Source organism: Ruegeria sp. AG7, assembly GCF_056541545.1.
The window spans coordinates 57,349-114,109 of sequence record NZ_JBQFYP010000003.1 but is presented as its reverse complement, the minus strand read 5'-3'; the positions used below and the strand labels follow the sequence as shown (position 1 = coordinate 114,109).

At 57.2% G+C, this 56,761-nt stretch carries 50 protein-coding genes and 2 tRNA genes (2 of these 52 running past the window's edge); 23 read left to right on the top strand and 29 right to left on the bottom strand.

All coding sequences use genetic code 11. The annotated features are described in order from the left end of the window. Positions 1–1,236, bottom strand: partial view of a citrate synthase gene (gene gltA, locus ACR0BF_RS05425; protein WP_480472976.1) — the 5' portion only. It extends 60 nt beyond the left edge of the window; 1,236 of the gene's 1,296 nt are visible here — the first part of the coding sequence; it begins with the start codon at positions 1,234–1,236; the stop codon falls past the left edge of the window. A gap of 121 nt (positions 1,237–1,357) precedes the next feature. Then, positions 1,358–2,758: a glutamate--tRNA ligase gene (gltX, locus tag ACR0BF_RS05420; protein ID WP_480472974.1), complete on the bottom strand. Its 1,401-nt coding sequence runs from the start codon at positions 2,756–2,758 to the stop codon at positions 1,358–1,360. Positions 2,759–2,836: 78 nt separating this feature from the next. Here gltX and ACR0BF_RS05415 point away from each other — a divergent pair, with 78 nt between their 5' ends. Further along, positions 2,837–4,885 carry a ComEC/Rec2 family competence protein gene (locus ACR0BF_RS05415; protein ID WP_480624433.1) on the top strand — a complete coding sequence of 683 codons (2,049 nt, stop codon included), beginning with the start codon at positions 2,837–2,839 and terminating at the stop codon, positions 4,883–4,885. Here the strand turns inward: ACR0BF_RS05415 and lexA are convergent. From lexA to ACR0BF_RS05385, 6 genes are all read right to left on the bottom strand, one after another. After that, entirely contained in the window at positions 4,879–5,577 is a 699-nt protein-coding gene (lexA, locus tag ACR0BF_RS05410) for a transcriptional repressor LexA (protein ID WP_480472970.1), read from the bottom strand. The two genes, ACR0BF_RS05415 and lexA, sit on opposite strands and share 7 nt — an antisense overlap. 78 nt (positions 5,578–5,655) lie before the next feature. Next, complete coding sequence (locus ACR0BF_RS05405) at positions 5,656–6,828, bottom strand: molybdopterin molybdotransferase MoeA (RefSeq protein WP_480624432.1); 1,173 nt, start codon at positions 6,826–6,828, stop codon at positions 5,656–5,658. Next, a complete protein-coding gene (gene moaC / locus ACR0BF_RS05400) occupies positions 6,825–7,298 on the bottom strand; it encodes a cyclic pyranopterin monophosphate synthase MoaC (RefSeq protein ID WP_480472966.1) in 474 nt (157 codons plus the stop codon). The genes ACR0BF_RS05405 and moaC overlap by 4 nt, the downstream gene beginning before the upstream one ends. Next, on the bottom strand, positions 7,298–8,110 hold the full coding sequence (gene trpC / locus ACR0BF_RS05395) for an indole-3-glycerol phosphate synthase TrpC (RefSeq protein ID WP_480621839.1): 813 nt from the start codon (positions 8,108–8,110) through the stop codon (positions 7,298–7,300). The genes moaC and trpC overlap by 1 nt, the downstream gene beginning before the upstream one ends. Further along, entirely contained in the window at positions 8,107–9,126 is a 1,020-nt protein-coding gene (gene trpD / locus ACR0BF_RS05390; RefSeq protein ID WP_480624431.1) for an anthranilate phosphoribosyltransferase, read from the bottom strand. Before trpD ends, trpC begins: the two co-directional genes overlap by 4 nt. Next, positions 9,123–9,704 (bottom strand): anthranilate synthase component II, encoded by a 582-nt coding sequence (locus ACR0BF_RS05385; protein WP_209503818.1) that lies wholly within the window; start codon positions 9,702–9,704, stop codon positions 9,123–9,125. Before ACR0BF_RS05385 ends, trpD begins: the two co-directional genes overlap by 4 nt. Positions 9,705–9,903: 199 nt before the next feature. Here ACR0BF_RS05385 and ACR0BF_RS05380 point away from each other — a divergent pair, with 199 nt between their 5' ends. Next, positions 9,904–11,331, top strand: a complete 1,428-nt coding sequence (locus tag ACR0BF_RS05380; RefSeq protein ID WP_480624430.1) for a divergent polysaccharide deacetylase family protein — start codon at positions 9,904–9,906, stop codon at positions 11,329–11,331. A gap of 44 nt (positions 11,332–11,375) precedes the next feature. On the opposite strand, the gene trpE is transcribed toward ACR0BF_RS05380, so the two are convergent. The 5 genes from trpE to fabI all read right to left on the bottom strand — a co-directional run bounded on the left by trpE (position 11,376) and on the right by fabI (position 17,338). Continuing rightward, positions 11,376–12,887: an anthranilate synthase component I gene (gene trpE, locus ACR0BF_RS05375; protein WP_480517153.1), complete on the bottom strand. Its 1,512-nt coding sequence runs from the start codon at positions 12,885–12,887 to the stop codon at positions 11,376–11,378. Between the two features lie 11 nt (positions 12,888–12,898). Next, entirely contained in the window at positions 12,899–14,740 is a 1,842-nt protein-coding gene (locus ACR0BF_RS05370) for a SurA N-terminal domain-containing protein (RefSeq protein WP_480624429.1), read from the bottom strand. A gap of 80 nt (positions 14,741–14,820) precedes the next feature. Continuing rightward, positions 14,821–15,996, bottom strand: a complete 1,176-nt coding sequence (locus ACR0BF_RS05365; RefSeq protein ID WP_480624428.1) for an aminotransferase — start codon at positions 15,994–15,996, stop codon at positions 14,821–14,823. 21 nt (positions 15,997–16,017) lie between these two features. Beyond that, positions 16,018–16,527, bottom strand: coding sequence for a xanthine phosphoribosyltransferase (gene gpt / locus ACR0BF_RS05360; RefSeq protein ID WP_209503823.1), 510 nt, complete (start codon positions 16,525–16,527; stop codon positions 16,018–16,020). A gap of 4 nt (positions 16,528–16,531) precedes the next feature. Next, complete coding sequence (fabI, locus tag ACR0BF_RS05355) at positions 16,532–17,338, bottom strand: enoyl-ACP reductase FabI (protein ID WP_480603528.1); 807 nt, start codon at positions 17,336–17,338, stop codon at positions 16,532–16,534. 135 nt (positions 17,339–17,473) lie between these two features. Here fabI and pdxH point away from each other — a divergent pair, with 135 nt between their 5' ends. From pdxH to ACR0BF_RS05335, 4 genes are all read left to right on the top strand, one after another. Further along, positions 17,474–18,079 carry a pyridoxamine 5'-phosphate oxidase gene (pdxH, locus tag ACR0BF_RS05350; RefSeq protein ID WP_480517750.1) on the top strand — a complete coding sequence of 202 codons (606 nt, stop codon included), beginning with the start codon at positions 17,474–17,476 and terminating at the stop codon, positions 18,077–18,079. 142 nt (positions 18,080–18,221) lie between these two features. Continuing rightward, on the top strand, positions 18,222–18,728 hold the full coding sequence (locus ACR0BF_RS05345) for a cold-shock protein (protein ID WP_480517748.1): 507 nt from the start codon (positions 18,222–18,224) through the stop codon (positions 18,726–18,728). Between the two features lie 7 nt (positions 18,729–18,735). Next, on the top strand, positions 18,736–19,203 hold the full coding sequence (locus tag ACR0BF_RS05340) for a DUF192 domain-containing protein (RefSeq protein ID WP_480517144.1): 468 nt from the start codon (positions 18,736–18,738) through the stop codon (positions 19,201–19,203). Positions 19,204–19,246: 43 nt separating this feature from the next. Continuing rightward, a tRNA-Pro gene (locus tag ACR0BF_RS05335) sits at positions 19,247–19,323 on the top strand. A 14-nt stretch (positions 19,324–19,337) separates the two neighbouring features. Here ACR0BF_RS05335 and ACR0BF_RS05330 read toward each other — a convergent pair. After that, positions 19,338–19,772 carry a hypothetical protein gene (locus tag ACR0BF_RS05330; RefSeq protein ID WP_480624427.1) on the bottom strand — a complete coding sequence of 145 codons (435 nt, stop codon included), beginning with the start codon at positions 19,770–19,772 and terminating at the stop codon, positions 19,338–19,340. Between the two features lie 541 nt (positions 19,773–20,313). Here ACR0BF_RS05330 and ACR0BF_RS05325 point away from each other — a divergent pair. Further along, complete coding sequence (locus ACR0BF_RS05325) at positions 20,314–23,934, top strand: vitamin B12-dependent ribonucleotide reductase (RefSeq protein ID WP_480624426.1); 3,621 nt, start codon at positions 20,314–20,316, stop codon at positions 23,932–23,934. A gap of 537 nt (positions 23,935–24,471) precedes the next feature. After that, complete coding sequence (locus tag ACR0BF_RS05320; RefSeq protein ID WP_480472945.1) at positions 24,472–24,717, top strand: EF-hand domain-containing protein; 246 nt, start codon at positions 24,472–24,474, stop codon at positions 24,715–24,717. Between the two features lie 52 nt (positions 24,718–24,769). On the opposite strand, the gene ACR0BF_RS05315 is transcribed toward ACR0BF_RS05320, so the two are convergent. Continuing rightward, positions 24,770–26,314 (bottom strand): trimethylamine methyltransferase family protein, encoded by a 1,545-nt coding sequence (locus tag ACR0BF_RS05315; protein WP_480472943.1) that lies wholly within the window; start codon positions 26,312–26,314, stop codon positions 24,770–24,772. Between the two features lie 414 nt (positions 26,315–26,728). Here ACR0BF_RS05315 and ACR0BF_RS05310 point away from each other — a divergent pair, with 414 nt between their 5' ends. Then, a complete protein-coding gene (locus tag ACR0BF_RS05310; protein ID WP_480517136.1) occupies positions 26,729–27,247 on the top strand; it encodes an outer membrane protein in 519 nt (172 codons plus the stop codon). A gap of 6 nt (positions 27,248–27,253) precedes the next feature. Here the strand turns inward: ACR0BF_RS05310 and ACR0BF_RS05305 are convergent, their stop codons facing one another. Both ACR0BF_RS05305 and ACR0BF_RS05300 read right to left on the bottom strand, forming a co-directional pair. Next, positions 27,254–28,438, bottom strand: a complete 1,185-nt coding sequence (locus ACR0BF_RS05305; protein WP_480624425.1) for a pyridoxal phosphate-dependent aminotransferase — start codon at positions 28,436–28,438, stop codon at positions 27,254–27,256. A 56-nt stretch (positions 28,439–28,494) separates the two neighbouring features. Continuing rightward, entirely contained in the window at positions 28,495–28,839 is a 345-nt protein-coding gene (locus tag ACR0BF_RS05300; RefSeq protein WP_480624424.1) for an MmcQ/YjbR family DNA-binding protein, read from the bottom strand. 219 nt (positions 28,840–29,058) lie between these two features. On the opposite strand from ACR0BF_RS05300, the gene cysS reads away from it, so the two are divergent. The 3 genes from cysS to ACR0BF_RS05285 are packed head-to-tail and all read left to right on the top strand — an operon-like array spanning position 29,059 to position 32,869. Next, entirely contained in the window at positions 29,059–30,456 is a 1,398-nt protein-coding gene (gene cysS, locus ACR0BF_RS05295; RefSeq protein WP_480603534.1) for a cysteine--tRNA ligase, read from the top strand. Next, positions 30,456–32,090 (top strand): citramalate synthase, encoded by a 1,635-nt coding sequence (gene cimA / locus ACR0BF_RS05290; RefSeq protein ID WP_480624423.1) that lies wholly within the window; start codon positions 30,456–30,458, stop codon positions 32,088–32,090. Before cysS ends, cimA begins: the two co-directional genes overlap by 1 nt. A 2-nt stretch (positions 32,091–32,092) precedes the next feature. Further along, on the top strand, positions 32,093–32,869 hold the full coding sequence (locus ACR0BF_RS05285; RefSeq protein WP_480553883.1) for a squalene/phytoene synthase family protein: 777 nt from the start codon (positions 32,093–32,095) through the stop codon (positions 32,867–32,869). Here ACR0BF_RS05285 and ACR0BF_RS05280 read toward each other — a convergent pair whose 3' ends face one another. Next, a complete protein-coding gene (locus ACR0BF_RS05280; RefSeq protein ID WP_480517128.1) occupies positions 32,870–34,096 on the bottom strand; it encodes an MFS transporter in 1,227 nt (408 codons plus the stop codon). It lies immediately after the preceding gene. A 97-nt stretch (positions 34,097–34,193) separates the two neighbouring features. Here ACR0BF_RS05280 and ACR0BF_RS05275 point away from each other — a divergent pair, with 97 nt between their 5' ends. Continuing rightward, on the top strand, positions 34,194–34,826 hold the full coding sequence (locus ACR0BF_RS05275; RefSeq protein ID WP_480624528.1) for a DNA-3-methyladenine glycosylase family protein: 633 nt from the start codon (positions 34,194–34,196) through the stop codon (positions 34,824–34,826). Beyond that, the gene (locus tag ACR0BF_RS05270; RefSeq protein WP_480472927.1) at positions 34,823–35,488 is read left to right on the top strand and encodes an alpha/beta hydrolase; all 666 of its coding nucleotides are present in this window, start codon (positions 34,823–34,825) and stop codon (positions 35,486–35,488) included. The genes ACR0BF_RS05275 and ACR0BF_RS05270 overlap by 4 nt, the downstream gene beginning before the upstream one ends. Positions 35,489–35,531: 43 nt before the next feature. Here ACR0BF_RS05270 and ACR0BF_RS05265 read toward each other — a convergent pair whose 3' ends face one another. After that, entirely contained in the window at positions 35,532–35,957 is a 426-nt protein-coding gene (locus tag ACR0BF_RS05265; RefSeq protein ID WP_480472925.1) for a VOC family protein, read from the bottom strand. A gap of 32 nt (positions 35,958–35,989) precedes the next feature. Then, the gene (locus tag ACR0BF_RS05260) at positions 35,990–36,595 is read right to left on the bottom strand and encodes an rRNA large subunit pseudouridine synthase E (protein WP_480476745.1); all 606 of its coding nucleotides are present in this window, start codon (positions 36,593–36,595) and stop codon (positions 35,990–35,992) included. 213 nt (positions 36,596–36,808) lie between these two features. Here ACR0BF_RS05260 and ACR0BF_RS05255 point away from each other — a divergent pair, with 213 nt between their 5' ends. After that, on the top strand, positions 36,809–37,396 hold the full coding sequence (locus tag ACR0BF_RS05255) for an HNH endonuclease (protein WP_209503840.1): 588 nt from the start codon (positions 36,809–36,811) through the stop codon (positions 37,394–37,396). Here ACR0BF_RS05255 and ACR0BF_RS05250 read toward each other — a convergent pair. Both ACR0BF_RS05250 and ACR0BF_RS05245 read right to left on the bottom strand, forming a co-directional pair. Beyond that, the gene (locus ACR0BF_RS05250; RefSeq protein ID WP_480472923.1) at positions 37,393–37,863 is read right to left on the bottom strand and encodes a disulfide bond formation protein B; all 471 of its coding nucleotides are present in this window, start codon (positions 37,861–37,863) and stop codon (positions 37,393–37,395) included. The genes ACR0BF_RS05255 and ACR0BF_RS05250 overlap by 4 nt on opposite strands. Then, positions 37,860–38,438 carry a YqaA family protein gene (locus tag ACR0BF_RS05245; protein WP_480472921.1) on the bottom strand — a complete coding sequence of 193 codons (579 nt, stop codon included), beginning with the start codon at positions 38,436–38,438 and terminating at the stop codon, positions 37,860–37,862. Before ACR0BF_RS05245 ends, ACR0BF_RS05250 begins: the two co-directional genes overlap by 4 nt. Before the next feature lie 145 nt (positions 38,439–38,583). Between ACR0BF_RS05245 and ACR0BF_RS05240 the strand changes: the two genes are divergently transcribed. From ACR0BF_RS05240 to ACR0BF_RS05225, 4 genes are all read left to right on the top strand, one after another. Continuing rightward, a tRNA-Leu gene (locus tag ACR0BF_RS05240) sits at positions 38,584–38,669 on the top strand. A 466-nt stretch (positions 38,670–39,135) separates the two neighbouring features. Continuing rightward, positions 39,136–40,104, top strand: a complete 969-nt coding sequence (locus tag ACR0BF_RS05235; protein ID WP_480472919.1) for a TAXI family TRAP transporter solute-binding subunit — start codon at positions 39,136–39,138, stop codon at positions 40,102–40,104. A 108-nt stretch (positions 40,105–40,212) separates the two neighbouring features. Then, positions 40,213–42,822: a TRAP transporter permease gene (locus ACR0BF_RS05230; RefSeq protein WP_480624422.1), complete on the top strand. Its 2,610-nt coding sequence runs from the start codon at positions 40,213–40,215 to the stop codon at positions 42,820–42,822. Then, a complete protein-coding gene (locus ACR0BF_RS05225; protein ID WP_480472915.1) occupies positions 42,819–43,250 on the top strand; it encodes a universal stress protein in 432 nt (143 codons plus the stop codon). The genes ACR0BF_RS05230 and ACR0BF_RS05225 overlap by 4 nt, the downstream gene beginning before the upstream one ends. 58 nt (positions 43,251–43,308) lie before the next feature. Here ACR0BF_RS05225 and ACR0BF_RS05220 read toward each other — a convergent pair whose 3' ends face one another. Genes ACR0BF_RS05220 through ACR0BF_RS05210 form a run of 3 tightly spaced genes read right to left on the bottom strand, consistent with a single transcriptional unit; the run spans position 43,309 to position 47,397 of the window. Next, positions 43,309–44,349: a lipocalin-like domain-containing protein gene (locus tag ACR0BF_RS05220; RefSeq protein WP_480624421.1), complete on the bottom strand. Its 1,041-nt coding sequence runs from the start codon at positions 44,347–44,349 to the stop codon at positions 43,309–43,311. Then, positions 44,339–46,753 carry an FtsX-like permease family protein gene (locus tag ACR0BF_RS05215; RefSeq protein ID WP_480624420.1) on the bottom strand — a complete coding sequence of 805 codons (2,415 nt, stop codon included), beginning with the start codon at positions 46,751–46,753 and terminating at the stop codon, positions 44,339–44,341. The genes ACR0BF_RS05220 and ACR0BF_RS05215 overlap by 11 nt, the downstream gene beginning before the upstream one ends. Beyond that, on the bottom strand, positions 46,750–47,397 hold the full coding sequence (locus ACR0BF_RS05210) for an ABC transporter ATP-binding protein (protein ID WP_480624419.1): 648 nt from the start codon (positions 47,395–47,397) through the stop codon (positions 46,750–46,752). Before ACR0BF_RS05210 ends, ACR0BF_RS05215 begins: the two co-directional genes overlap by 4 nt. 172 nt (positions 47,398–47,569) lie before the next feature. Between ACR0BF_RS05210 and ACR0BF_RS05205 the strand changes: the two genes are divergently transcribed. Further along, on the top strand, positions 47,570–48,004 hold the full coding sequence (locus ACR0BF_RS05205) for an ion channel (RefSeq protein ID WP_480472907.1): 435 nt from the start codon (positions 47,570–47,572) through the stop codon (positions 48,002–48,004). Here ACR0BF_RS05205 and cls read toward each other — a convergent pair. The 3 genes from cls to ACR0BF_RS05190 all read right to left on the bottom strand — a co-directional run bounded on the left by cls (position 48,001) and on the right by ACR0BF_RS05190 (position 52,123). Next, positions 48,001–49,413, bottom strand: coding sequence for a cardiolipin synthase (gene cls / locus ACR0BF_RS05200; protein WP_480472905.1), 1,413 nt, complete (start codon positions 49,411–49,413; stop codon positions 48,001–48,003). The two genes, ACR0BF_RS05205 and cls, sit on opposite strands and share 4 nt — an antisense overlap. A 24-nt stretch (positions 49,414–49,437) precedes the next feature. Then, positions 49,438–50,409: an HAD family hydrolase gene (locus ACR0BF_RS05195; RefSeq protein ID WP_480624418.1), complete on the bottom strand. Its 972-nt coding sequence runs from the start codon at positions 50,407–50,409 to the stop codon at positions 49,438–49,440. Between the two features lie 94 nt (positions 50,410–50,503). Continuing rightward, positions 50,504–52,123: an arylsulfatase gene (locus ACR0BF_RS05190; RefSeq protein WP_480624417.1), complete on the bottom strand. Its 1,620-nt coding sequence runs from the start codon at positions 52,121–52,123 to the stop codon at positions 50,504–50,506. Between the two features lie 206 nt (positions 52,124–52,329). On the opposite strand from ACR0BF_RS05190, the gene ACR0BF_RS05185 reads away from it, so the two are divergent. Next, on the top strand, positions 52,330–52,998 hold the full coding sequence (locus tag ACR0BF_RS05185) for a Crp/Fnr family transcriptional regulator (protein WP_480624416.1): 669 nt from the start codon (positions 52,330–52,332) through the stop codon (positions 52,996–52,998). 99 nt (positions 52,999–53,097) lie between these two features. Here ACR0BF_RS05185 and ACR0BF_RS05180 read toward each other — a convergent pair whose 3' ends face one another. Next, positions 53,098–54,186, bottom strand: a complete 1,089-nt coding sequence (locus ACR0BF_RS05180) for an AI-2E family transporter (protein WP_480621818.1) — start codon at positions 54,184–54,186, stop codon at positions 53,098–53,100. Between the two features lie 171 nt (positions 54,187–54,357). Between ACR0BF_RS05180 and ACR0BF_RS05175 the strand changes: the two genes are divergently transcribed. Both ACR0BF_RS05175 and ACR0BF_RS05170 read left to right on the top strand, forming a co-directional pair. Continuing rightward, positions 54,358–55,224, top strand: coding sequence for a YihY/virulence factor BrkB family protein (locus tag ACR0BF_RS05175; protein WP_480624415.1), 867 nt, complete (start codon positions 54,358–54,360; stop codon positions 55,222–55,224). Continuing rightward, on the top strand, positions 55,221–56,761 hold the 5' portion of the coding sequence (locus ACR0BF_RS05170) for a multiheme c-type cytochrome (protein WP_480624414.1). 361 nt of this gene lie beyond the right edge of the window; only the first 1,541 of its 1,902 coding nucleotides appear in the window; the start codon lies at positions 55,221–55,223; the stop codon falls past the right edge of the window. The genes ACR0BF_RS05175 and ACR0BF_RS05170 overlap by 4 nt, the downstream gene beginning before the upstream one ends.

The following is a 56,761-nucleotide window of genomic DNA, read 5'->3' as shown; positions in this document are numbered from 1 at the left end:
GCGGCCGATCTTGTTCTGTGGATCTTCAATCATTTCTTTCCACTGGCTGACCCAGCCAACAGTCCGCGAAAGTGCAAAGATTGGTGTGAACATTGAGGTCGGGAAACCCATCGCCTCGAGGATGATACCCGAATAGAAGTCAACGTTCGGGAACAGTTTTTTGTCGGCGAAATACGGGTCTTCCAGCGCTTCGCGTTCCAGCTCTTTAGCAACCTGCAGTTTAGGGTTGTCTTCAATGCCCAGCAGATCCAGAACCTCGTCGGCCGACTGCTTCATCACCTTTGCGCGTGGGTCAAAGTTTTTGTACACGCGGTGGCCAAAGCCCATCAGGCGGAACGGGTCGTTCTTGTCTTTGGCACGGGCGATGAATTCGGGAATGCGATCTACGGTGCCGATCTCTTCCAACATTTCCAGACATGCCTGGTTGGCGCCACCATGGGACGGCCCCCACAAGCAGGCAATACCAGCGGCGATGCATGCAAACGGATTTGCGCCCGATGACGACGCCAGACGCACGGTGGACGTTGACGCATTCTGCTCGTGGTCTGCGTGAAGCGTTAAGATACGGTCCATCGCGCGGCTGAGGATCGGGTTGACCTCATATTCTTCGGCAGGAACGCTGAAACACATGCGCAGGAAGTTAGACGCATAATCCAAGTCATTGCGCGGATACACGAAGGGCTGCCCCGTGTGGTATTTATAAGCCCATGCGGCGATTGTCGGCATTTTGGCGATCAGGCGATGCGAGGCGACCTCGCGCTGATGCGGGTCCGCGATATCGGTCGAATCGTGATAGAAGGCTGACATTGCGCCGACAACACCGACCATAATGGCCATGGGATGCGCGTCGCGGCGGAAACCACGGTAGAAATACTGCATCTGCTCATGCAGCATGGTGTGGCGGGTGATCGTGGTTTCGAATTTCTCCAGATCTTTTGCGACCGGCAGCTCTCCGTAGAGCAGCAGATAGCAGACCTCAAGAAAGTGCGATTTCTCTGCCAGTTGGTCGATCGGGTAGCCACGGTGCAGCAACTCGCCTTTTTCACCATCGATAAAGGTTATTGTGCTGTCACAGCTTGCGGTTGAAGTGAAACCGGGATCATAGGTGAATACCCCTGCCTGACCGTAAAGCTTACGAATATCAATGACATCCGGACCGGCGGTCGGGGTATGAACCGGCAACTCATACTCTTTGCCGTGAACGGTCAGAGTGGCTGTTTTGTTGCTGTCTGTCATGGTTATCCCTTCTTCATTCATACGCATGCCAAAGAAACCTCGGGCAGTGCGGGCAACGACTGCGCGCTTTCGCGCAGTCCGGGTGTTAGCGGAGCAGCGTTACCCGTTTATGAAATTCGGGTTATTTCGCTGCTTCTGAAAGCCGCGCCAGGGTTTCATCCCGTCCCAGCACAAGCATCATGTCAAAAACCGAAGGCGTGACGGCCCGACCAGCCAAGGCGGCCCTGAGTGGGCCAGCCAGCTTGCCGAACGTGAGCTCCTTTGACTCGGCAAAGGAATTCAGGGTCTCCTCCAGTTCGTCTCGAGACCAGCTAGCATTTTGCAACTGCGGCGTCAATTCTTCCAGTATACCGTCGGATACAGATGCCAGCGCCTTTGCGGCTTTCTCGTCGGGAACGATTGGGCGTTCCGTCAAGGCAAAGTGAGCCTTTTCAAGGAGTTCAGGAAAAGTCCGCGCCCGATCCTTGAGGCAATACATCGCACGTTCCAAATCACTCGATTGTGAATCTGTCAGGGGTGGTAAAGCAGCTGCGGCCAGGTAGGCTCCGATTTCATGCCGCAACGCAGCATCCTCAGAAATGGCGATGTGTTGACCACACAGGTTTTCCAGTTTTTTCAGATCAAACCGGGCAGGGCTTTTGCCGATGCCGTTCAGATCAAACCACTCCTTTGCCTGTGCATCAGTAAAGAATTCATCGTCACCATGGCTCCAGCCCAGACGGGCCAGATAGTTGCGCATCCCGGCGGCAGGATAGCCCATGGCCTGATACTCCTGCGCGCCAAGCGCGCCATGGCGTTTGGACAATTTCTTACCGTCTGGCCCGTGGATCAGCGGAATATGGGCCCAGACCGGAACATCCCAGCCCATTGCCTCATAGATCATCATCTGGCGCGCCGCGTTATTGAGGTGGTCATCGCCGCGAATGACATGGGTAACACCCATATCATGATCGTCGACCACCACTGCCAGCATGTAGACCGGTGTCCCGTCGGAACGCAGCAGAACCATGTCGTCCAGTTGGTCGTTGCGAATGGTCACGTCGCCCTGAACCTGATCGCGGATCACTGTTGTACCGTCCTGCGGAGCCTTGATGCGAATGACAAATGGCAGTTCGGGAAGAGCCGAAGGATCAGCGTCACGCCAGGGGCTGCGGAACAGGGTCGACTTGCCCTCGGCCCGCGCCTGTTCCCGAAAGGCGGCAATTTCGTCCTGCGTCGAGAAGCATTTATATGCCTTTCCCTCGGCCAGAAGCTGGTGCGCGACTTCGGCATGCCGGGCAGCTCCTTCGAACTGGCTGATTACATCGCCATCATGATCCAGTCCCAGCCATTCCATACCCTGAAGGATCGCGGTGGTTGCCTCGGGGGTCGAGCGCTCCCGGTCGGTATCTTCGATCCGCAGCAGGAACTTTCCACCACGTCCGCGGGCATAAAGCCAATTAAACAATGCGGTGCGTGCGCCACCGATGTGCAGAAAACCTGTGGGCGAGGGGGCAAAACGTGTGACGACCTGTTCGGACATGTTGAGGATTAACCTTTTGGTAACCGTATCTGGCATAGTTTGACGCCTGTCTAACGAGCCCGAAGGACGGGGGCAACCATGCGTGTTCTTGCACGGGTCGAGGCCGCGCTGCTGCACCAGACAGGGTACCTGTTTCCGTGGACGCCAGTCATGCTGGCAACGGGGATCGGTCTCTATTTCGGTGCCCGGAGCGAGCCTGGCTGGCCGGTATACGCTGGTCTTTCTTGCTTGTTCCTGGCTCTTGTCGTCCTGAGCCGCTGGCTGCCACCGGGGATGGGAGCGTTAGCGACCGGGGGGGCGCTGATTGCGGTCGGTGTCATACTGGCGGGCACTCGCGCCCATATGGTGGCAGAACCGGTTCTGTCCTGGCGGTACTATGGCCCTGTCGAGGGGAGGGTCGTTGCCATGGATCGGTCTGCCTCGGATGCGTTGCGGTTGACGCTCGATCAGGTGCGCGTAGGGGACGTACCGCAGGAGCGCAGGCCGCAACGCATCCGTCTTTCTGTTCATGGCGCAACAGACCCTTTTGCGCCTGGGCAACGGATCATGACCACAGCGCATCTTTCGCCGCCGCAGGGCCCGGTTGAACCTGGCGGGTTCGATTTTCGTCGCCATGCCTGGTTTCAGGAGCTGGGTGCGGTCGGGTATACCCGCGTTCCTGTATTGACGATTGCGCCAGTCAAGGACGGTATTGGCGGTGTTCGAATTACCGCAATCCGAATGGCCATATCGCGGCGAGTGAAACAAATCCTGCCCGGAGAAATCGGTGGGTTTGCCGCTGCCGTCACCACAGGTGATCGCAGTGGTATGGGGCAGGAGACGCTCTTGTCCCTGCGCGCGTCGAACCTGGCGCATTTGCTTGCCATTTCCGGGCTTCACATGGGGTTACTGACGGGTTTTGTTTTCGTGGCCTGCCGTATTGGTTTGTTACTGATCCCCTTCGTGGCGCTGCGGTTACCTGTCCGAAAAGTTGCGGCTGTGCTCGCGCTGATCGCGGCGACGATTTATTTGCTGTTGTCCGGCGGGAATATCGCAACCGAACGCGCCTATGTCATGGTCAGTGTCATGCTGGGGGCCGTGTTGATCGACAGGCGCGCGATCTCGTTGCGTGCGGTTTCCGTTGCTGCGCTGATCGTTCTGGTTCTTTGGCCCGAGTCGCTGCTGAGTCCGGGGTTTCAGATGTCCTTTGCGGCAACGACAGCCCTGGTTGCCGTCTTCGGCGCATTGCAACAGGTGGGTCCGTTACCCGGCCCGAATTGGTTGAAACCGATTGCTGGTGTGGTGATGTCCTCGGCGATAGCCGGGCTTGCCACGGCCCCAATTGGCGCTGCGCATTTCAATACGATGTCTCACTATGGATTGCTGGCGAACCTTCTGTCCGTACCCGTCATGGGCTTATTAGTTGTGCCTGCGGCGGTTGTCGCCGCACTGGCCGCCCCATTTGGATTGGAGGCTTTTCCGCTGACCGTTATGGGCTGGGCGCTGCATTGGATCTTGGGGGTGTCAAACTGGGTGTCGCACCTGGACGGTGCTCAGGGTTTCGTAGTTAGCCCGCCCTGGTATGTATTGCCATTTGTTGCTGTTGGTGCTTTGTGGCTGGCCTTGTGGCAAGGGCGCGCGCGTTGGTACGGGGTCGGGCCCGTCGTTCTGTCATTTCTGCTTTGGAACTCGGGCTACAGGCCAGATGTTCTGATCGCAGAAAACGGGGGGTTAGTCGGCGTGATGACCGCTCAGGGCCGGGCTTTGAGCAGAAGCAAAGGCAGCGGGTTTGTTGCCAGCGTCTGGCTTGAGAATGACGGTGACGGTGCCGATCAGATCGCGGCAGCAGGCAGATGGCCGGACAGCAGCACCGTTCAGCGGTACCCATATCAGGATATGGAAATCATCCATATTTCGGGCAAAAAGGCCGCGCACGCGTTCGACGAATGCAAGAACAACCAGATCATAGTTTCGAAAGTTGCGCTGACCCTTGAGGGAGCGTGCGCCGTCTTCGATCCGGATCACCTGACCGAAACCGGCAGCCTGTCATTGTCGGACGGAAAGTTGACTTCAAGCGCGGAACTGACAGGTCACAGGCTCTGGTCCCCGAAGCCCGTCGGGGACCGTCGTTTGAATCCGGATCAATAGGTTCGGATCAGACCGACTAGGCGACCCTGAACCTTGACCTTTTCTTCAGGTAGAACGCGCGTCTCATAAGCCGGGTTGGCCGCTTCGAGTGCAATAGCGTTGCCGCGGCGGAAGAAGCGTTTCAGCGTCGCTTCCTGATCTTCTACCAGTGCAACCACGATATCACCGTTATCGGCAGTCGCGGTTTCGCGGATGACGACCACATCCCCGTCATTGATGCCCGCGTCGATCATCGAGTCGCCGCGAACCTCTAGTGCATAGTGCTGGCCTTTTCCGGAAACCATGGGGCCGGGGACCGCTACGTGATGGGACACGTGGCTGATCGCCTCAATGGGGACACCCGCCGCGATCCGGCCCATCACCGGCAATTCCAACGCGTCCACCGCAACCGGTTCAATATTGGCCGGGCGGGGGCCTTTGGGCCGGTCACCTTCGATCACGCGGGGTGAAAATCCGGCAGTTGGTTCACCGCCAAGGCTTTCAGGAAGTTTCACAATTTCAATCGCGCGGGCACGATGCGCGAGGCGACGGATAAAGCCGCGTTCCTCCAGCGCAGTGATCAGCCTGTGGATGCCGGATTTCGACCGCAGGTCAAGCGCGGCCTTCATTTCATCGAAACTGGGCGGAACACCGTCCGCCTGCACTCGTTTTTGGATGAATTTCAACAAATCCAATTGCTTCTTGGTCAGCATTGCTCACACCTCGTCGCTCATGCGTTTTCTTTTGTTCTACGCATGTTCACGTTTTGTGTCAATGAATTTGGGCGAAGCTCAGATCGGCAGGTATCGAACCGTTTCCCCGGCCTTGCGGGCGGGGTCGTTCGGGGGACGGACCAAAAGGGCGTTTGCCTGCGCCAGAACGCTGAGCAGAGAGCTGTCCTGATCTGCACAGGCCTGGATACCCGTTTCGCTTAGAACCGCACGCATGTAATGCTCGCGCGGGCCGTTTTGTGACAGTGGTTCGGTCAACCGGGCAGAGCGAAAGGGTGGCAGAACCATTTCCAGCCCCAGCATCCGCCGCACCATCGGGGCAAGGAACAGATAGCCACAGACCATCGCGCTGACCGGGTTCCCCGGAAGCCCGACCATCGCGGTGTCACCCATGCGACCAGCCATCAGAGGTTTTCCGGGGCGCATTCGGATCTTGTAGAAAGACCGATCCATCCCCAGCCCCTGCGAAACGTCAGACACAAGGTCGTAGTCCCCAACCGACGCACCGCCAATCGTCACGACGAGATCGGCCCCTCGTGCCAGGTGAAAAGCCGTTTCAAGTGATGAGACCGTATCCCGTGCAATCGGAAGGACACGAACCACAGCACCGAGCCCCTCAAGCAATGCCCGCAGTCCAAACGTGTTTGACGCGATAATCTGGTCCGGTCCCGGTTCTTCGCCGGGCATGACAAGTTCGTCGCCGGTCGAGATCAGGGCAATGACGGGTTTTCGAGAAACCGGGACCCGCGCGACATTCATCGCAGCCATCAGTGCAATGTCTTCGGCGCGGATCAAACGCGGTGCCGTGATGGGGGTGCCTGTCATAAAATCCACACCGGCAGGGCGGATGTTCGTTTTGGGGCCGGGGTCGTCTGTGATCGTGATCAGATCGTCACGCCGGTCGGTATCTTCCTGAATCACAACGAAATCCGCGCCCTCGGGAACCGGAGCGCCGGTAAAGATACGCACGGCCTGACCGGGGCCCACCGAGCCGTCGAAACGACGACCCGCAGCGGATTCGCCCACCACTATGAACATGGCATGAAGCTCGACTTCGTCGGCTTTGACGGCATAGCCATCCATCGAAGATGCCGCAAATGGCGGCTGGTCGCGCGTTGCCACAACCTCGTGCGACAGAACACGTCCCGCAGACTGGGCCAGGGGAACCTGTTCCGAAGGTAGAGGGCCGACAAGATCGAACAGCAGGGCGCGCGCTTCTTCGACGGTAATCATTTCGCCTCGTAACGTCCTGATTTTCCGCCGTCTTTAAGACTTAAATGAATGCCGCCAATTTCCATCGCTTTGTCGACGGCTTTGGTCATGTCGTACACAGTCAAGGCCGCGGTGGAAACGGCGGTCAGGGCCTCCATCTCAACTCCGGTTTGACCTGACGTTTTGACCGTTGCTTCGATCTGAACTCCCGGCAGATCCGGGTCGAGGGTCAGTTCAACGGCAACCTTAGTTACTGGCAAAGGATGGCAGAGCGGGATCAGATCCGGCGTCTTTTTTGCACCCATGATGCCGGCCAGGCGGGCAACGCCCAAAACATCGCCCTTAGCGGCGCGTTGTTCTGAAATGATTTCATAGGTTTCCGGTGCCATCTTAACGTGACCCACAGCCACGGCTAAACGATCTGTGACCTCTTTGCCCGAGACGTCGACCATATGCGCCTGACCTTGAGCATCGAAATGGGTCAGCGGCATCACATCACTCCGGGGATAAGCGGATTGGACAGGATGTGGCGGGTGGCCGCTTCGACATCGTCCTGACGCATCAGGCTTTCGCCGATCAAAAAGCACCGGGCGCCATAGCGCGCAATATCCCGCAAATCTTCTGGCGTGCCCAACCCGCTTTCGCAGACGATAGTACGGTCTGCCGGTACCAGTTTGGATAAGCGCCGAGTCGTATCAAGAGTGGTTTCGAAGGTCTTGAGATTGCGGTTGTTTATGCCGATCAAAGGACTTTTCAGTTGGGCTGCGCGTTCAAGCTCGGCTTGGTCGTGAACCTCAATCAGAACGTCCATCTCCCAATCGAAAGCGGTTTGTTCCAACTCGGCTGCCTGATCATCGCTGACGGATGCCATGATGATCAGAATACAGTCGGCTTCCAAAGCACGTGCCTCGACCACCTGATAAGGGTCATACATGAAATCCTTACGCAAAGCGGGCAGAGATGTCGCGTTACGCGCTTGTGTTAGATATTCCTTGGCACCCTGAAAGCTCGGCGTGTCGGTGAGCACGGACAAACACGTAGCACCGCCTTCTTCATAGGCCTTGGCCAAGGCAGGCGGATCAAAATCTGGCCGGATCAAACCCTTGGAGGGGCTGGCTTTCTTGACCTCGGCAATCAGGCCGTAACCTTGCCGGGACGCAGCTTGAAGAGCTGCGGCAAACCCACGGGTTTCCGAAGCGGCGCGTGCTTCACTTTCCAGAGTTTCCAAGGACTTATGAGCCTTGTCTGCTGCGATCTCTTCCAGTTTGTAGGCTTTGATCTTGTCCAGAACGGTTTCGGTCATGCGGCCTCCTGAGTCTTGGCGGCCAAGGCCGTGATTTTGTTTTTGGCTTCACCGCTGTCGATGCTCTCGGCGGCCATGGCCACGCCTTCGCGCAGATCACTTGCAGCATCGGCGACAATTAATGCGGCGGCAGAGTTCAGCAACACGGCGTCACGATACGCGGACGGGGCGCCGTCCAGCAGCGCACGAAATGCGATGGCATTTTCTTCAGGGGTTCCGCCGAGGATGTCTTCGAAAGGGTGCACAGGCAGGCCGGCATCCTCGGGGTGCAGCTCGACCTCTTTGATCACGTCATCTTCTAAAGCGGCAACCCAGCTGATACCGGTGATCGTCAATTCGTCTGTCCCGTCTGATCCGTGCACCAGCCACGCGCGATCTGACCCCAGCAAGCCTAGTGTTTCAGCCATGGGGCGGATCAACTCGCGGCTAAAGGCGCCAGTCAGTTGCCGTTTGACACCGGCAGGGTTGGTCAGCGGGCCAAGGATATTGAAAATCGTGCGCGTTCCCAGCTCCTGCCGCGAAGGCATAACATGCGCAATAGCCGGGTGATGCATCGGCGCCATCATGAATCCGATCCCGACATCTTTCAATGCGCTTTCAACGACTTGCGGGCCAACCATGACGTTGATGCCCATTTGACCCAGTGCATCCGCTGCGCCGGATTTGGAGCTTAGGTTGCGGTTGCCGTGTTTGGCGACTGTCACGCCAGCGCCTGCGACGACAAAGGCCGTCGCGGTCGAGATATTCAGAGTACCTTTTCCGTCCCCGCCCGTGCCAACGATGTCGATCGCCCCTTCGGGCGCCCGCACGGCATTGCACTTGGCGCGCATCACAGCCGCGGCCGCGGCATATTCATCAACCGTTTCCCCCCTTGTACGCATGGCCATCAACAGCCCGCCAATCTGGCTTGGCGTGGCTTCGCCGTTGAACAGGATGCCAAAGGCGGTCTCGGCCTCGTCGCGGGTCAAAGGACGATCGGCGGCTGCTCCGATCAACGGTTTCAGCGCGTCGCTCATGCGGGGACTTTCAGTTCTTGCAGGAAATTCTTGAGAAGGGCGTGACCATGTTCGGAAGCAATCGATTCAGGGTGGAACTGAACACCGTGAATAGGCAGTTCCCTGTGTTGCAGCCCCATGATCGTGCCGTCTTCCAGCTCGGCTGTGATCTCAAGACAGTCGGGCAGCGTCTCGCGCTCGACCACCAGCGAATGGTAACGTGTGGCTTCAAAGGGCGATGGAAGGCCAGCAAAGACGCCTTTTCCGGTGTGGTGCATGATGCCCATTTTGCCGTGCACAATTTCGTGGCATCGAACCACCTTGCCACCGAAAGCCTGTCCGATGGTCTGATGCCCAAGACAAACACCCAAAAGGGGTGTTTTGGTCTCGGCCGCGGCTTCGGTCAGAGCCAGACAGATACCCGCCTGATCCGGGTCGCAGGGGCCGGGACTTAGCAGGATCCCAGCCGGGTTCATGGCCATTGCTTCCTGTACATCCAGCGCATCATTGCGGCGAATGACCATCTCGGCACCAAGTTCGCCCAAATAATGTACCAAATTGTAGGTAAACGAGTCGTAGTTGTCGATCAGCAGCAGCATATGGGCACTTATCTTCGCTTGGGCATTTCGGGCTGGCGATGCAACCCCGGGCCACGGTATAATGTCCGCACATACATGCTCAGGCTTGGGCGGCAGCGTCAAGAGGACATACGGTTTCTGACGCCTCCAATTGACCGAGCGCCACACCAGATGGCGCAGAGCAGGGCGAGGCAGGGAAAAGAGGCGAAAGGCAGGAAATATGGGCGGATTTTTCGGAGGAATGGTCGCAGGGGCGATCGTTGTTTTGATCTTGGGTGCGGTCGTGTCGCTCAACACGCCGATGGTCAACACACCGGTTGTTGCGACCGAAGCACCAGCGCCGACAGTTTCAGAAACACCAGAGGCGCCTACTGAACTTGCCGAGGATGTTTCTGATGCCGATCTGGTGGAACTGGCCCCGCGTGCGCCAGAAGCCGCCGATGATGCCAGCGAAGATCTGGCCGACTTGTCCGGGCTGGAAGCGTCATCCGAGCCCCAACCCGAGGTTGGCAAAGCGGCTGAGGCCCCGAACGAGCCCGCTGCAACGGTCGCGACCGAAGTGTCCGTCATGACCGAAGCCCCCGCTGCGCCGCCCGAGCCCAGCAAGGTGCCCGCAGTTCAGCAGGAACAGTCCTTGCCGGTTGTAATTGATGAAACGCCCGCACCTCCATCCGAGCCTGACTCGACCGAGGTCGCGGTTCTTGAGCCCGAACCAAATCCGTTGCCACAGGTCGAGGCTGATCCACAAACAAATGACACCACGACTGATAATTCATTTGAAAGCAGTCCGATTGCGGTGGAAGGGGATGAAGACACCTTGCCCCGCGAGCTTCCGCGCATTGCTGCGTTGCCTCAGATCGGGGGAGAACAGGAAGAAAGTGCCAGTTCGATTGTCGGAAAACGTATCCTGCCGTTGACGGAACGCGATGATGAGCCTGTTGCAGAACAGGCGATTTCCGAACAGCCATCTGCGGAAAAACCGATTGAACGTTTTGCTGCCAAGTTCGAGAACCCGGAATCTAAGCCGCTGATGTCGATCATTCTGATTGATGACGAAGGCGCATTCGGCGCCGAAGCGTTGCAGGATTTCCCTTACCCGATCAGCTTTGCCGTGAACCCGTCTGATCCGGATGCGGCGGAAAAGATGGAACGGCACCGCGCGGCTGGGTTCGAAGTTCTGGCCCTTGCGGACTTGCCCGAGGCAGCAAGCGCGCAGGATGCCGAAGTTTCCCTGTCCGTGTGGCTGGATACATTGCCTGAAACAGTGGGTATTCTGGAAGGCGTGAACAGCGGCATTCAGGGAAACCGCAAGCTGGCCGATCAGGTCGCGGCAATTGCTGCCGGAACCGGACGCGGGTTGATCACACAGGACAATGGGCTGAACACTGTCCAGAAGCTTGCGGTTCGCAATGGCATTCCGTCCAGCGTTGTGTTCCGCGATATCGATGGGGCGCGACAGGATCCCAGAATCATGCGCCGGTTCCTGGATCAGGCCGCGTTCCGGGCGGGTCAGGAAGGAACCGTTGTCATGCTGGGGCGGGTACGGCCAGAGACAATCTCAGCCCTTTTGCTGTGGGGTCTTGAAGATCGCGGGAACCGGGTGGCGATGGCGCCGATCTCGGCCGTCTTGATGAAACAGGTGCAGTGACTGTTTGAATCAGGCGGCGATCTCCTGATCAGCCGCCTTGTTCTTTAACCGTTGCCGTTTCCGGTGAACCGAGCGGCATCTTCCGCTGCGCGCCGAATGGCGTTTGACTTATGGACAGTCTCCATGAACTCGGCCTCGGGGTCGCTGTCATAGACAACACCGCCGCCAGCCTGAATATAGAGTTTCTGATCCTTCACGATCGCGGTGCGCAAGGCAATGCACATGTCCATGTCACCGCCAGCGCTGAAATAGCCAACACCGCCGCCATAGACGCCGCGTTTTTCCGGCTCAAGCTCGTCAATGATCTCCATCGCCCGCACTTTCGGCGCACCCGAGACGGTGCCCGCAGGCATCCCGGCAAAGAAGGCGTCCAGGGCATCCTTGTCTTCCGCCAGCTCACCCACCACGTTGGACACGATGTGCATCACATGGCTGTAGCGTTCGATGATGAACTCTTCGGTCGGGCGAACCGTACCGATTTTGGACACGCGGCCGGTATCATTGCGCCCGAGGTCCAGAAGCATGAGGTGTTCGGCCAGCTCTTTCTTATCGGCCAGCAGGTCAAGCTCGTTCGCTTTGTCTTCCTCGGGGGTCGCGCCACGGGGACGGGTGCCTGCAATCGGGCGAATGGTGACTTCGCTGCCGAACACACGCACCAGAATCTCGGGGCTGGCCCCAACGACCTGAAAACCGCCGAAGTTGAAGTAGAACATAAATGGCGAGGGGTTGGTGCGCCGCAGCGAACGATAAAGCGCAAAAGGCGGCAGCGGAAAATCCTGCGTCCAACGCTGAGCCGGAACAACTTGGAAGATATCGCCAGCGCGGATGTATTCCTTGGCCTTTTCAACCGCTTCCATATAGCCCGACTTGGTGAAGTTCGACACCGGTGCCGCAACTTCGCGCGCGTCGCCCAGATCACGGGTTTCGGCGGGCATCGCGCGTTCCAGATCGCGGACCGCATCCATCACACGCTCGGCCGCCTGTGCATAGGCAGCTTTGGCAGATTGACCGTCGCTTGCCCAGGTGGGTGAGACCACCGTCACCTCGCCTTTGACACCATCCAATACTGCGACAACAGACGGGCGCAACATGATCGCATCTGGCAGCCCCAGCGGATCGGGGTTCACGTCCGGCAGGTATTCGACCAGCCGGACCATGTCATAGCCCAGATAACCAAACAGCCCGGCGGCAGCCTGAGGCAGGTCGTCTGGCAGCTCAATACGGCTTTCTGCCAGTAACGCCCGCAGGTTGTCCATCGGATTGCCGTCCTGCGCGACAAAGGCGTCGGCGTCGAACCGCGCCGAACGATTCAACGCGGACGTTTCGCCGTGGCAGCGCCAGATCAGGTCCGGTTTCATGCCGATGATCGAATAGCGGCCACGCACTTCTCCGCCCGTAACCGACTCCAGCATGAACGCATCTTTCTGCGCGCCCGTCAGTTTGAGCATCAGCGACACGGGTGTGTCCAGATCGGCGGCGAGACGTGTGTAAACCACTTGGTTTTCGCCCGCTTCATAGGCGCGCGCGAAGGTATCGAAATCGGGTGTCAGGGCCATCTTGGTCTCGCTTAAAAGCTCGCCTGCACGGCGTTCAGCGCCTGCTGATCCACGACCGGGCGGGCGCGGGTCTGAGCGTCCCGTACGTATGCGTCAAAAATATTTTGCGACAGCGCCTGATCCATCTGCGCAGCCAGTGCGTCGCGCAACCGGCGCAGTTCGTCGGAATCCTCGGGAGGCAGAACCTCGTCCAGACGAACAAGCAAGGCTGCACCATTTCCACCTATGACGCGTAACTCACCGAGTTCCATCTGGAACACTTCGTTCATAAAACTGGCGGGAACGTCATCAAGAAACGCGGTACGTGTCAGTGCGTTTTCAATGCGGAAGGGCAGGCCAGTCGCAGCGAAGTCACCATCAGTGGCCAGTTGGCTCAGTGCGGCGTTTGCTTTGTCCAAAAGGGCTTTATTGGTCTCTGCCTGTACCCAGGCAGCGGCGACACGGTCGCGTGCGCTTTCCAGCGGTTCAGGGCGGCGTGGCAGAACGTCGTTCAGGCGCAAGGCAAAGATCGATCCGTCTTCGAGAAATGCGATTTCAGGGAAATCTCCCTCTTGCACGGCTTCGGCGGCCGCGCGGAACCCGTCATAGGCCGCTATGTCCTCGGCGCTGTCGCGGGTCCAGTCAATCTGACCCAGCTCCATTTCAGTTTCATTTGCCAATTCTTCCAGAGTCGCTCCACCAGCCAGCATGTCGTTGACATCTTCGGACTGCGCCTCGATCAGGCGGCGGGCGCGTTCTGTCGCCAGTTCTTCGCGCAGGGCCGGTTCGGCCTCCTCAAAGGGAACGCTGTTTGCAGCCAGGGATCCGTTGATACGGAACAGGGCGGGGCCAAATACCGATGGCAGAGGGCCGACAACGGCGTCAAGTTCTGCCGCGAACACGGCGTCGGCGGCTTCGCCCAGATCCTCACGCGTGAGGTCGCCCAGGTCGATATCCGAAAGCTCCAGATCACGGTCCCGAACCAGTTGTTCAAAAGTCGTGCCCCCGACCTCAAGCTGCGCCTTGGCGTCGTTGGCCGCTTGTTCATCCGGGAAATTCAGGCGCTCGACCAGACGGCGTTCTGGCTGATTATACTCTGCCGACCGCTCTTCAAAAAGTTTTCGCAGAGCCTCTTCGTCAACCTCAACCGTGTCCACCAACATGGCCGGAGACAGAATCGCATACGTCAGCTGTTTCGTGCGGGGCAGGGTGAACTGTTCAGCGTTTTCGTCATAGTAGGTCTGAATCTGCGCGTCAGTCGGTTCGGCGACGGGGGTTTCCAAAGCCTCGGCCCCTGCCGTCGCAACGGTAAAGCTGCGACGGGCACCAATATAGTTGGCCATTGTGTCTGTCACGGTGGCAGGCATTTCCACACCCCCCATGATCGCACCTTGAACGATCGTACGGGCGGATTCTTTGCGCAGGTCCGACTCGAACTCGGAATCCGTCATGCCGACCTGTTCAAGCTGAAAGCGGTATGCCTCGCGGTCGAAATTGCCGTCTACGCCCTGAAAGGCCGGGACAGACACGATCTCTTTTTGCAGGTTCTCATCCCCAATGGAGATCCCGAGCTGGCTCACCTCATTGTCCAGTGCCGCCAAGGCTGTCAGGCGGGCAAGCGCGTTTCGATCCAGCCCCAGATCGCGCGCCTGCGACATTTGCAGGGGCTGACCCGATTGCGCCTCAACCGCGCGGATCTCGCGCTGCAACTCGCGGACAAAATCATCGATCGAGATGCTTTCATCACCAACTTGCGCCACAGTACGGACTGTGCCGCTCAGGTTGACCGCGCCGAACCCCGCGAGCCCGAGCATCAGCATGCCCATCAGAATCCAGACAAAGGTTTTCGAAAGACTTTTAGCGCCTGCGGCCATGGTGCCCTCTTGTTATTACGGCAGCGTTCTGCCCTGTCGGTTGCCGCCTTGAATACGACGCACACCGCCGGGGGGCAAGCTTAGAAGGACAGGCCCTGCAACCGTTCGAACAATTGGCCCAAACCTGTGCGGTCGAGGTTGGCGAAGGCAATGCGCACTTGCCGTTTCCCGTCCGGGTGGTGATCGGGCATAAACATGGTACCGGGCAATAACAGAACACCGGCTTCACGCACCAAACGCCTGGCAAGTTCGTCGGACGGAATGTCAAACGGGTGCTCCAGATAGGCGAAATACGCCCCAAGTCCCAAAAGACGCCAGCCATTGGCTTCCAGTGCGGGCATACCCTCAAGGATGGCAGCGCGACGGTCGAGTATTTCGTCGCGTTCGCCTGCCAGCCATTGCGACAAGTTTTGCATACCCCAAAGCGCGGCGAACTGTCCGATCTGACCGGGGCAAATGGCAACGGTGTCGAGAAACTTCTCGACCTCAGCCAGAAGTGCAGGGCCCGTTGCAATGGCACCGACCCTATGACCCGTCAGCCTGTATGCCTTGGAGAAGGAATACAGGTGGATCAGCGTCTGTTCCCAGTCTGGTTGCTGGAACAAATCATGTGGCGGCCCGCTGCGACTGTCGAAGTCACGGTAGGTTTCGTCGACGATTAGGTAAATCCCGGTTTCGCGCGCAAGCTCAAAGAAGGCGCGGACAAGGTCTGCCGGGTATTCAACGCCGCCGGGATTGTTGGGCGTGACCAGAGCGATGGCACGTGTTTTGTCCGTGATCAGCGCGCGTGCGCTCTCAGGGTCGGGCAGCAAATCGTCGCCGGACTTCAGGTCCAAAGCGTGGACACCCGACATATCCAGCCACATTTTATGATTGAAATACCATGGAGTTGGAAGAATAACCTCATCCCTTTCACCGGTGATGGCCGATATCACTGCTGAAAACGCCTGATTGCAGCCTGAGGTGATAGCAACCTGAGGTGCCTCGACCTTTGCCCCATAATGCGCGCTGATCTGCGCAGCCAGTTCCGTGCGAAGATCGTCATTTCCCAGCACAGGGCCGTATAGATGCGCATGGTCTTCGCGCACGGTAAATTCGGCCATAGCCTCGCGCAAGGCCAGTGGCGGCGGGTCAACCGGCGCCGCCTGGCTTACGTTGATCAACGGACGTTCGGGTGGGAACGAAACGCCCTCGACCCATCGGCGCGCTTCCATTACTGGCGGCGCGAATGTTGCGGCGGTACGGCTGAGCGTCATGTGCTGCCTACTGATCTGATTTCAATCGGTGCCCCGATAGGGCTCGACATATTGAAGGGCCATATCCCACGGGAAAAAGATCCACGTGTCCTGACTGACTTCGGTGATGAACGTATCCACCATTGGGCGTCCCTTGGGTTTGGCATAAACCGTCGCAAAATGCGCTTTCGGATACATCTCCCGAACCAGCTCCAGGGTTTTTCCGCTGTCTACCAGATCGTCGATGATCAGAATTCCGGTTCCGTCACCCATTAGCTTGGCATCGGGTGCTTTCAGAACTTCCGCCTCTCCCTGGGCTTGATGGTGGTAGGATTTCACGCTGACCGTATCGACGGTACGAATATCCAGTTCCCGGCTTACGATCATCGCAGGGGCCATGCCGCCACGGGTGATCGCCACGACAGCACGCCAGCTGCCGTCATCGGGGCCTTGCCCATCCAGACGCCACGCCAATGCGCGCGAGTCGCGGTGGATCTGGTCCCAGCTGATGTGAAATCCTTTTTCGTGCGGCAGGCGGTCCTTAGCGCTCATGTTCTCAACCTTTTTCCACGTCTGGGGCGTCAACGGCCTTCATTCCGACAATATGGTAGCCCGAATCCACGTGCAGATTCTCACCGGTGACGCCGCTGCTGAGGTCTGACAACAGGTACAGGGCCGACTTGCCGACATCGTCGATGGTCACGTTGCGGCGCAGCGGAGAGTTGTATTCGTTCCATTTCATGATGTAGCGGAAATCGCCAATACCGCTGGCGGCCAGCGTTTTGATCGGACCGGCCGAAATCGCGTTCACGCGAATGCCGTCCTTGCCCAGGTCCTCCGCCAAATACTTGACCGACGCTTCCAAAGCGGCCTTGGCAACACCCATCACGTTATAGTGGGGCATCACCTGCTCAGCTCCGTAATAGGTCAGCGTTATGGCGCTGCCGCCTTCAGACATCATCTTTTCCGCGCGCTGCATAACTGCGGTGAACGAATAGACGGATACATCCATCGTCAGCGTAAAATTGGCCCGGCTGGTATCCACGTAGCGCCCACGCAGTTCGTTCTTGTCAGAAAAACCGATGGCGTGGACGACAAAGTCCAGCTTGCCCCATTTCTCTTCCAGTGCCGAGAAAAGCCCATCAATTGAAGCCTCATCGCTCACGTCGCAGGGCAGAACGATTTTGCTACCCAGTTGCGCAGCCAGTGGGTCCACACGTTTCTTTAGGGCGTCACCCTGATAGGAAAAGGCAAGTTCAGCTCCGGCTTCGGACAAGGCGCGGGCGATTCCCCATGCGATAGATTTGTCATTGGCCAGTCCCATGATGAGGCCACGTTTGCCGGCCATCAACTGATTTGACATGTTTGGTTCTCCGCCTGTCTTCGCGTTAGATTGGCATGGTTTATGCCATTGGTAGCGCTGCATCAAGGCCGTGCGCTCTTGCTCGCAGCGGGTTCTCGCCTTAGGCTCGTCATTAATACTTTCCAGGGGATGGAAATGACCGAGCGTGATGGCATCTTTGCTGGCTCCGATCCGTTTGCAATAGCGGCCCGGTGGCTGGCTGAGGCCCAGGAAACCGAATTGAACGATCCGAATGCGATTGCGCTTGCAACCGTTGACCCGGACGGTTTGCCAAATGCACGCATGGTTCTGCTGAAGGAAATCGAAGCGGATTCATTTGTTTTCTATACAAACTACGAAAGCGCCAAAGCGAACGAGCTGGATACGTCCGAAAAAGCCGCATTTGTAATGCATTGGAAATCTTTGCGGCGTCAACTTCGTGTTCGTGGTACAGTATGTCGTGAAAACGGGCCCCAGGCTGATGCGTATTATGCATCGAGGTCACTGAAAAGCCGACTGGGTGCCTGGGCTTCAAAGCAGTCACAACCGCTTTCAAGTCGGACAGCTTTGATGGCAGAGGTCGCGAAAGTGACTGCTAAACTTGGGCCGAATCCACCTCGTCCTCCATTCTGGGGCGGGTACCGATTGACGCCGACAGAGATAGAATTCTGGGCCGATGGAGCGTTCCGCTTGCATGATCGGTTCAGATGGCAACGAATTGAGCCGGGATCGGCATGGCATGTTGAAAGGTTGAATCCATGACGTTCACGTGTCGTGAAATGCAACAAGCAGAAAGTAAACAACTTTTTCGGCTTGAAATTGTCTACCAATCCCATAAACAACAGACCCTTAACGAACTGCTAAAATTCGCGATGGGAAAACCGTGCCTGAAGACCTGAACAACATGTATCGCGTCCGTGGACACGTAAAATGGTTCGATCCCGCCAAGGGATACGGCTTTGTTGTTTCTGACGAAGGCGGCCCGGATATTCTGTTGCATGTGAACGTATTGCGCAATTTCGGCCAAAGTTCCGTCGCGGACGGAGCAGGTATCGAGATCATGACACACCGCACGGACAGAGGTGTTCAGGCGGTTGAGGTTGTTGCAATCGACCCGCCGGCGCGCGCCGAGTCGATGATGTTGGCCGATTTCGCCGAGTTGGATCCGGACGCTATCACAGAAGCCCCTCTGGAGGCCGCGCGGGTGAAGTGGTTCGACAAAGGCAAGGGCTTCGGGTTCGCAAATGTTTTCGGGCGCGGCGAAGACGTGTTCTTGCATATCGAAGTGTTGCGGCGCTCGGGGCTTGCTGACCTTCAGCCCGGAGAGGCGCTTGCGATGCGCGTAATTGACGGCAAACGTGGCCGAATGGCGGCGCAGGTTCTCGCCTGGGAAGCCGCGCTGGACGGCTGACCGTTCCATGACCCGTTTTCTGGTATTCTGGACGCTTCTGATCACGCTGTGGACGGGGGGGGCGTTTGCTGCGTGCAGCGCCGGCCGTGTCACACTCCGAAACGACAGCGCGACAATCCGATTTGACGTGGAAATGGCGGTTACGCCTCAAGAACGGTCAAAGGGGTTGATGTTTCGCGAGTCGTTGCCGAATCGATCCGGTATGCTGTTCGTGTTCGATCCACCGCAACCTGTCGCGTTTTGGATGAAGAACACGCTGATTCCGCTCGACATGATATTTCTGGACCGTACGGGCACAGTGACACATGTGCATGAGAGTGCGATTCCCGGCGATCTGACACCGATTGAAGGTGGGGATGCCGTTTTTGCGGTGCTGGAAATCAATGCCGGATTGTCCGCGCGCTACTCTATCGGCGTCGGCACTCAGATGCAGCACGAAATTTTTTCGCAAGGTCCTGCGATTTGGCCCTGTTAGGGCTTTTCAAATCAGATTGTCATCGTTAGGAAGGCGCACGGTCCGGGGCGTGGCGCAGTCTGGTAGCGCACCTGTTTTGGGTACAGGGGGTCGTAGGTTCGAATCCTGCCGCCCCGACCACTTCCTTCACATTCTCATGTGGGCGTGCCGCCCATCGCCAGATACAACGAGCTGATCGCCTGATCCAGCACGTCACTTTCCAGTGGAACCTCAACGATTGCGCCGGTTTTCTGCGGCACTTTAAAGTACGATCGTGCGTCAACGCGATAGCCGGACCCTGTTTTTGACGATGTCAGGCGCATGACGCTCTGGGGCAGGTCCTGCGGAAATCCGTCATAGTTCAGAATCAAATAGGCAGCCGCTTTTGGGGGCAGATACTCGCTGCATTCAAAAGCCTGTTCGCCGATTTTCTCATAGACCTTGCCGGGACCAGAACAACTGGTTTCGAATGCTTCAAATAACCTTTTGGGATGGGTTTCGAACAGCGCGCTGCGTGACGGGGTGGGCGTTTCTTGTGGCGTGCAGGCCACGATACAGGCCAACGCGGGGATAAAGCGAAGCAACTTCATTCGTTTGGCCTTTCTCATTTCGAAGTGAACCTTTGGTCGTTCAGTGTGAGTTTGACAGACCCGGCGAAGCTGATTCCTTTGCAGCCTAACCAGCGAGGTGTTGGTTGATCAAATACAGATAACTATGCTGGTAAAAACGGTAATTCGAATTGAGACTTCGAGTCGTGACCGAAAATTTACCGCAGGCGAGCCTGTGGAGGAATCGTACCCAGAGTTTGACTCCTCTCATGTCTGGGTCTGGTCAACAAAAAAGATTTCAAATTTGGCTGAAAAAGGGCGTTGACCTTCTATGGCAATATACGTCAAATTGTATGAGCCGAAGAGATTGCCACAATATCTGGTGTTCAAGCCGGGACGGCAACAGGCGAGGGTCGGATAAGCACAGTCTATTAACGTGCAGCCGTTGTAACGGCTTTTTCGCTGTCCAAAGCAGCGTCCAGTACCTTTGCGCGCTTCTGTCGGCGTTGCGGGTGGTGCTCCGCAACTCAAAATGTAGTGCCGTGAACCGAAAATTAGGCGGAATTTAACTAGGGCTGCGGACATGAAGATTGAAAGAAAATTCACCAAACCAGATCAGGATGCCTATTCGGAACTGGATTTTGTGTCCGCGACATCTGAAATCCGCAATCCCGATGGAACCATTGTATTCCGTCTGGAAGGGATCGAAGTTCCGTCAACCTGGTCGCAGGTGGCAAGCGACGTGATCGCCCAGAAGTACTTTCGCAAGGCTGGCGTCCCGTCCAAATTGACCAAAGTTAAGGAAAAAGATGTTCCCGAGTTCCTCTGGCGGTCGGTTCCCGCTGAAGATGCTGAGTTCGAGGGCGAAATTTCCTCAAAGCAGGTCTTTGATCGGCTGGCCGGTGCGTGGGCATACTGGGGGTGGAAAGGTGGCTACTTTTCGACCGAGGAGGATGCGCGCGCCTATTTCGACGAGATGCGGTACATGCTGGCGACTCAGCGCGCCGCGCCCAATAGCCCGCAATGGTTCAATACTGGCCTGCACTGGGCCTATGGAATCGACGGTCCGGCGCAAGGGCACCACTACGTCGACTATAAGACCGGCAAGCTGACCAAATCCAAATCCGCCTACGAACATCCGCAGCCACATGCCTGCTTCATCCAGTCCGTTGATGATGATCTGGTGAACGAAGGCGGCATCATGGATCTATGGGTGCGCGAGGCACGGTTGTTCAAATACGGCTCGGGCACCGGGACCAACTTCAGCCATCTGCGTGCAGAAGGCGAGGCGCTGTCAGGTGGCGGTAAGTCTTCGGGGCTGATGGGCTTTCTCAAGATCGGCGACCGCGCCGCTGGCGCGATCAAATCAGGCGGGACAACCCGTCGGGCAGCAAAGATGGTGATCGTCGATGCAGATCACCCTGACATCGAGAAATTCATCGAATGGAAGGTGATTGAAGAGCAGAAGGTAGCCTCGATCGTTGCCGGATCGAAGATGCACGAGAAGATGCTGAACGGCCTTTTCGAGGCTATCCGCACGTGGGACGGCGCGCAGGAAGATGCCTACGATCCGAAAAAGAACGACGCGTTGAAAACGGCGGTTCGAGAGGCAAAAAAGGTCGCGATCCCGGAAACTTATATCAAACGCGTTCTGGATTACGCCAAGCAGGGCCACGACAGCATCGAGTTCCCGACCTATGATACAGACTGGGATTCGGAAGCCTATAGCTCGGTCTCGGGGCAGAATTCGAATAACTCGATCCGCGTGACCAACGGGTTTCTGACCGCGGTGGAAAAAGACGCGGATTGGGAACTGATCAACCGCACTGACGGGAAGGTCGCCAAGACCGTCAAGGCACGGGATCTGTGGGAAAAGGTTGGCCACGCCGCCTGGGCCTGTGCGGATCCGGGTATCCAGTTCCACGACACGGTCAACGAATGGCACACGTGCCCTGAAGATGGTGAAATTCGCGGATCGAATCCGTGTTCGGAATACATGTTCCTGGATGACACGGCCTGTAACCTGGCCTCGATGAACCTGCTGACCTTCCTCAAGGACGGTGAGTTCCAGGCCGCCGATTACATGCACGCCTCGCGCCTATGGACGCTGACGCTGGAAATCTCGGTGACCATGGCGCAATTCCCGTCAAAGGAAATCGCGCAGCTGTCGTACGACTTCCGCACGCTGGGCCTTGGTTATGCCAACATTGGCGGCCTGTTGATGAACATGGGCTACAGCTATGACTCGGACGAGGGGCGGGCGATCTGCGGTGCGCTGACCGCGATCATGACCGGTGTGGCATATGCCACTTCAGCTGAAATTGCCGGTGAGCTTGGCCCGTTCAAGGGCTACAAGCGCAATGCCGAGCATATGCTGCGCGTCATCCGCAACCACCGCCGCGCGGCGCAGGGTGTGACTGAGGGGTATGAGAAACTGGCCGTCAAGCCGGTGCCTCTGGACCATGGCAACTGCCCCGACAAGCGTTTGGTCGATCTGGCCATGTCCGCTTGGGATGAGGCGCTGAGCCTTGGCGAGCAGAACGGTTACCGCAATGCACAGGCCACGGTGATTGCCCCCACAGGCACCATCGGTCTGGTGATGGATTGCGATACAACGGGGATCGAGCCCGATTTTGCGCTGGTCAAGTTCAAGAAACTGGCAGGCGGCGGTTACTTCAAGATCATCAACCGCTCGGTACCATCTGCGCTGGAAAAGCTGGGCTATTCCTCGTCGCAGATCGAAGAGATTGTATCCTACGCGGTCGGTCACGGCACAATCGGCAATGCGCCGGGGATCAACCACACCTCACTGACTGGCCACGGCTTTGGTGCCAATGAACTGGCCAAGGTGGACGCCGCACTGGAAAGCGCCTTTGACATCCGGTTTGTGTTCAACCAATGGACCTTGGGTGAAGATTTCTGCACCGGTGTTCTGGGCATTCCGGCGACCAAGCTGAATGACCCGACCTTTGATTTGTTGCGTCATCTGGGGTTCACCCGCGCGGATATCGACGCGGCCAACGACCACGTCTGCGGAACCATGACTCTGGAAGGTGCACCGCATCTGAAGGAAGAACACTACGCGATCTTCGACTGCGCCAACCCGTGCGGCAAGAAAGGCAAGCGTTTCCTTGGGGTTGACAGCCACATCACCATGATGGCAGCGGCACAAAGCTTTATCTCGGGTGCGATCAGCAAAACGATCAACATGCCGAATGATGCAACAATCGAAGACTGCCAGAAGGCCTATGAACTTAGCTGGTCGCTGGGTGTGAAAGCCAACGCGCTGTACCGTGATGGCTCGAAACTGTCTCAGCCCCTTGCGGCTGCGCTGGTCGAGGATGATGACGAGGCGGCCGAGGTGCTGGAAAGCGGCTCTGCTCAGGAAAAAGCCGTCGTTCTGGCCGAAAAGGTGATCGAGAAGGTTGTGGTCAAGGAAATTATCCGCAGTCATCGCGAGAAACTGCCGCATCGCCGAAAGGGGTATACACAGAAGGCCATCGTTGGCGGCCACAAGGTTTATCTGCGCACGGGTGAGTTCGAAGACGGTCAACTGGGCGAGATTTTCATCGACATGCACAAGGAAGGTGCTGGCTTCCGGGCGATGATGAACAACTTTGCCATCGCCGTGTCGGTCGGTCTGCAATATGGCGTGCCGCTGGAGGAATTTGTCGACGCCTTCACCTTTACCAAGTTCGAACCGGCAGGGATGGTGCAGGGCAACGACTCGATCAAGAACGCGACGTCGATCCTGGATTACATCTTCCGCGAACTGGCCGTGTCTTATCTGGACCGTACCGATCTGGCCCATGTGAAACCCGAGGGTGCTACCTTTGATGATCTGGGACGCGGTGAAGAGGAAGGCGTTTCCAACGTCTCGGAAATCAGTGAAACTGCGGCGTCCAAGTCGTTGGAAGTGTTAAAACAAATCAGTTCAACCGGGTATCTGCGCAAGCGTCTGCCGCAGGATCTGATGGTGTTCAACGGCAGTTATGGTGACGTGGCCGGTTTAGCAGAAACAGCAACTGTCTTTGAAGCGCCTGCCACCGAAACGGCAGTGGCAACAGGGATGGACGCCCGCACCAAAGCCAAGATGCAGGGCTATGAGGGCGACCCCTGCGGCGAGTGCGGAAACTACACGCTGGTACGAAACGGAACTTGCATGAAGTGCAACACCTGCGGCGCGACAAGCGGGTGTAGCTGAATTTAACGCCCTGGCACCCCGGGGCGTAGGGGTCGGACGCTGCCCTAAGTAACCGACCCCGACGAATACGGAGAACAGGTCTGTTACCGACTGACCATTCTCCACTCGGCCGACATGCCCGTGTTGGCCGGGAACAGGGTGGGGCGGAATATTTGCTCCTTCCCACTCTTTCACGGGGCGGGTGCGCTCGCCCCATGCGCAGTCCAGGCCGCAGGCAAAAAAACACCGGGCGGTCAACGAAATGAGCCTGGAAGGCGAAACTGACAGGGGGCTTCGGCCCCCTTTCTTTTTACCCGCCGAGTCGTCCCGGATAAGCGCCACATTGCCGGATTGAGGTGGTCCTGTCGGGCAAGAGCCGCCGATACAGGTTTTGCCGCCTTCTTCAGGCGGAGGGCCGCAAACCCGACTCGGGCAAACACGCGAAGATTGGCGTGAAATCACGAAGTTCTACCAAAGCGCGTGACGCGCCGGGGTGTCCATGTGCTTCTGGGCGCTGTCCGGACGTAAACACAAACACACCTTTCAGGAGGCACTGAAATGAAATCGCATTATTTGATCGGGCTTTCCGTGGCCGTTCTGGGCTTGCCCGGCGTTGCTTCGGCCCAATCCTCAGCCGATACCAACGGTGATGGTCTTTTGACCATCGAGGAAATTCAGGCAGTCGTACCGGAAATCAACGCTGACACTTTCTCGGCCATGGATGCCAATGGTGACGGAGCGTTGGATGCAGACGAGGTCGCGATCGCGCAGGAGGCAGGATTGCTGCCGCCCAGCGACGGGTAGGCATCGAATGAACAGGCGGCCCGATCCATTTCGGGCCGCATTTTCCATCACCTTAGGCGGGAAGATGGATTTTGAATTTTTTCCGAATCTCGGCGTCCAGAACCGGGTCGAACCTTGCAGGGGAAGGGGTGGAAAGGATTTCCTCTTTCCGGGCTACGGCTTTTTCCACCAGATCGGGCTTGCCAAGCTCCACCCACTCTTTCGGCGAGGAGCGATCTCCGAATGTTGGATAGACGTAATCTGACTGCATCCGGCTCAGCGTTGCGTCAGTTCCCAGATAGTGGCCTGGGCCGCCCATGCATACCGCCGCCATTTGATCCAGTGCCAGCGTGTCATCCGTCACCTCGATCCCGCGTACACAGCGTTGCGCCTGTCCGATCAGATCATCGCTGAGGATTAGGCTTTCCAGGCAGAACCCCAGCAACGAGGCATGCATCCCGGCCGCCTCATACACCATGTTCAGACCGGACAGACCTGCCATGACGTTCGAACACATCTGTTCCCAGCCGGCCTGCATATCGGGCAGTTTCGAATCCGATGCGCCAGCCGCAGCTCCGCCCGGCAAGTCATAGAACCGGTGCATCTGGGCGCATCCGGCAGTCAGAAGGGCCTGTTCCCCTGAACCAATCGACATGGCACCGGTCCGCAGGTCCAGACCAAAGGGCCAGGTGCCGAAAATCGCCGGGGCACCGGGACTTACGGCATTAACATAAACCAATCCCGCCAGGCATTCCGCAGTTGCTTGCGTGATCGCACCGGCGATGGTCGACGGCGCTGTGGCACCGGCCATACCGGCAGATAGCAACAAGACAGGCATACCGGCCTTGATGCATGCTTCCATCACTTCGCAGCTTTCGGTTGCGAATTTCATTGGAGGAACAACAAAGCAGTTCGAGTTCGAAACGAAGGGGCGCTCGCGAAATTTGTTTTCACCGCCGGCAATCATATAGATCATCTCCATCGCCGGTGCGACGTGGCTTGGTTCGGTGAAGGATGTCCCGACATGTTTGAAGGACCCAGAACAACAGGCGTAAATTGTGTTGAGGTCCATTTCGAGGTTGTCCGCGATGTCACGACAGACCATTGGCCGCTGCACAAAGTGAATGTTGTCAAGCTGTTGGCAGATTCGCGCGGCATCGTGCAGATCTTGCACGGTGGAATGGCGATATTCCCGACCGTGGACGTCGACCATGGACACGGCGGCCCCGGCCGTACCGTAGTGCACTTTGGTGCCCGACAATTCCAGATCGGTGTTTCCATCCCGGCTGTACAAAGTGACTGAGCGGTTCGCCTTAGCAATCGTGTCCTCGACAAGGGCACGTGGGAAACGGATACGGCCATCGTCACCCAAGGTGCAGCCCGCACCGACCAGATAGTCAATGCCACTTTGCGGGGCATCCGCCAGGCCAATGGTTTCAAGCGCGGTAAGTGCTGCTTCGTGGATGCGTTCGATCTGCGCCTGTGTCAGTACATTCAGGACGCCACCTTCCATTCCGGGGCGGACAGGTCGCAGGTGCTCAGGCAGTGCGGTTGCACGGGCAGCACGGCGCGCGGCGCGGCCGCCACTGCGCGAAGAATTGCGGGGTTGGTCGTTCATTTCAAGAATCCGGTCGTTGAGTGATGTCTTAAGGTGTCTGCAAGCACACCTTTACGGCCGTCCTCGTGCGGCACGCCCGCGATCCGCCCCAATAGTGCGGCTGATCAGGCTGATTTTCCAGTCATCGTCTGCCATTTTGCCCCTCAACATCTTGCGCGACAATTCCAAAACGCGGCGACACAATCTGTTCTATTTGCGACCTTTGATGATTATTCATATGGACAATTCTCACGGCTTATGGGGTCAGAGAACCAAACGCCGAGATTTTCGCCCGTTTTGGAAGAAATCTGTTATACTGCATTCACTTACTTCCAAGGTCTGCTGCACGGAGTTAAATTATGAGCAGCAGGTCACAGATTGAATTGAAGTCATGCCTCTGATCGAAACCAGAGCGGTGTTGCATTGAACCCGACTATGAACCCTATTTCCGTCCTTGTTGTTGCGATATTTATCGCCGGCGCTAACCCTGTTGCGGCGGAGGATTGGACTGGCGGGTATGCCGGTTTCAGTTTTGGATTTGCAGATGCCGATGGTCCGGGTGGTGCGAATGGCGATGATACGGCCTTTGGTGCGCATCTGGGCTATGACCGGGACTTTGGGAATTTCGTTCTGGGCGGTGAGTTGGAGTATAATCGGCTGTCCCTGAACCTCGGACAGTCTCAGGGCAGTCTCGACAGCATGACCAGCTTGAAATTGCGTGGTGGATATGATTTCGGTAACGCTCTGGGGTACGTGGTCGTAGGCGCAGCGCGGGCTGATACATCGGTCGACAGTGACACAGCCGCGGTTTACGGAATTGGACTGGCCTATCCGATTGGCGAGAATTTCGTCATCAGCGGTGAAGCACTGCGGCAGAATTTCGACGATGTCACCCGGTCCAGCGGCAGTCTGGACACCAATGTTTTCAACCTGCGTACGACGTTTCGGTTTTGAATGCGGCTATTCAGCCGCGTGTCGCTTGGCGAGCTGCGCTGAAAACATGCACAGGGTTCTCAAGGCACTGACAAACTTCTCATCATCCACGGTCATGGCAACCCGAATGTGCCCCGCTGCGGCCTTGCCAAAGCTTTCGCCCGGCATGACCGCAATCGCATGAGTGTCCAAAAGGGCGTTCGCAAACCCTTCACCCGTCAGCCCGGTCGCCCGTACATCCAGCATCAGATACATAGAACCCTGCGCCGGGACGAGCCCCACTGTGTTCTGTGCCGCTAATACGTCCATCGCCAATGAACGGCGGCGACGGAATGGCGCGGCGATCTTGTTTTCAAGTTCGTGTCCTGCGGTCAGTGCAAAGCTGGCCGCGTCCTGAATGAACCCCGGTACGCCATAGGTTGTATGAGTAGCCAGATCTATCAGGTGACGGATCACGTGTTCAGGACCTACGATCCACCCACATCGGGACCCGGTCATGGCATGAGATTTGGACATTGATCCAACCACCAAGGTACGGTCGGCCATTCCGGGCAGCGCGCGGGCGGACAGGTGCTCGCCCTCCCAGATCTGGGTGTCATAGACTTCATCTGATATCAACCACAGGTCACGGCGTTGGCAAACATCGGCAATGGCCTCAAGTGACTGACGGGAATACACCACTCCGGTCGGGTTGTTCGGTGTGTTGATCAACAGCGAAACCGCGCCTTCCGCGGCTGCATCAATCAATTCGGCGCGCGGTTGAAATGCATCCTCTGCAGCGGTCCGAACAGCGCGGGCAATGGCCCCGACACCGCGAATCGTCCCGGGATAGGTGGCATAATAAGGGTCCAGAAACAGCCCGGTGTCGCCGGGATCGCACACCGCCATGTGCGCCGCGAACAGGGCGGACTGCCCACCGGGCGTGACCAGTACATTGTTGCGCGTCGTTGGAATACCTGTGCGGGACTGAACCCGGGCAGCAACCGTATCACGCAGCAAATCTGTTCCGGGCACAGTGGCATAACCGGTGTGACCGTTGCGGGCCGACAGGCCCATAGCGTGCAGGATCGACGGGTCGGTACGAACGTCATGCTCGCCGATTGTCAATTCTGTCACGGCATGCCCATCATTCAGCATCCGTCGGGCCCGATTGAACACCTCCCACCCGTCGCTGCCGCCGGTGATCTGCGTGATGCGCTTGGACAATTCCATGACAAGGGCCCCGGTTACTCTGCGCTGAATGGGGCAGAGCGGCGGGCCTTTGTCAATCAGGTTCGCGGCCTTATCGAGGCCTGAAGTTTTTTGGTCAATGATGCGCGGACAAGGTCATAGGACATAGTCAAACGGTGGCGCATTTCGTCTGCGCCGGTGTCAAACGGAAGACGCACCCAGCTGCGGTGGAAATAGGGGGCTTTTACTCCGATCCCGGCGTCTATCAGCATCTGCGCCGTCTCGATATCAGGCGTTTTGACGGAAACACCATCATTTGCGATCCCGATACAGGCGAACATTTTGCCACCAATTTTCCAGGCGTCATGGCCACCGCCCCAGGGATCGGACAGTTCAGCGCCGGGTAGCGTTTTGCAGATGGAATTGACGAAATCTCGGTCCATGTTCGGCACTGTGCCGAACGGCGGCGGCAAACTCAACACTTGGCTTGCGAATGATCCCATGCTAACCGATGGCTCATGAACCCGGTGACCTGCATCATTATCTGCTGCATTACCTGCTGATTTATCAAGCGGGCCGGTTTCTTTCGTTTTCATCCCTGAGACAAGTTGCTAAGCCCGCGCCAACGCGCAAGCCTTTGCTGTTTCTTAGGAGCCCGACCGATGACGACGATCAAGCTGCACAACACACGGACGCGGACGAAGGAAGACTTCGTACCGATCGATCCTGAAAACGTGCGGATGTATGTCTGTGGCCCAACGGTCTATGATCGTGCCCATTTGGGTAATGCCCGTCCGGTGGTTGTGTTCGATGTGCTCTATCGCCTTTTGCGCTACGTCTATGGCGCAAAGCATGTGACCTATGTGCGCAACTTCACCGATGTGGACGACAAGATCAATGCGACGGCGCTGGCGCGCAAGCAGGCTGGTGCAGAAGGCACGCTGGAACAATTGGTGCAGGAGCGGTCGGACGAGACCATCGACTGGTACTTGCACGACATGGGGGCGTTGGGAGCGTTGGAACCCAACCAGATGCCGCGCGCGACCCAGTATATCACCCAGATGATCGCGATGATCGAAGATCTGATTGCCAAGGGCCATGCCTATGCCGCCGAAGGTCATGTTCTGTTCGCGGTCGACAGCTGGAAGAAAAGCTATGGCAAGCTGTCTGGCCGGTCGGTCGATGACATGATCGCGGGTGCGCGGGTTGAGGTCGCGCCATACAAGAAGAACCCCATGGATTTCGTGTTGTGGAAGCCTTCGACCGACGACCTGCCGGGCTGGGACAGCCCATGGGGCAGGGGACGTCCGGGCTGGCACATCGAATGCTCAGCCATGAGCTATGAACTGCTGGGCGAGAGCTTTGATATCCATGGTGGTGGCAATGACCTGATGTTCCCGCATCATGAAAACGAGATCGCGCAAAGTAAATGCGCGCACCCGCATGGGGAGTTCGCGCGGGTCTGGCTGCACAATGAGATGTTGCAGGTTGAGGGCAAGAAGATGTCCAAATCGCTGGGCAATTTCTTTACCGTGCATGATCTGTTGGAACAGGGCGTGCCGGGTGAGGTGATCCGGTTTGTCTTTCTGCAAACGCACTATCGCAAGCCGATGGACTGGACCGAGAAAAAGGCCCATGAGGCCGAGGCGACGCTGCGCAAATGGCGGGCGCTGACAGCGGGCATCAAGCCTGCCGCCAGCGCGGCACCTGAAGTCATCGCAGCACTAAGTGACGATCTGAATACGGCAGGTGCCATGAGCGAGCTTTACCGTCTGGCTTCAGATGGTGACGCCGCAGGCCTGTTGGCAAGTGCGCAACAGCTGGGTTTGCTTTTGCCTGAGATGGGCGACTGGGCCGATACCGCATCTGTCGACCTGACCGCCCATGCGGACCGTTTGGCGAAAGCACGAGCCACCGCGATGCAAAGCAAGGACTTCTCGGAAGTTGATCGCTTGAAGGCAGCTTATGTTGCGGCAGGGCTTGAGGTTCGAATGAGCAAGGAAGGTGTTGAACTGGTGCCGGGCGCCGGTTTTGATGCCGCTAAGCTGGAGGAGGTCTGATGACCAAGGAACGCCTCTACCTTTATGACACAACCCTGCGTGATGGGCAGCAAACGCAGGGCGTGCAGTTCTCGACCGCAGAAAAAGCGCAGATCGCGCAGGCGCTGGACGCATTGGGCGTGGATTACATCGAAGGCGGTTGGCCCGGCGCCAACCCGACCGATAGCGCGTTTTTCGAGGTGGCTCCGAAAACCGCGGCCCGGTTGACGGCCTTTGGAATGACCAAACGTGCAGGGCGCTCAGCCGAAAATGACGATGTGCTGGCAGCCGTAATGAATGCGGGAACGCAGGCTGTTTGTCTGGTCGGCAAGTCGCATGATTATCACGTCACCCACGCGCTTGGCATTTCACTGGAAGAGAACATGGAAAACGTGCGCGCCTCGGTCGCGCATATCGTCGCGCAGGGGCGTGAAGCGCTGTTTGATGCGGAACATTTCTTTGATGGCTACAAAGACAATCCGGAATATGCCGTGGATGTTTGTCGCGCAGCGCTAGAGGCTGGCGCGCGGTGGGTTGTTCTGTGTGACACCAATGGTGGCGCTTTGCCGTCCGAGGTTGGGCGGATTGTATCCGAGGTTATCGCAGCCGGGCTGCCCGGTGATCGGTTGGGCATTCACACCCATAACGATACCGAAAATGCCGTTGCCTGTTCTCTGGCTGCTGTTGAGGTAGGTGCACGGCAAATTCAGGGCACATTGAATGGTTTGGGCGAGCGTTGCGGCAATGCAAATCTGACCGCTTTGATCCCGACGCTGTTGCTGAAGGAACCCTATGCGTCGCAGTTTGATATTGGTGTCAGCCGTGAGGCTTTGGCTGGTTTGACCCGGATCAGCCGGATGCTGGATGATGTTCTGAATCGGGTGCCCAGCAAGCAGGCGGCTTATGTCGGGGCGTCGGCTTTTGCGCATAAGGCCGGGCTGCACGCCAGCGCGATCCTCAAGGATCCATCGACATATGAGCATGTGGAACCCGCAAGCGTCGGGAACTCGCGTATCATTCCGATGTCGAACCAAGCTGGCCAGTCAAACCTGCGTAAGCGTTTGACCGAGGCCGGTTTGCGTGTTGAGGCAGGTGACCCGGCACTTGGCCGCATCCTTGACCAGATAAAAGCCCGCGAGGCTGACGGATATTCCTATGATACCGCTCAGGCCAGTTTTGAACTGCTGGCGCGGGAAGAGCTGGGTCAATTGCCCGAGTTCTTCGAGGTTAAGCGTTACAAAGTCACCGTTGAACGGCGTAAGAACAAATACAACAAGATGGTCAGCCTGTCCGAGGCCGTTGTTGTCGTAAGAGTGGATGGCGAAAAGAAGCTGTCTGTCAGCGAATCCATGGACGAGTCAGGCAGCGACAGGGGGCCGGTGAACGCGCTGGCCAAAGCCTTGGCCAAGGACCTGGGCCAGTATTCGCAGGTACTGTCAGATATGCGTCTGGTCGACTTCAAGGTGCGGATTACGCAAGGCGGCACCGAAGCGGTCACGCGTGTCATCATCGACAGCGAAGACGGGCAGGGGCGGCGCTGGTCTACCGTGGGCGTCAGCGCGAACATAGTCGATGCGTCTTTTGAGGCGCTTCTGGATGCGATTCAGTGGAAATTGGTGCGCGATTGTGATCCGAAAAAGGCAGCTGCCGAGTGAGCGTGATCTTTGACCAAGACGTCAAAGCCTGCGCGGCACTTGTGCAACGGGCTGATCCAGATCGTTTCCGCGCAGCGATGGCTGCACCGGTTGCAGACCGTGCAGTCCTGTTCCCAATTTACGCGCTGAACGTCGAAGTTGCCCGCGCACCCTGGGTTACGCAAGAACCGATGATCGCCGAGATGCGGCTGCAATGGTGGCGTGACGCGCTACAGGAAATTGCTGAAGGGGCAACCGTACGGCGGCACGAGGTGGTAACACCCTTGTCAAGGGTTCTTTCGCCCCATCTGGCTGGCGTTTTGGATGAATATGTGGCCGTAAGGCGTTGGGATATATACCGTGACCCGTTCGAAGATCAGGAACACTTTGACGCCTATATCGATCACAGTACGGGTTCATTGTTTGTTGCATCCGCTCAGGCGCTGGGGGCAGCGGATGAACCAGCGTTGCGTGACTTTGGATATGCGGTCGGGGTGGCGAACTGGCTGAGGGCTATTCCTGAACTGGAAAGACGCGGGCGGATACCGTTGCTGGACGGCACCTCTGAAGGGGTGCGTGCCTTGGCCGGGGCCGCATTGAATCGTCTGTACAAAGCCAGATCGCTTCGGGCTGATATTTCGGTTGAGGCACGGTCGGCATTATATTCCGGGTGGTTGGCCGAACGGATATTGAAGCAAGCCATAGCCCGACCCGAACGTGTTGCCTCCGGTGCTCTGGTACCGGGAGAAATACAGCAGCGATTGTCCTTGATGTGGGCTGTGGGCAGCGGGCGCTGGTGATCAGGCCCGTTCCGGGTCGGCCGGTCGCAGAACCAGCCACAACAGGGCCCCGCCTGCCAGTGTCAGCAATGGGATCATTGCAAGGTTGACTGCTGTCCACCCTTCGACCGGGGACCCACCCGAGCAGTTCATCAATCCACCCGAAGCCAGCGAGGCCATAGTCACTCCGCCAAACACCAGCAAGTCGTTAAGGCCCTGCATCCGGCCGCGTTCCTGCGGCTCATGCGATGCGGCCAGCATCGTGGTCGCGCCGATAAAGCCAAAGTTCCATCCAACACCCAGAAGAATGAGGGCAACGAAAAAGTTCCCCAATTCAACGCCCTGCAAGGCGACCAGGCCAGCGGTTGCAAGAATCGCCAGACCCAGCGCAACAATCCTTTCGATACCAAACCGGGCGATCAGGTGACCGGTGAAGAAACTGGGTACATACATGGCAAGCACGTGGCTGGTAACGATGTCCGCCGCGTCATTGGCCGAGTAACCACAACCAACCACGGCCAACGGCGTTGACGTCATCACAAGGTTCATCAGCGCGTAAGATACCATGGCACATATGATGGCCACGGCGATGCGCGGTGTTTTCAGTAATTCCAGTCGCGACCGCCCCTTGGGCTCGGAGCCGGTGGGTTTTGCAGGTGTTGGAATATCAAGGAAGAAGAACAGGGCGGACCCCAGAACATTGATCCCAATGACAGCCAGATAGGTGCCCAGAAAAGGGATGACATAGGCTTCGGATGTGAGTTTTACGATTTGCGGGCCAATGATGGCAGCCGCCAGTCCACCAGCCATGACATAGGAAATCGCTTTGGGGCGGAACTCGTCCGACGCGGTGTCCGCTGCGGCGAACCGGTAAAATCCGTGGGCGCTCATGTAGAGGCCCGTCAACAGGCTGCCGACAAGGAAGACGGGGAAAGAGCCAAGAAACAGGCCATAGGCCCCGATCAGCCCGCCTAACGCACCGGATGTCGCGCCAACAAGGAACCCGACCCGACGCCCCCATTTTTGCATGATGGCCGAAATTGGCGTGGCCGCCAGCATCGATCCCAGAACAATCAGTGAAATGGGCAATGTCGCCAGGCAGGGATTGGTCGCCAGCGACTGACCGGCCAGCCCTCCGACGATGAACATCATTGGCATCTGCGCGCCCAGAATGGCCTGCGCCGCCACTAAGACAGCAACGTTGCGTTTGGCCTGACGGTCATTAGGAAGGGTCGAGATCATGGTCATGGCGGAATGGGTATCGGCTAAGTGTTTGCGGCACAACCCGGTTGCATCTGCGGCACATGCGCCTAACGTGCCAGTAACAACCGAGCAGGGGGACTACATGCCCGTTGGCCGCATCATCGAAACGCCGGGTTGTGTGGCGGAAGGGGCTGAATGGCTGGCCCGGAGCTGCCCACGCATGGCCTATGCAATGGAACAGATTGGCCCATTGCCGCTACGTCGCCGTCCTGACGGGTTCACGCAGCTGCTGAGTGCCATTGTCAGCCAACAGGTCAGCGTGGCTTCGGCCAATGCAATATGGCAACGCCTGCAAGACGCCAAACTGACAGGTCCGCGTAAGATCATGTGGGCAACGGATGACGATCTGCGGGCCGTAGGGCTAAGCCGTCAGAAGATCCGATATGCAAAGGCGTTGGCAGAAGCGCGTATAGATTACAAAGCGTTACGTGATGTTCCTGATGCGGAGGTTGTGACCACGCTGACGCAAGTGCCAGGCATCGGCGTATGGACTGCGGAAATATACGCCATGTTTTCGCTTGGTCGCGCTGACGTGATCGCCCCCGGCGACCTGGCGCTGCAAGAGGCCGCGCGCATCCTCTATGACCTGCCCAATCGCCCAACGGATAAAGAACTGCGCAAGATGGCCGAGGCCTGGTCGCCCTGGCGCTCGGTTGCGGCGCGGGTGCTGTGGGCCTATTACCGGGTTGCAAAGCAAAGAGAAGGGATCAGATGACACGGGTTTTGAATGCGCTCCGGAAAGAGCCTGTTTCGGGCGACACGCGCTCGGTTGTGGTGTTCGTGCATGGCTATGGCGCAAACGGTGCCGATCTGCTGGGTTTGGCCGACCCGCTGGGTGAACATCTGCCCGACACATTGTTCGTGGCCCCGGACGCGCCCGAGCAGATCCCCGGAATGCCCAATGGCTTTCAGTGGTTTCCGATTCCCTGGATTGACGGGTCGTCTGAGGAAGAAGCGCGCAGGGGCATGGAAATGGCGGTCGAGGACTTTAATGCCTTTCTGGATGCGCTGATGGTGGATGAAGACGTTCTGCCCGAACAGGTTGTCCTGTTTGGTTTTAGCCAGGGCACAATGATGAGCTTGTATGTCGCGCCCCGCCGCGAAGACCCCGTGGCCGGAATTGTCGCTTTCTCAGGCCGTTTGCTAGAGGCGGACCTTCTGGCAGACGAAACTGTCAGCCGGATGCCGGTATTGCTGGTGCATGGCGACGCCGACGACGTCGTCCCGCCGCAATCCTTGCCCGAAGCGGCGGAGGCCCTGCAATCCGCCGGTTTCAAAGAGGTCTACGCTCATGTCATGAAGGGCACCGGGCACGGCATCGCCCCGGACGGGCTGAGTGTGGCCCTGGCCTTCATGCGCGACAAGCTGAGCCTTTAGCCGGTAAGATTAAATCAGCAGAACACTGTCGTTTCGCATCGGATTAAGACCAAAGATGCGCTTCCGCAAACTCGACTGAGTTTCCGGCCGGGTCGCGCACGTACAAAGATCGTGCGCCTCCGGGCCAGTCAAATTCTGCGTCTACGGGGACATTCCAGTCCAGAAGGTGCTTGCGCATTACCGCGATTTCATCACGGGTCAGTACAAGACACACATGCCCGGCACCACGGGCGCCATGTGGCGGAACGGGCATGTCCGGGTTGAGGGGCGGCTGTTCCGTCTGTTCCGGGTTAAAGATCAGCAGGACCGATCCGCCAATTCGGTAAAACACGTGGCGGTCGGCGACACGCTGAATGCGTTTCAGGCCCAGTACTTCGCCGTAAAACTGTTCTGCTGCGTCCAGATCATCGACATAAAGCGACGCTTCCAGAATCGCCGAAGGGGCCGGTATTCCGGGAGTTAGTTTCATGACTCAAGTTTAGCAGATCAGGGCAGGGTATGTCACCGGCGCGGTCGACGGTCGCGTTTTCGTTGCGGTGTGGTGTTCAGGGATGGCATGGGCAGGCTGTCCCACTGGCCCGGTTCCAGATCGTCCAGAGTCCAGTCTCCGATTCGATAACGGATCAGGCGCAGGGTCGGCAGGCCCACGGCGGCCGTCATTCGACGCACCTGACGGTTTTTGCCCTCGCGTATGGACAGTTCTATCCAACTGTCTGGAACTGTCTCGCGTTCGCGGATTGGTGGGGTGCGGGGCCACAGGTCGTCTGGCTCGTCGATCTGGCGCACCTTTGCCGGACGGGTCAGGCCGTCTTTCAACTCGACGCCGTTTCGCAGCGCTTTCAGGGCGGTTTCGTCCGGGATGCCTTCGACCTGAACCCAATAGGTTTTTGCCATCTTGTGCTTGGGATCCGATATCTGCGCCTGCAACTTGCCGTGGTCAGTCAGCAGCATCAAACCTTCGCTGTCACGATCCAACCGACCGGCGGGATAAACCCCGGGCAGATCGATGAAATCGGACAGTGTACTGCGCGGAGTATCCCCATTGTCGCGGTCGGTGAACTGCGGCAGCACATCATAAGGTTTGTTGAAGCGAATGAACCAGGACATGACCCGCGCATACCCCGAAGAGTGCGTCCCGCGCAAGCTGTGGATAACTGTCATGCGCTTGTTACGGATTCGCATTACCCAGTTTGCGACATATTGTGGAAAATCAGGGCTTGTCAGAGTATTAACACGATATATAGTTATACTAAGGCCGGGGCGGGTGTTCCCCGCTCTGATGTCAAAAACGGGCAGAGCAGAGCGAGGAGCGATTCTGATATGGACGGAGACTTCAGGACCGAATTTGTCAGGGAGCCTGGTGCGCTGAAGCATCATCCGGCATTGGTTTTGAACGCCGATTATCGCCCCCTGTCTTATTACCCGTTGTCCCTGTGGCCCTGGCAGGAAGCGATCAAGGCCGCCTGGCTGGATCGCGTCGACATCGTGGCCGAATACGACGAAGTGGTTCGCAGCCCAAGTACTCAGATCCGAATACCTTCGGTCGTTGTTCTGAAAGACTATGTAAAACCCAGAAAGCGCGTGGCCTTCACGCGCTTTAATTTATTTCTGAGGGACGAGTTCCGGTGCCAGTACTGTGGCAGCCGCGGTGATTTGACCTTTGATCATGTGGTGCCACGCGCCGCCGGTGGGGTGACCAGTTGGCAGAACGTTGTGGCGGCGTGCAGCCCGTGCAACCTGCGCAAAGGGTCGAAATCGCTGCGTCAGGCAGGAATGAGCCTGCGAAAGCCGCCCCGTCAGCCTGACGCCGAAGCACTGCGCAATGTTGGTCGGAAGTTTCCGCCCAATCACTTACACGAAAGCTGGATCGATTTTCTGTATTGGGATGCTGAGCTGGACGAATTCTAGGCCTTGCTTGCCCGCCACGCCGCGAGCCAGATCAGTACCAGAACAGCCGAGGCAATGGCATTCCATCCGGCCATCGAGATGTTGAACATTTCCCACGGGATATCGTCGCAGCGAACCAAAGGCGCTGACATAATCTGGTCGAACAGGTCGTCATTCGACATCCCACTGATGCTGCCGGATGTGCAACTGGTCGGACCTTCCCACCATCCTTGTTCAACGCCGGCGTGGTAAAACCCAATACCCGAAGTGACAGCCGCTGCCATCGCGCCACATAGCGGCAGGATGCTCAGTCTTGGCAAGGCCAGCGCCAAAACGCCAATCGCGATTGCGACCCCATGCGGGTAGCGCTGCCAGATACACATTTTACAGGGGGCAAGGCCGCCCAGATATTGAAAGCCAAAAGCTGCCAGCAGAAGGGCCAGGGACCCAAGACTTGCCAGTGCGATAAGTTGTGAACGTCTCGTCATAGGTATTTCACCACCAGGAAGCCGCCGAACAGGAGGACGATGAACAAGGTGAACATCAGCCCCAAGCGTTTTTCAATAAATTCACGGATCGGCTCGCCAAAGCCCCAAAGCAGGGCCGCAACAAGGAAGAATCTGAGCGCACGTGCCAGTATCGACGTTGCGATGAATGTCCCAAGCGGCATTCCTGTCCAGCCGGACATGATGGTGATGACCTTGTACGGGAAAGGCGTCACTCCGGCGGCCAGGACCGCCCAGAACCCGAAATCGTTGAAGCGTGTGTTGAATTCTTCCATCGCATGGGCCTTGCCCATGGATTCAAGAATGGGCTGCCCCAGACTTTCATAGAAAAACGCACCAATCGCATAGCCCAGCATCCCGCCCAGAACCGAAGCCACCAGAGCAACAGTTGCAATCAGCCAGGCGCGCGACGGGCGCGCCAGGATCATCGGAATCATCAGAACGTCGGGGGGAATCGGAAAGAACGAACTTTCGACAAAGGCCACAACAGCCAGCGCCCACAGCGCATGAGGGTGTTCCGCCAGACGAATTGTCCAGTCATAAAGTGATCGCAACATTAAGCACTCAAATCCCGTTCTCGGCCCCGGAAAGCCAAACCACGCACCTGACGGCCCGTCAACCATCGCGGTCGAAACAAATGGATTATTGGATGATTTTTGCCTCTGGACCTTCCCTCGGATGGGCGCTAATCCAGTGTCCGTGGCCCAAGTGGCGGAATGGTAGACGCAGGGGATTCAAAATCCCCCGGTAGTGATACCGTGCCGGTTCGAGTCCGGCCTTGGGTACCAAAGTAAAAACAGGGGGTTAGGGGAACCTGCTTCCTGTTTTTTCTTTTCGGGCTTATTGCGTTCTCGCGCACTTAACTCTCACTTTTCGATCTGGTCTCGTTCTTTTCAGTCCTCTGTTATTAGTCTCATGCTAATACAGGGGCACCGTATACGTCCTGCTGTCGAACCGACCTGAACAGAAAAGGACAGTAAAGTTCCGGAAGACTGATCGGGCGGGTTTTCCTGTGTACCAGAGGGGAAAATTCAAAACTTACGCTCATATATGCGGAATGGAGCAAGTCAGGCTGGCGCTGGCCTTGACATTGAATGTATCTGGATGAACCCTCAAGGGGGTTGGGAGAAACTGGAAAATTCAACAGGTTGCATCTGCTGTGAAGCGGGCCGATTTTTTTTATCGGCACGGACTCATGAGCAGGGTGACTGATTTGAATTCCAACTGCCAGACAAAAAATGTGGGAGTTCTGAAATGAAAAACAGCAGCAAATTGAGCCTCGGCGCGTTTGTAACCGCAGCCATGTTGGCTCCGGCGGCCTATGCCGAAGAGTTCATTACAATTGGTACCGGCGGCGTGACCGGTGTTTATTATCCGACAGGTGGCGCGATCTGCCGTCTGGTGAACAAGGGTCGGAAAGAACACGGTGTGCGCTGCTCGGTCGAATCGACCGGTGGCTCGGTCTACAACATCAACACCATTCGCGAAGGCGAGCTGGAATTCGGTGTTGCCCAGTCCGACTGGCAGTATCACGCGTATAACGGCACCTCGAAATTTGAAGAGGCAGGTCCCTTCGAAAAGCTACGTGCGGTGTTCTCGGTCCACCCCGAGCCATTCACCGTTGTGGCCCGCGCGGATGCCGGTATTTCCAGCTTTGAAGACCTCAAGGGCAAGCGCGTGAACATCGGTAACCCGGGTTCTGGCCAACGTGGCACCATGGATGTGGTTCTGGAAGCGTTGGGCTGGACCGTCGATGATTTCGAATTGGCGTCCGAGCTGAAAGCGGCTGAGCAGTCGGCTGCGCTTTGTGACAACCAACTGGATGCGATGATTTACACCGTGGGTCACCCGTCGGGTTCGATTCAGGAAGCTACGACAGCCTGCGATTCTGTTCTAGTGAACGTCACCGGTGATGCGATTCAGGGTCTGATCGACAACAACTCATACTACCGCACTGCGACTATCCCGGGTGGCATGTACCGGGGTTCGGACAATGACACCACCACCTTTGGCGTGGGCGCGACCTTCGTGACTTCGGCGGATGTGTCGGACGATGCTGTCTATGCGGTTGTAAGCTCGGTCTTTGAGAACTTCGAAGACTTCAAAAAGCTGCACCCGGCATTTGCAAATCTCAAGCCCGAGGAGATGATTTCGGACGGCCTGTCCGCTCCGCTGCATCCGGGCGCCGAAAAGTACTACAAAGAAAAAGGCTGGATTCAGTAAGCCAGACTTTACACGGGGCGTCCTTTTGCGGCGCCCCGGTTCACATCCGGGATAAACCGGGGACAAGAGGGCCAAAGAATCCAAGGCCGCAGGACGGGGAGATTTCACATGAGTTCCGATACACAGGGCAATCGCCCACTCTCGGAGGAAGAGCTTCAGGACCTTGTCGCCTCATCCGATGCAGGGGCGCGAAATCCCGCTGGAAACGTGGGGCTGTTTCTGGCGATTGTTGCCGTTTTGTGGTCGGTATATCAGATCGTTCTGGCCTCTCCCTTGTCGAATTACCTGCTGCCCGGAAGCGTGGTGAATAATTCACGCCAGATCCATCTGGCCTTTGCGATCTTTCTGGCGTTTGCGGCCTATCCGGCGCTGAAATCCAGCCCGCGCAATTATGTCCCTGTTCAGGACTGGGTCATGGGCGTTTTGGGCGCGGGTATCGCGCTGTACGGCTACATCTTCTATGAGAAACTGGTCAATAATGGCCTGCTGGCCGATGACATCGACAAATGGGTGGCTTTGTTGGGGCTGCTGTTGCTGTTTGAGGCCGCGCGCCGCGCACTTGGTCCGGCAATGGCGATCATAGCCACGGTTTTCCTGGCCTATGTGTTCTTTGGATCGTCTTCCTGGGTCCCCGAAGTGATCCAGTGGAAAGGTGCGAGCCTGAAAAAGGCCATGAGCCATATGTGGATCACATCCGAAGGCGTGTTTGGCATCGCTCTGGGTGTTTCCACGAAGTTCGTGTTCCTGTTCGTGCTGTTTGGCGCGCTACTCGATAAGGCCGGGGCAGGGAACTACTTCATAAAAATGGCCTTTGGCGCCCTGGGTCACCTGCGGGGCGGCCCTGCCAAGGCGGCCGTCGTGGGGTCTGCGGCAACCGGCCTGATCTCGGGTTCGTCGATTGCAAACGTTGTTACCACCGGTACGTTCACCATTCCGTTGATGAAGCGCGTTGGCTTTTCCAGCGAACAGGCGGGGTCGGTCGAAGTTGCAAGTTCCGTGAACGGTCAGATCATGCCGCCTGTAATGGGTGCTGCGGCGTTCCTGATGGTGGAATATGTGGGCATCTCATATGTCGAGGTGATCACCCACGCCTTCCTGCCAGCGGCGATTTCTTACATCGCACTGGTCTATATCGTGCATTTGGAAGCGGTAAAACGGAACATGCCGACCTTGGGTGACCGAGACGTGCATCTGGCGCGAACCGTTGTGGGTATGCTGGCCTTCTTCCTGGTGTTTGCAGGACTTTGCTATGGCTCGCAATTCCCGGTTGATGCTGTAACAAGCTTGATTCCGTCCGCGGCGGGCCTTGTGCTGAGCCTGATCGTCTGCGCGGTTTATGTCGGATTGCTTTTTCTGGCGGCACAAGTGCCGGACCTTGAGCCTGACGATCCGAATGCAAAGGAAGTCACGCTGCCGGTTGTCGCAGATATCTACAAGGCAGGTTTGCACCACCTGCTGCCGATCGTCGTTCTGGTTTACTTCCTGATGATCGAACAGAAATCACCGGGGCTGTCGGCCTTCTGGGCAACCGCATTGCTGTTCGTAATCCTGCTGACGCAGAAACCGCTCAAGGCGCTTTTCCGGGGGCAGAGCAATTTAATCAGTACCTTCGTCGACGGTGTCGCTGACCTGTGGCAAGGTCTGATTGACGGCGCGCGGAACATGATCGGTATCGCACTGGCAACTGCAACTGCGGGCGTGATCGTGGGTACCGTGACCTTGACGGGTGTTGGTCAGGTTATGGCTGATCTGGTCGAGTTCCTGTCGGGCGGCAATCTTATCCTGATGCTGATCATGGTTGGCCTGCTGAGCCTGATTCTGGGCATGGGCCTGCCGACCACGGCGAATTATATCGTTGTCAGCTCGTTGATGGCCGGAGTGGTCGTTGAACTGGGGGCGCAGAGCGGACTTATCGTGCCGTTGATTGCCGTGCACCTGTTCGTCTTCTACTTCGGGATCATGGCGGATGTGACGCCACCGGTGGGTCTGGCCAGTTTCGCCGCTGCCGCTGTATCAGGCGGTGATGCAATCAAAACCGGCTTCACAGCATTCTTCTACAGCCTGCGCACCGTGGCACTGCCTTTTGTGTTCATCTTCAACACCGATCTTCTGTTGATTGACGTAACATGGTTCGAAGGAATTACGGTGGCCGTTTTCGCGACCATAGCGATTCTGGTCTTTACGGCGGGTACGATGGGGTATTTCCTGACCCGCAGCCGTATCTATGAAAGTGTCGCGCTCGTTCTGGTGGCATTTGCCCTGTTCCGACCGGACTATTTCATGGATCGCATCTCGCCTCCGTTCGAATCGGTTGAACCCGCTGCATTTGAAGAGACCATTGGTCAGACACCGCCGGGAACGGATGTCCGCCTAGTGGTCGCAGGCCCCGATTACGATACGCTTGAAATGGTGGACACAACCGTTGTTGTTACTGTGGGCGACGAAGAAGGAGGGGCCGCACGGGTCGAGGCGATGGGCCTGCTGCTGGTTCCCGAGGACGGGCTGGTCAAGCTTGACGAGCCGCTGTTCGGCGCGCCAGTGGCCGACGATCTGGCCATCTTTGACTACTATGGCGATGAACCCGTACGACTGACGTCGGTCAGCTTGCCGTCCGACCAGCTGCCCAAGCAGCTGGTGTATATCCCAGCGATGATCCTCTTGGGTCTTATCGCGTTCCTGCAACGCGGCCGTGCCGCCAGACAAGGGGTGCCCGCATGACACGTTCTGTTCTGTGTGCCATTGATATCAGCAATGGCGAGATTGATGCTCCGGTCCTGCAAAAAGCCGCTGCTTTGGCGGATCTGGAAGGGGCACAGTTGGATGTCGTGACTGTGCTGCCCGATTTCGGGGAAAGCTGGGTGTCCGGGTTTTTTGAATCAGGTTTTCACGACAAGGCGTTGGCCGAGGCGCGAGCCAAACTGACGGCGCTGTGCATTTCGGCATTGGGGGCAGAGCGCAATGAAAGCATCCGCCATGTAGTCGCGACAGGCACAGCCTATCAGGAGATCCTGAAAACCGCCGAAAGTGCCGGTTCCGACCTGATTGTGATCGGCGCGCATAGGCCGGATTTCAAAGACTATCTGCTTGGTCCGAATGCAGCGCGTGTGGTGCGGCATTCCAACGTCTCAGTTTATGTGGTTCGCTGACTGATTTTCCAGCGCGCAAAAGATCGTGTCGCCGGTCGTAGAGAAAAGTCGGGTTGGTTCAGTAACCTGTCATCTCAAGATAGCCAACGCCTTTATGGCTGCCGTTTACGGTGACAGGGCCTTCCCAGTATTCGAAACTGGTACCCATCCACGCATCAGGTGTCAGGGCTGAGACCTGAATATCTATGCCCCGATCCGCTAGGTCGACTTGCCAGTGTGTCGGGATATTGCGTCCGGCAACCTCGTCGGTACTCAGCGGCAAAAGGCCGATTGTACCGTTGGGGATGGCCTCAGTACTGCCGTCAGAATTGATCCAGGTGGCCGAGGTGAAATCGCCTCGATCCCCGCGCAGGCGAAAAGCCATCAGCTTATCGCCTCCCTCAAAACTGAGCGAGAACCAATCCCAGCCCCTCTGATCCGCCGCTAAGGGTTGTGAGGACCATTCCCGATCCAGCCACCCCTGACCGGTTACCTGCACCTCGCCATCCGGCAAATGCAGCACGCCTTCGACTGTGTAAAAGGGCTGCGAGTAATAGTAACTTGCCTGTCTATCGGCGGATTTAACCGAATAGCCCGCGTCGCCGTGAAATACCAATGGCCCTTGCGCAGTCAGTGAAAGATCATAGCCGAATTCATCACCATTGGCCGTCAGTGACAGGCTGTCCAAATCCGATCCGGCCATGCGCCATTCGTCAATCCAGGCCTCAAACGGTTGTGCGGTTACACCGGCCTGGCCAATCCCCCCGCGTGATAATCGCTCGGTGAAAAAATGAGCTTTGGGGGTCGTCACGGCAGCATGACCCATCCAAAGTTGCGGGCTTTGCCACCCGTCGCTGTCATAGGGTTTCAGGGCTGACCGGAACAGGGTCCATTGAATGCCATAATCCAGGCCGTCGTCCCCTTGAAGATTGGCGGTCAGATACCACCATTCGATGCGGTAGGCCGGGTGGGGGCCGTGATCCTTTGGGAAATCAAATTCAAACCCGGCTGCCGGCACTTCAAAACCTTCAGCGGTTCCGCCTAGACCTGCATAGCCCTGCGCCCAAAGCGGTATCGGGTAGAGCCACATAAACAGGATTAGTAGGGTCCTAACGTTCATTGGCGAACACTTTCAGCAGATCGGCGGGTGGCAGGCGCAGCATCCGTAGCGCGGGCAGGGCGGCGGCAAGCAGGGCAGCAAGAAGGGTCAGTAGAAACAGCCACAGCCAATCCCAGGGGAAGACGAACATCGGCAGGCGCCAACCAAAAGCCTGAACGTTGATCACCGTCAGCAGAACCCATGCCAGAACAAGCCCAAGTGGCAACGCCAGACAGGCGGTCAATGCCGCCAGCAATAGGCTGCGCAACAGTTCCAGCCCTGCAAGTTGCGCCCTGTTCAGCCCCAGCGCCCAGACCGGTGCGATCTGTGGCAGGCGCTGGGTCCACAGGGTCAGCAGACTGGTGAGAATGGCAAATCCCGCCACGCCGAGGGTCAGCACATTCAAGGCCGAGGTCACGACAAAAGTCTTCTCAAATATCGACAGCGACTGCGCCTTCATTGCAGCTTGCTGTACGACAGCCTGACGTGGAAGGTTGAATCGTTCCCTTAAGGTTTGCGCCATTTCGGTTGCGTTTTCGGGGTTTAGACGAATGCCAAAGCGGCGGGCCTCCGTACCCGGAGCGATCCGGTTCAGTTGGTCCATCGAGACCATGGCTTGCCCGGTCGGATTCCCATAATCCGAATAGACCCCGGCGATGGTCAGGATGTGGTCCGGCGATAAGGCCAAAGCACCGCCGGGCCAGAGATCGGCACGTCGCGCCAGTTGCTCGTTGATCAGAACCGCACGTCCGGCCATGACGTCATCCCATGCATTCGGGCTTGAGGTGATCACTGGCCAGTTCTGCCGATAGACCGGATCATCTACTACACCGTAAAGAAACAAAGGCCCCGTCTCGTGCGACAATTCCACATTTCGGATTGGCAGAATAGCTTCGACCTGAGGGCGCAGCCAGTCGGTAATCTCCTGCCCCTGATCGTCGTCGCTTGCAGTCAGGTAGAGTTCTGACGTCAGGCGCTGGTCAAGCCACCCGACGAATGTCAGCCGGAAGCTGGACACCATCGTGCCTACGCCGACATTCGCTGCCAAAGCCAGTAACAGGGCCATCAGGGCAAGTGACAACCCGGGCAGTTGTGCCCGCATATCTGCCCAGACCCATTGCGTAACAGGGCCCCGCGCCGCGCGGGCGCAGAGTGAAAGCATTACAGACAAAAGCGCAGGCAGCAGCAGCGCTGCACCGGTCAGCAAGCCAGCCAACAGGGCAAACCCGGCGATCAGCCCCCCGAAACTGACATAAGCCAAAACGCCACTCAGGATCATGACCAATCCCAATGCCGCTGCAAGATGGCGCGCGCGGGGGTCGCCCCGCCACGCTTGAACGCCCGGACTTGCCAGCAGGGGCATGCGCGACAGGCGCCATAATGCGTGGCCGCTGGCCAGCAATGTGCCGAAGACTGCCATGGCGATCCCTGCCAAAACCCACTGCAATTGCAGCGTCAGTTGCCCTGTTACTGGTGCGTCGTAAAGGCCACGCAACGTGGCCGCGACATCGGGTAGAAGTGCTCCGGCCAGAAAGAAGCCCAAAAGCAACCCGACGAGCCCACCGATCAGGGCCAGAAAAGTCAGTTCAGCAAGGATCAGCCAGACCAGTAATCGCATCGAGACACCCAGTGCCCGCAGCGAACGGATGATGCCTCTGCGTTGTGCAAAGGCCAGCCCGACCGTGCCGTTCACGATAAAAAGGCCGACCGCAAAGGACAGCAATCCAAAGGCTGACAGGTTCAAATGAAAACTGTCGGTCAGCCGAGCAGTGTCGATCTTTTGTGAAGGGCTGATACGTTCCAGCTCAGGCGTGATCGTGGTTAGGGACTGAAGCCCGCGCGGCTGATCGGGCAGAATAATGAGCCGCGAGATTGCACCGGGCTGATTCAGAAGACGTTCGGCAACGCCGATATCCGTCAGGATCACATCCGGCGGCAGCGCAGAAGTACTGAGAACCGGGGGCAGAGTGTCCTGATCGCGCAACAAGGGCTCCAATTCTGTCGAAACCAGCAGGCGACCCGGAGCAGTCAATATGTCCGCCGGTTCGGGCGGCGCACCGCTTTGCTGGGCCTCGGTAATTGCGGGCAGGGCGGGATAGGCCACCATATCCACGCCCATCAAACGCAACGTACGTCCGGCGACCCGATAAGGGCCTTCCAGTACGGCGGCCACCTGCCACCCCGCGCGACGCAGGTCGACATAACGGGACATGGCGATGAAACCGGCTGGATCGTGCAATTCGTCAAACTGCCCAAGTGCCAGTTGGGCGTTGGCACGGGAATAGCTGGCGCGGGCCTCGGCATTGATGGCCTGTACAGCGGACCACAAACCAGTTGCCAGGGCGATACCGATCAGCAGCGTTGCCAGTTGCAACCAATGCACCCGCCAATGGGACAGCAGGGCCTGGACGACGGCCAATGTCATTGGATGCGCCCACCGCTCAGGCGCAGGTGCGTGTCCAGACGGGCCGCGATTTGCGGGGAATGCGTCACCAGCAGCAAAGCTGCGCCAGTATCAGCCACAAGTGACAGCATCAGGTTCAGCACTTTGGCGCTGGCGGTTTCGTCAAGATTGCCTGTCGGCTCGTCCGCCAGCAACAGTTTCGGGCGCGCGGCCATGGCCCGTCCTATGGCCACCCGCTGCTGCTGGCCGCCCGACAAGCTTTCGGGGTAGCGGTCCAGCAGATCCGAAAGCCCAAGCCGGTCTGCCAATTGCCCGGACCATTGGGCATTTTCGGTACCTGCAAGGCGGGCATGAAAGGACAGGTTTTGCCCCACGGTCAGCGATGGGATCAGGTTGAACTGCTGGAACACAAGCGAAACCTTTCTGCGCCGCAGCTCGGCCCGGCCCGCATCATCCAAAGGGGACAGGGGCGTGCCATCCAGCGTAATCTCGCCTCTGTCGAAACTGTCCAGGGCGGCGGCCAGATTCAGCAAGGTGCTCTTACCGCTGCCGCTTTCACCGGTCAGAGCAAGCGTTTGTCCCTGATCCAGTGTCAGAGACACGTCGCGCAGAACGGGCCGCCCGCCGGGATAAGTCTTTTGAACTCGGTCGATGATCAACAGCATGAAGCGCCCTTTTTTGCACAGGATGTGCGCCGGACTTCCCAACTGTCCAGTGCAGACCTTACTCCGGTTCCTTTCGCCGCAGGCTACCTTATCCGGTGGCGGGGTTGTGCCTTGCGTTTTGAAAGGTCATTGTGCCCTGACAGTTCGTGGCCGAAAATCAGGGTGTAAATACATGACGTTGCTGCATCAGATCGTTTGGGGCAGTACCTTTCTGGGTATTTGCATCCTGATCGAGATTCTCTTTCTGACCTGGTGCACGATGTCCATTATCAAGATGGACAAAAAATGGGTCACACGCGGGGTGTTTGTGGCAACCGCGGGGCCGATTGCCGTTGCCTTGGGCTTCATTATCGCAACGCACACCATTCAGGTCTGGATCTGGGCTATCGTCTGGGTGTTGCTAAATGTTCTGCCGGACTGGAACTCGGCCATCTATTTCTCGTTGGTGACGTTTACGACGCTCGGATACGGCGACATCGTTTTGGGTGAAGGGCTGCGCATTTTCGGCTCGTTTGCTTCGGTCACCGGGCTGTTGGCGTTTGGATTGTCGACCGCGTATCTGGTCGCATTGATGACCCGCGTTTTTCAGGAGAAGTTCTTTTCCTAAAGGATCGGTGCAAACAACCGTGCCAGCGGCGCACCAAAGCGGATGTGGGCCGGTTGTTGACGCAACCTACGGGTCAATTCGAAACTGGTTTCGAAATCTTCTTGTAGCATCTGGTCGACGGCCTGTGCAGCCCGGGCATCAAAGAACAGCGCCATTGCTTCGAAGTTGAGGCGGAAGGATCGGTTGTCGAGGTTTGTTGTTCCAACAGCGGCCAGCGTATCGTCGACAACGAACGCCTTTTGATGCATGAACCCGCCGGTATAGCGGAATACGCGCACGCCACAGTCGCGGATTTCATCGAAATAGGCAAACGCGGCCAGCCATGGCAGGCGATGGTCGATCATGTCAGGAACAAGGATGCGCACATCCACACCGCGCATCGCGGCATGTTGCAGCGCTGTCATGACATCGATGTCGGGTACGAAGTAAGGCGACGCAATCCACAACCGTTCTTTTGCCTCGGCGATTGCTGCAAAAAACATCATGGCGCCAGTTTCGGTTTCGTCTCCGGGTCCGGTCGCGACCAGCAGGGCATTCATGTTCTGTTCGGATTCACTGCCCGCCCAGTCAAGTTCATCAATCAGGTCTTCGTTATGCGCCCAATGCCAATCTTCAGTGAAGATAAGCTGCAATTGCCGGACGACATGACCGGACATCATTATGTGAGTGTCGCGCCAATGACCGAAATGCGGATGTTTGCCCAGATATTCCTCACCAACATTGTGGCCACCGATAAAGCCTGTCTCGCCATCGATAATGACAGTTTTACGATGGTTTCGGTAATTCAGCTGAAACCGGAAATTCGGGCCGCGTTGCTGACGCGGGTCGGCTACATCAATTCCGGCTTCACGCATGGTATCCAGATACGCGCGCGGCAATCCGTAACTGCCGACTGCATCGGTCATGAAACGGACGTGAACCCCACGTTTCGTCGCCTCGATCAGCTTGGATTGCAGTTTGCGGCCCAGTGCGTCGTCTCTGATGATGTAGAACTGAATGAGGATATAGTTCTTGGCCTTGTCGATGGCGTCGAAAATGGCGTCGAATGTGGCTTGCCCGTCAACCAGTAGCCGGGCACCGTTTCCGCTGGACACAGGAAGATGCGCCAGAAACTCGAACGGGCGCGGATTGATGGACATTGAGGAGGGATCGGGCCTTGAGTAATCGGCAAAGGTTTTGATCCCTTCAACAACCCGTTCACTTTTCTGGCGCGCGATGCGATATCCGTGAAAGCGATGGTGTCCCAGAAAAAGATATAACGGCACCGCCAGGAAAGGTGCTGATACCAGAAAGACCACCCACCCAACTGCACCTTGCGGTGTCCGCGCGGTTTGTGCCGCTCGGATCGAAAACACAAATGCAGCCACGTACAACGTGAATACAAAGATAGATACCAGCGCTGTCCACATGGGGTCTTACATCTTTCGGGCCGTTTAGTTTGCCCCAGTGTAGATGCGTGACCAGTCTTGCGCCATATCGACAATGATCCATCCCTTGTCAGAACCCTGATCCAGCCCACCTGCCAGCTTTCCGATCGGGCTTTCGCGGTCATAAGCCCATTCGCGTTCGGCGTCCGTGTGGTGGATCAGAATTCCCAAACGCGGACCATCACCCGACGTTGTCCAATCCAGCATAGCGAAATCTCCGTCCGAGTTGCCTGCGGCCAGAATAGGGCGTCTGCCAATCGTGCGTTCGATATTGATTGGCTTGCCTTCCTTGTCGTCGATGAAGGCTAGCCCCGGTGCCTTGATGATCGTCGGGTTGCCGTCGATCACCTTATAGGTGCTGTCTGCATAGCTCCCCAATATCTGTTCCGGCGGGATACCATAGGCATCCTCGGCAAAGACGCGCATGAAATGAATGCCACCGCCGGATACGATGTAGGTCTTGAAACCTTCGTCACGTAGATAACGCAGCAACTCGACCATCGGCTGATAGGTCATCTGGTCATAACGAAGGCCGGTGTTGGGGTGGCGTTCGGTTTCCAGCCACTGCGCAACAGCTGCCTGAAAGTCTTCGACGCTGGTGCCAGAATGCGATGCGTTGACAACTTCGATCAGCGCCTCATGCCCGCCTTCAAGAACGGTCGCTAGATCACCCTTTGCAGCAGCTTCCAGAGCAGGAGTTGTCAGGATCGACGGGTCCCGCTTGGCCAGATCGGCCAGACGATCCATGGCGAAAAGGAACTGGAAATACACCGGCTGTTCGGCCCAAAGCGTTCCGTCATTGTCGAATACGGCGATCCGATCATCAGGCGTCACGTAATGAGCTGAGGCAGGGTCGGTTACATCGTCAACAAACAAAACGATTTTCGCTTTGGATTCTAGATTGTTCCATGAGGGCAAGGGGTCAGCGATGGCGACCGTCGCTCCTAGCACACTGCACAATATCAAAAATAGACGCACGGATTATTCCTCAATTTTCAACCGCTAATGAGAAGGGCCGGGGCCCCGGTATCGGGACTCCGGCTTTGCTGTGTCTTGGATTAAACAGCCAGGTTCACGGTGCGCCCGGAGGTGACGTCAACTTCTCCATCACTTTGTCGAGGCTGAAGCTCGCCGCTTCCTGTCGGGGTGGGTATTCCTTGAAGGTTTCAAGGAACTGCGCGACATAGGCCTGCGCAGGTACCAGCATGTAGGCACGGTCGAGCATCCAGTCATAGTAGGTGTTCGATGTGCGGTAGCCACGCTCGTACGGGTCGCGTCGCAGGTTGGTGATCAATGGCACGCGCAGAGGGGTCAGTGGCTCCATCCAGGCGCGCAAGGTTGCCCATGCCTTCTGTTCCAGGAAGGTGATTTTCCAATCACCGAAGCGGAGTGCCGCAAGGTCACCATCGTCCGTGAAATAGAAGATTTCCCTGCGCGGACTCTTGTCTGTTTCGCCGGTCAGCAACGGCAAGATGTTGTAGCCATCCAGATGCACGCGATAGTCACGCCCGCCGCCAACTTCGGCCACGGTGACACCTTCCAGAAGATCTTCTTTCACGGTTTCGTTGCCAGCTGCAGCCAGGAATGTCGGTAACCAATCCATATGGTGCACGATCTCGTTCGACACAGCGCCTTCGGTTATCTTGCCGGGCCACCGAACCATGGCAGGTACGCGCCATGCGCCCTCCCATTGGGTATTCTTTTCACCCCAGAACGGGGTCATCGCGGCATCTGGCCAGGTATTCATGTGCGGACCATTGTCGGTCGAGTAAAACACGATGGTTTTGTCGGCGATGCCCAGCTCATCCAGCGCAGTCAGGAAGTCGCCAATATGCATATCATGTTCGATCATGCCAGCCGTATACTCATCTACCTGCTTGCCGACGATTTCATTGGCCTTTGCCCATTTCTCTTCGGAAACATGCGTGCGGAAATGCATCCGGGTGCCTGACCACCAGACGAACCACGGCGTGCCGCTTTCCTCTTGTTTGCGGATGAATTCAATCGCAGCCGCCGCGGTTTCATCGTCGACCGTTTCCATACGCTTCTTGGTCAGCGGGCCGGTATCCTCGATCTCGCCACCCGCTGTCGACTTGATTACACCGCGCGGGCCAAAAGCCTGTCGGAAGGTTCTGCCATCGGGCAGAACAGCATCATTGGGATAGTCGATGTTTTCCGGCTCTTCCTCGGCGTTGAGATGGTAGAGGTTGCCAAAAAATTCGTCAAAACCGTGGTTTGTCGGCAGATGTTCATCCCGGTCGCCCAGGTGGTTTTTTCCGAACTGACCCGTGGCGTAGCCTTCCGCTTTCAGAAGGCCCGCAATGGTCGGGTCTTCGATCTGCATGCCTTCCTCAGCGCCCGGCAGGCCAACTTTGGACAGGCCCGTGCGGAAAACGGATTGCCCCATGATAAAAGATGATCGCCCAGCCGTGCACGACTGTTCACCGTAGTAATCCGTGAACATCATACCTTCTTCGGCGATACGGTCGATATTGGGTGTCTGATACCCCATCAACCCCCGCGTGTAGGCCGAGATGTTGGACTGACCAACATCGTCGCCCCAGATCACAAGGATATTCGGTTTCTGGTCCTGCGCCCAGGCGGGTATGGCCAGTGTCAACGTGGCGGTTACCACGGCAAGTCGGCGCAAGTTACTGCGCCAGGTGCCGGATAGCGAACGTGGAGGTAACATGGTTTGCTCCTGATCTGAGAGGATCTTGGCGACCCCAAAGGAAATGAATCAGCCGGCGTTCAAATGCATGAACAACGCGGCAGCAAAGTGTTGATTCCCATATTGAAAATCTTTGGTAGCAGGAATCGAACACCATTAGCATAGGTTACTTCTTGCGTCGGAAACTCATCATATGATTATATCGCAAAGTACAAATGTGAGACAAAATGAATAATCTGAAGCTATTACGAAACACCGGATGGTTCAGTGAACGCTCGTCAGAGTTTCAGGCCGATTTGGCAGCCCTTGGCATACCGAAATCGGTAGAGGCGGGAGAGACGCTGTATCACTATGGTGATCCGGCAAATGGTATCTACGCGATTCTCAGCGGTGGTGTGCAGATAACGGCCCCAGCGGATGATGGTCAGGAGTTTGTGCTTCACCGCGACGGCGCTGGGTTCTGGATCGGCGATCTGGCTTTGTTTGCAGGTGCGCTGCGTCTGGTCAGTGTTATCACGACGCAAGCCACTCAAGCCTTGTTTTTCCCAAATTTAAGCATCTCGCGGTTGATTCAGAACAATCCTGACTACATCCGGGATTTCTATGCGTTGACGCATGAGAATATGCGGACCGCTTTGCGCATCATGGCAAATCTGGCTGTGACGGGAACGGAGAAGCGGCTGGTCTTGAGGTTGCTTCACTTGGACGAAGGGACCTCGAAAACCGATGGCTGGATTGATGTTTCACAAGAAGATCTGGCGGCGATGATTGCTGTATCGCAACCGACTTTGCACAGGAACCTTCACAGGCTTGTGGATTTGGGGTTAATCGAACTGGGGTATGGCCGGGTTCGACTGCTGGATCGGGGCGCATTGATAGCCAGTTGTCAGACCTGAGGTTTCGGGTCGTGACACCGGGATGCGGTCCAACATATGCGGACAGGCTGGCGGCTGTGTACGGCACCCGACGAACTTAAGCCTACGCCACGCCGCAGTTCAGTTATTAGCACGCGCCTGACCGTCCTCCTCGCCCAATTGGCCGTCCAGAGACATCAGGATCGCGACCGGGCGTAAAGCAGGGATGTGGCTGAACACGATCAGAATACAGACCGTCAGTGGCACGCTCAGGAAAGCGCCGATCAGGCCCCAGACAGTTGTCCAGAATGTCAGCGCCAGAATGACAAGGAATGTCGACATGTTCAGCGAGCGGCCCAGCATGGCCGGATCAAGGAAGTTACCGATCAGGAATTGAAGGGTGCCGCACCCAAACAAGATGATCAGAAACGGAACGATCGTATCAAACTGAACAAGCGCGATCATGGCCGGAAAAAACACCGCTATGATCGACCCGATCGAAGGAATGAAGTTCAAAGCAAAGGTCAAAACGGCCCAGGTTTCCGCATATTCCAAACCAAGGGCCCTGAATACAAAATAACTGATGCCCGCTGTGATCAGGCTGATCAGGGTCTTTACCCCAACATATCGTTGCAGGCTGATCGATATGGCATCAAGCATGGTCGCAAAATCAGCGCCGGTTTGGGGGTCGCCAGCCGCAAGTTGAATTTTCTTGCGAAAGGCCAGACGCTCGGCCATCAGGAACGCGACATAGAGGCTGATCAGAAAGAACTGGTTCAGTAGGGACGTAGCGCTGCCCAGCAACAGGCGTGCGACATAGGTCATGTCGATGCTGACCAGATTGTCGCGGATGAAAGTGGTGACGTCGTTGCCGACAAGACCGGTTATGCGCTCAACCGCCCCGTCGAACTGGTTTTCGTACGTGCTGACGGACCGTGCAAACTGCGTTGCCTGACTGCCCAGCACGTACATGATCATGAACAAACCCGCCAGAACGATGGTCACTCCAGCGATATTTGCCAGCCAGACTGGAGCGTGGGTTAGCGCGACGACGCGGTCGCTCAGCGCAATGATCAGAACGTTGACCAGCAGTGCCATGGCAAGCGGGATCAGGAAGTTCGCCCCCGCATAAAGCCCCAGCACCATCAGCGCCGCGATAATGCAGGTGTCGCGGACAACAGACAGTTTTAGCCTGGGGCGAGCCGTGAAATCTTCCTGATCCGGGATCATTCAGTATCCTGTTTATCTGTTCTTAAGCAGGCTAGTGATCGTCCCGCTTTGCCCAATCCTGCACCTGCATTCCGGTTTTAGCAATGCAGTCAGCGGTTTGCAGACCGGCTTTTGTCACTTTGATACCGATGACGGGTTCTGTGTTTTATTTAGGCGGGTTAGGGTTGCAGGATGACAAAGCCTACGATTCCCCCGTTTGGCCGCCCGCTTCAGGCGCTATGGCTGGCACTTCGCCGGTTCGTCCGGAAAAACGGACCTGTCATGAGCAGCCACGTCGCCATGTCGCTGATGATGGCCCTGTTTCCCTTTGTGTTGTTCACCGTGGCGCTGGCCGGGGCATTGTCGCAGGACTATGTCACTGATGAGTTGATTGACCTGCTATTCGGGGCATGGCCCAAGGATGTTGCGGACCCGATCGTGGCCGAATTGCGTGCGGTTCTGGCCGGTGCCGGGTCGGGCGTGATTACGCTGGGTGGCCTGCTTGCGATCTACTTTGCTTCCAACGGGGTTGCCGCAGTACGCGCAGCGATGAATCAGGCCTATCACGATCAGGACAGTTGGCCTTTTTGGAAAACCCGGCTTTTGTGTCTGGTCCTGGTTATCCTTGGCGGTTCGGCAATCCTTGTTATTGCAACGGTCGAGGTGGTCTTGCCGGTCTACACGAAACTGGTGGCAGAGCATACCGAAGCTCCGGTAGCGGACTGGCTGTCCGTAGATCGCCTGCGGTGGACGTTTACCGTGGCCGTTCCGGCAGGCACTGTCCTGCTGGCACATCTAATTCTGCCAACCCGCAGGCACAGCCTGACCCAGATCCTGCCCGGCGTCATACTGACATTGGTTTTGTGGGCAGCTGGCGGATGGGCATTTTCAGTCTATATCAGTCAGTTCGCCACCTACAGTGCCACATATGCGGGTTTGGCCGGGGCAATGGCTGCGCTGATTTTCCTGTATCTGTGTTCTGCGATGCTGATCCTTGGTGCTGAATACAACGGCGCATTGATCGACCTTCGGAACGCCGCTGCAGGAGATATGGCATGAGATTTGCCATTCTGGCGGCTTGTTTAACCCTCGCAAGTGAAGGGCAGGCGCAGTCACTGGAATATGTGGGCTCAGATCGGTGTTCAGACTGCCATCAGCACGAGGCCGAGGCATGGGCTTCGTCTCATCATGCCTTGGCCTGGACAGAAGTTGGCGACGGCCATCTGGTCGCCGAATTCGATGGAACCCGGTTCGTGCAGAACGGGATGACGGTTGAATTTACTAAACAGGCAGACAGGTTCACAGCTCGTGTAACGGAAAAAGACGGAGCGACGACGGCATATGATGTGCATTCCGTCGTTGGAATCGCACCTCTACAACAATATCTGTTTGAAACCGAACCGGGGCGGTTGCAAAGCTTTGATGTGGTTTGGGATACCGAGCAGAAGCGCTGGTATCACTTATACCCCGATCAGGATCTGCCACCAGAAGACGGGCTGCACTGGACGGGCCCTTACAAGAACTGGAACGCGCGCTGCGCCGAATGTCACGCCACAGGGTTTGAAAAGAACTACGGCGCGCAATCCAGAACATACTCTTCCCGACAGGCCGAGATTGGTGTTGGCTGCGAAGCCTGCCATGGACCGGGGTCAGCTCATATCGATTGGACCAAAGGGCAGAGCGTTACTGACGGGCTGAGTGATACAGGCTTTTCGATGAGCTGGGGCAAAGGCCAGACCGAGGCTGAGATCCAGCAATGCGCCGGGTGTCATTCGCGGCGCGAGGCACATGGCAACGGAAACCCTTTGCCGGGAACCTCGTATCATGATGCCTATAACCTGGCTGTGTTGCGGCCCGGTTCGTATCATCCGGACGGGCAGATACTGGATGAGGTCTACGTTTACGGCTCATTCCTGCAATCCAAAATGTATGCCCGAGGGGTCGGGTGCATGAACTGCCACGAGCCACACAGTGCGCAGTTGAAGGCCGAAGGCAACGGTATTTGTACCCAATGTCATTCCACGGCCGGAAACCCTGATTTCCCGACGCTGGCGAAACAGGAATACGATACACCCAATCACCATCATCACGTTACGGATAGCGCGGGTGCCCAGTGCAAAAGCTGCCACATGATCGAACGTACATATATGGGCGTGGACGGTCGCCGGGATCACAGCTTTCGCGTGCCGCGACCGGATTTGGGATTGGGGGCTGATGCCTGCACTGATTGCCACCAGAATAAGGATCAGGTCTGGGCTGCCAGCCGGATCAAAGGCTGGTTTCCTGACACAGCCAATCGGGCCCCGCATTATGGCACGGTGTTCAAAGCTGCTGCCGATGGCCATTTGAACACGCCAGAGGGTTTGATTGCTGTCGCAACGGACCCCTCGCAACCCGCTATCGTGCGGGCAACAGCAGCGTATCTGCTGCAACCTTTTGGCTCGCTTGAGGTTGCCGCGTATACAGCGCCACTGTTGCAGGAAGGCGATCCGCTGATACGCGCAAATGCAGCAGCCTTGCAGCGTCAGGCGAGCGCAACGGATCGTGCTCAAAGGTTAGAACCCCTTTTGTCTGATCCTTTTCGCAACGTTCGCAT

What these genes read in the sequence shown, in the direction of transcription:
- ACR0BF_RS05365 (WP_480624428.1), bottom strand. Translation starts at nt 15,996, where the DNA reads ATGACGCTCAGCCGTACCGCCGCAACATTCGCGCCGCCAGTAATGGAA.
- ACR0BF_RS05415 (WP_480624433.1), top strand. Translation starts at nt 2,837, where the DNA reads ATGCGTGTTCTTGCACGGGTCGAGGCCGCGCTGCTGCACCAGACAGGG.
- ACR0BF_RS05235 (WP_480472919.1), top strand. Translation starts at nt 39,136, where the DNA reads ATGAAAAACAGCAGCAAATTGAGCCTCGGCGCGTTTGTAACCGCAGCC.
- gltX (WP_480472974.1), bottom strand. Translation starts at nt 2,758, where the DNA reads ATGTCCGAACAGGTCGTCACACGTTTTGCCCCCTCGCCCACAGGTTTT.
- cysS (WP_480603534.1), top strand. Translation starts at nt 29,059, where the DNA reads ATGACGACGATCAAGCTGCACAACACACGGACGCGGACGAAGGAAGAC.
- ACR0BF_RS05405 (WP_480624432.1), bottom strand. Translation starts at nt 6,828, where the DNA reads ATGATTACCGTCGAAGAAGCGCGCGCCCTGCTGTTCGATCTTGTCGGC.
- trpE (WP_480517153.1), bottom strand. Translation starts at nt 12,887, where the DNA reads ATGGCCCTGACACCCGATTTCGATACCTTCGCGCGCGCCTATGAAGCG.
- lexA (WP_480472970.1), bottom strand. Translation starts at nt 5,577, where the DNA reads ATGCTGACCAAGAAGCAATTGGATTTGTTGAAATTCATCCAAAAACGA.
- ACR0BF_RS05205 (WP_480472907.1), top strand. Translation starts at nt 47,570, where the DNA reads ATGACGTTGCTGCATCAGATCGTTTGGGGCAGTACCTTTCTGGGTATT.
- ACR0BF_RS05255 (WP_209503840.1), top strand. Translation starts at nt 36,809, where the DNA reads ATGGACGGAGACTTCAGGACCGAATTTGTCAGGGAGCCTGGTGCGCTG.
- ACR0BF_RS05280 (WP_480517128.1), bottom strand. Translation starts at nt 34,096, where the DNA reads ATGACCATGATCTCGACCCTTCCTAATGACCGTCAGGCCAAACGCAAC.
- ACR0BF_RS05345 (WP_480517748.1), top strand. Translation starts at nt 18,222, where the DNA reads ATGTATCGCGTCCGTGGACACGTAAAATGGTTCGATCCCGCCAAGGGA.
- ACR0BF_RS05305 (WP_480624425.1), bottom strand. Translation starts at nt 28,438, where the DNA reads ATGGAATTGTCCAAGCGCATCACGCAGATCACCGGCGGCAGCGACGGG.
- ACR0BF_RS05340 (WP_480517144.1), top strand. Translation starts at nt 18,736, where the DNA reads ATGACCCGTTTTCTGGTATTCTGGACGCTTCTGATCACGCTGTGGACG.
- ACR0BF_RS05185 (WP_480624416.1), top strand. Translation starts at nt 52,330, where the DNA reads ATGAATAATCTGAAGCTATTACGAAACACCGGATGGTTCAGTGAACGC.
- trpC (WP_480621839.1), bottom strand. Translation starts at nt 8,110, where the DNA reads ATGACCGAAACCGTTCTGGACAAGATCAAAGCCTACAAACTGGAAGAG.
- ACR0BF_RS05320 (WP_480472945.1), top strand. Translation starts at nt 24,472, where the DNA reads ATGAAATCGCATTATTTGATCGGGCTTTCCGTGGCCGTTCTGGGCTTG.
- ACR0BF_RS05260 (WP_480476745.1), bottom strand. Translation starts at nt 36,595, where the DNA reads ATGTCCTGGTTCATTCGCTTCAACAAACCTTATGATGTGCTGCCGCAG.
- ACR0BF_RS05330 (WP_480624427.1), bottom strand. Translation starts at nt 19,772, where the DNA reads ATGAAGTTGCTTCGCTTTATCCCCGCGTTGGCCTGTATCGTGGCCTGC.
- gpt (WP_209503823.1), bottom strand. Translation starts at nt 16,527, where the DNA reads ATGAGCGCTAAGGACCGCCTGCCGCACGAAAAAGGATTTCACATCAGC.
- ACR0BF_RS05180 (WP_480621818.1), bottom strand. Translation starts at nt 54,186, where the DNA reads ATGATCCCGGATCAGGAAGATTTCACGGCTCGCCCCAGGCTAAAACTG.
- ACR0BF_RS05175 (WP_480624415.1), top strand. Translation starts at nt 54,358, where the DNA reads ATGACAAAGCCTACGATTCCCCCGTTTGGCCGCCCGCTTCAGGCGCTA.
- ACR0BF_RS05310 (WP_480517136.1), top strand. Translation starts at nt 26,729, where the DNA reads ATGAACCCTATTTCCGTCCTTGTTGTTGCGATATTTATCGCCGGCGCT.
- ACR0BF_RS05230 (WP_480624422.1), top strand. Translation starts at nt 40,213, where the DNA reads ATGAGTTCCGATACACAGGGCAATCGCCCACTCTCGGAGGAAGAGCTT.
- ACR0BF_RS05190 (WP_480624417.1), bottom strand. Translation starts at nt 52,123, where the DNA reads ATGTTACCTCCACGTTCGCTATCCGGCACCTGGCGCAGTAACTTGCGC.
- ACR0BF_RS05225 (WP_480472915.1), top strand. Translation starts at nt 42,819, where the DNA reads ATGACACGTTCTGTTCTGTGTGCCATTGATATCAGCAATGGCGAGATT.
- ACR0BF_RS05220 (WP_480624421.1), bottom strand. Translation starts at nt 44,349, where the DNA reads ATGAACGTTAGGACCCTACTAATCCTGTTTATGTGGCTCTACCCGATA.
- ACR0BF_RS05245 (WP_480472921.1), bottom strand. Translation starts at nt 38,438, where the DNA reads ATGTTGCGATCACTTTATGACTGGACAATTCGTCTGGCGGAACACCCT.
- ACR0BF_RS05370 (WP_480624429.1), bottom strand. Translation starts at nt 14,740, where the DNA reads ATGGCCGCAGGCGCTAAAAGTCTTTCGAAAACCTTTGTCTGGATTCTG.
- ACR0BF_RS05385 (WP_209503818.1), bottom strand. Translation starts at nt 9,704, where the DNA reads ATGCTGCTGCTGATCGACAACTACGACTCGTTTACCTACAATTTGGTA.
- ACR0BF_RS05270 (WP_480472927.1), top strand. Translation starts at nt 34,823, where the DNA reads ATGACACGGGTTTTGAATGCGCTCCGGAAAGAGCCTGTTTCGGGCGAC.
- trpD (WP_480624431.1), bottom strand. Translation starts at nt 9,126, where the DNA reads ATGAGCGACGCGCTGAAACCGTTGATCGGAGCAGCCGCCGATCGTCCT.
- moaC (WP_480472966.1), bottom strand. Translation starts at nt 7,298, where the DNA reads ATGCCGCTGACCCATTTCGATGCTCAAGGTCAGGCGCATATGGTCGAC.
- cls (WP_480472905.1), bottom strand. Translation starts at nt 49,413, where the DNA reads ATGTGGACAGCGCTGGTATCTATCTTTGTATTCACGTTGTACGTGGCT.
- cimA (WP_480624423.1), top strand. Translation starts at nt 30,456, where the DNA reads ATGACCAAGGAACGCCTCTACCTTTATGACACAACCCTGCGTGATGGG.
- ACR0BF_RS05210 (WP_480624419.1), bottom strand. Translation starts at nt 47,397, where the DNA reads ATGCTGTTGATCATCGACCGAGTTCAAAAGACTTATCCCGGCGGGCGG.
- ACR0BF_RS05265 (WP_480472925.1), bottom strand. Translation starts at nt 35,957, where the DNA reads ATGAAACTAACTCCCGGAATACCGGCCCCTTCGGCGATTCTGGAAGCG.
- ACR0BF_RS05380 (WP_480624430.1), top strand. Translation starts at nt 9,904, where the DNA reads ATGGGCGGATTTTTCGGAGGAATGGTCGCAGGGGCGATCGTTGTTTTG.
- ACR0BF_RS05300 (WP_480624424.1), bottom strand. Translation starts at nt 28,839, where the DNA reads ATGGACCGAGATTTCGTCAATTCCATCTGCAAAACGCTACCCGGCGCT.
- ACR0BF_RS05315 (WP_480472943.1), bottom strand. Translation starts at nt 26,314, where the DNA reads ATGAACGACCAACCCCGCAATTCTTCGCGCAGTGGCGGCCGCGCCGCG.
- ACR0BF_RS05215 (WP_480624420.1), bottom strand. Translation starts at nt 46,753, where the DNA reads ATGACATTGGCCGTCGTCCAGGCCCTGCTGTCCCATTGGCGGGTGCAT.
- fabI (WP_480603528.1), bottom strand. Translation starts at nt 17,338, where the DNA reads ATGTCAAATCAGTTGATGGCCGGCAAACGTGGCCTCATCATGGGACTG.
- ACR0BF_RS05250 (WP_480472923.1), bottom strand. Translation starts at nt 37,863, where the DNA reads ATGACGAGACGTTCACAACTTATCGCACTGGCAAGTCTTGGGTCCCTG.
- ACR0BF_RS05275 (WP_480624528.1), top strand. Translation starts at nt 34,194, where the DNA reads ATGCCCGTTGGCCGCATCATCGAAACGCCGGGTTGTGTGGCGGAAGGG.
- pdxH (WP_480517750.1), top strand. Translation starts at nt 17,474, where the DNA reads ATGACCGAGCGTGATGGCATCTTTGCTGGCTCCGATCCGTTTGCAATA.
- ACR0BF_RS05325 (WP_480624426.1), top strand. Translation starts at nt 20,314, where the DNA reads ATGAAGATTGAAAGAAAATTCACCAAACCAGATCAGGATGCCTATTCG.